The organism is Exiguobacterium sp. SL-9 (assembly GCF_004336985.1).
Classification (GTDB): domain Bacteria; phylum Bacillota; class Bacilli; order Exiguobacteriales; family Exiguobacteriaceae; genus Exiguobacterium.
This window is the reverse complement of the sequence record NZ_SJUO01000001.1, coordinates 798853-856523: the sequence shown is the minus strand read 5'-3', so window position 1 is coordinate 856523 and position 57671 is coordinate 798853. Positions and strand designations below refer to the sequence as shown.

At 52.1% G+C, this 57671-nt stretch carries 55 protein-coding genes and 1 tRNA gene (1 of these 56 running past the window's edge); 40 read left to right on the top strand and 16 right to left on the bottom strand.

Annotated features, from left to right (window positions below; translation table 11 throughout):
- Positions 1–225: 225 nt before the first annotated feature.
- The 6 genes from EVJ34_RS04375 (at position 226) to EVJ34_RS04350 (ending at position 4107) form a co-directional block, all read left to right on the top strand.
- A tRNA-Gly gene (locus tag EVJ34_RS04375) sits at positions 226–296 on the top strand.
- Positions 297–374: 78 nt separating this feature from the next.
- Complete coding sequence (queG, locus tag EVJ34_RS04370) at positions 375–1523, top strand: tRNA epoxyqueuosine(34) reductase QueG (protein WP_131484818.1); 1149 nt, start codon at positions 375–377, stop codon at positions 1521–1523.
- Positions 1513–1947, top strand: a complete 435-nt coding sequence (locus tag EVJ34_RS04365; protein ID WP_131484817.1) for a methylated-DNA--[protein]-cysteine S-methyltransferase — start codon at positions 1513–1515, stop codon at positions 1945–1947. The genes queG and EVJ34_RS04365 overlap by 11 nt, the downstream gene beginning before the upstream one ends.
- A 10-nt stretch (positions 1948–1957) precedes the next feature.
- Entirely contained in the window at positions 1958–2431 is a 474-nt protein-coding gene (gene trmL / locus EVJ34_RS04360; RefSeq protein WP_114166442.1) for a tRNA (uridine(34)/cytosine(34)/5-carboxymethylaminomethyluridine(34)-2'-O)-methyltransferase TrmL, read from the top strand.
- 225 nt (positions 2432–2656) lie between these two features.
- Complete coding sequence (locus EVJ34_RS04355) at positions 2657–3214, top strand: DUF5366 family protein (protein ID WP_131438231.1); 558 nt, start codon at positions 2657–2659, stop codon at positions 3212–3214.
- Complete coding sequence (locus EVJ34_RS04350) at positions 3211–4107, top strand: hypothetical protein (protein WP_131484786.1); 897 nt, start codon at positions 3211–3213, stop codon at positions 4105–4107. The genes EVJ34_RS04355 and EVJ34_RS04350 overlap by 4 nt, the downstream gene beginning before the upstream one ends.
- A 29-nt stretch (positions 4108–4136) precedes the next feature.
- Here EVJ34_RS04350 and EVJ34_RS04345 read toward each other — a convergent pair whose 3' ends face one another.
- On the bottom strand, positions 4137–5924 hold the full coding sequence (locus EVJ34_RS04345; protein ID WP_236634654.1) for a transglycosylase domain-containing protein: 1788 nt from the start codon (positions 5922–5924) through the stop codon (positions 4137–4139).
- Between the two features lie 152 nt (positions 5925–6076).
- Between EVJ34_RS04345 and EVJ34_RS04340 the strand changes: the two genes are divergently transcribed.
- From EVJ34_RS04340 to EVJ34_RS04325, 4 genes are read left to right on the top strand one after another with little or no spacing between them, the layout of a single operon-like run.
- A complete protein-coding gene (locus EVJ34_RS04340) occupies positions 6077–7231 on the top strand; it encodes a glucose-1-phosphate adenylyltransferase (RefSeq protein WP_131438225.1) in 1155 nt (384 codons plus the stop codon).
- A 34-nt stretch (positions 7232–7265) separates the two neighbouring features.
- Complete coding sequence (glgD, locus tag EVJ34_RS04335; RefSeq protein ID WP_131484785.1) at positions 7266–8366, top strand: glucose-1-phosphate adenylyltransferase subunit GlgD; 1101 nt, start codon at positions 7266–7268, stop codon at positions 8364–8366.
- Between the two features lie 11 nt (positions 8367–8377).
- Entirely contained in the window at positions 8378–9817 is a 1440-nt protein-coding gene (gene glgA / locus EVJ34_RS04330; protein ID WP_131438221.1) for a glycogen synthase GlgA, read from the top strand.
- A gap of 22 nt (positions 9818–9839) precedes the next feature.
- Positions 9840–12272, top strand: a complete 2433-nt coding sequence (locus EVJ34_RS04325; RefSeq protein WP_131438219.1) for a glycogen/starch/alpha-glucan phosphorylase — start codon at positions 9840–9842, stop codon at positions 12270–12272.
- Positions 12273–12288: 16 nt separating this feature from the next.
- On the opposite strand, the gene EVJ34_RS04320 is transcribed toward EVJ34_RS04325, so the two are convergent.
- Positions 12289–13107, bottom strand: coding sequence for a sulfurtransferase (locus tag EVJ34_RS04320; RefSeq protein ID WP_201739726.1), 819 nt, complete (start codon positions 13105–13107; stop codon positions 12289–12291).
- A 99-nt stretch (positions 13108–13206) separates the two neighbouring features.
- On the opposite strand from EVJ34_RS04320, the gene EVJ34_RS04315 reads away from it, so the two are divergent.
- The 3 genes from EVJ34_RS04315 (at position 13207) to EVJ34_RS04305 (ending at position 16465) form a co-directional block, all read left to right on the top strand.
- Positions 13207–14934, top strand: coding sequence for a phospho-sugar mutase (locus EVJ34_RS04315; RefSeq protein ID WP_131438217.1), 1728 nt, complete (start codon positions 13207–13209; stop codon positions 14932–14934).
- A gap of 125 nt (positions 14935–15059) precedes the next feature.
- Positions 15060–15818, top strand: a complete 759-nt coding sequence (locus EVJ34_RS04310; protein ID WP_131438215.1) for a transporter substrate-binding domain-containing protein — start codon at positions 15060–15062, stop codon at positions 15816–15818.
- Positions 15815–16465: an amino acid ABC transporter permease gene (locus EVJ34_RS04305; RefSeq protein ID WP_131438213.1), complete on the top strand. Its 651-nt coding sequence runs from the start codon at positions 15815–15817 to the stop codon at positions 16463–16465. Before EVJ34_RS04310 ends, EVJ34_RS04305 begins: the two co-directional genes overlap by 4 nt.
- 61 nt (positions 16466–16526) lie before the next feature.
- Here the strand turns inward: EVJ34_RS04305 and EVJ34_RS04300 are convergent, their stop codons facing one another.
- The 3 genes from EVJ34_RS04300 to EVJ34_RS04290 all read right to left on the bottom strand — a co-directional run bounded on the left by EVJ34_RS04300 (position 16527) and on the right by EVJ34_RS04290 (position 19567).
- Positions 16527–17363 (bottom strand): DUF6671 family protein, encoded by an 837-nt coding sequence (locus tag EVJ34_RS04300; RefSeq protein ID WP_131484784.1) that lies wholly within the window; start codon positions 17361–17363, stop codon positions 16527–16529.
- A gap of 142 nt (positions 17364–17505) precedes the next feature.
- On the bottom strand, positions 17506–18606 hold the full coding sequence (locus tag EVJ34_RS04295) for an ABC transporter ATP-binding protein (RefSeq protein ID WP_131438209.1): 1101 nt from the start codon (positions 18604–18606) through the stop codon (positions 17506–17508).
- A 103-nt stretch (positions 18607–18709) separates the two neighbouring features.
- Positions 18710–19567: a helix-turn-helix domain-containing protein gene (locus EVJ34_RS04290; RefSeq protein WP_236636639.1), complete on the bottom strand. Its 858-nt coding sequence runs from the start codon at positions 19565–19567 to the stop codon at positions 18710–18712.
- A gap of 43 nt (positions 19568–19610) precedes the next feature.
- Here EVJ34_RS04290 and EVJ34_RS04285 point away from each other — a divergent pair, with 43 nt between their 5' ends.
- The 3 genes from EVJ34_RS04285 (at position 19611) to EVJ34_RS04275 (ending at position 23040) form a co-directional block, all read left to right on the top strand.
- Positions 19611–20729, top strand: coding sequence for a DUF445 domain-containing protein (locus EVJ34_RS04285; protein ID WP_236636638.1), 1119 nt, complete (start codon positions 19611–19613; stop codon positions 20727–20729).
- Positions 20730–20764: 35 nt separating this feature from the next.
- Positions 20765–21136: a YlbF/YmcA family competence regulator gene (locus EVJ34_RS04280; protein WP_131438205.1), complete on the top strand. Its 372-nt coding sequence runs from the start codon at positions 20765–20767 to the stop codon at positions 21134–21136.
- 128 nt (positions 21137–21264) lie between these two features.
- Positions 21265–23040 carry an SLC13 family permease gene (locus EVJ34_RS04275; protein ID WP_236636637.1) on the top strand — a complete coding sequence of 592 codons (1776 nt, stop codon included), beginning with the start codon at positions 21265–21267 and terminating at the stop codon, positions 23038–23040.
- Between the two features lie 82 nt (positions 23041–23122).
- Here the strand turns inward: EVJ34_RS04275 and EVJ34_RS04270 are convergent, their stop codons facing one another.
- From EVJ34_RS04270 to EVJ34_RS04260, 3 genes are all read right to left on the bottom strand, one after another.
- Positions 23123–23341 carry a YhzD family protein gene (locus EVJ34_RS04270; RefSeq protein ID WP_236636636.1) on the bottom strand — a complete coding sequence of 73 codons (219 nt, stop codon included), beginning with the start codon at positions 23339–23341 and terminating at the stop codon, positions 23123–23125.
- Between the two features lie 39 nt (positions 23342–23380).
- Positions 23381–24472, bottom strand: coding sequence for a DNA polymerase IV (dinB, locus tag EVJ34_RS04265; protein ID WP_236636635.1), 1092 nt, complete (start codon positions 24470–24472; stop codon positions 23381–23383).
- A gap of 61 nt (positions 24473–24533) precedes the next feature.
- Entirely contained in the window at positions 24534–25451 is a 918-nt protein-coding gene (locus tag EVJ34_RS04260) for a CorA family divalent cation transporter (RefSeq protein ID WP_131438199.1), read from the bottom strand.
- A 172-nt stretch (positions 25452–25623) separates the two neighbouring features.
- Here EVJ34_RS04260 and EVJ34_RS04255 point away from each other — a divergent pair, with 172 nt between their 5' ends.
- Positions 25624–26496: an HD domain-containing protein gene (locus EVJ34_RS04255; protein ID WP_483297317.1), complete on the top strand. Its 873-nt coding sequence runs from the start codon at positions 25624–25626 to the stop codon at positions 26494–26496.
- A 37-nt stretch (positions 26497–26533) separates the two neighbouring features.
- On the opposite strand, the gene EVJ34_RS04250 is transcribed toward EVJ34_RS04255, so the two are convergent.
- Positions 26534–27532 (bottom strand): peptidylprolyl isomerase, encoded by a 999-nt coding sequence (locus tag EVJ34_RS04250; RefSeq protein WP_131484780.1) that lies wholly within the window; start codon positions 27530–27532, stop codon positions 26534–26536.
- Between the two features lie 151 nt (positions 27533–27683).
- Between EVJ34_RS04250 and EVJ34_RS04245 the strand changes: the two genes are divergently transcribed.
- Positions 27684–28022 carry a DUF1878 family protein gene (locus EVJ34_RS04245; protein ID WP_236634623.1) on the top strand — a complete coding sequence of 113 codons (339 nt, stop codon included), beginning with the start codon at positions 27684–27686 and terminating at the stop codon, positions 28020–28022.
- Here the strand turns inward: EVJ34_RS04245 and EVJ34_RS04240 are convergent.
- Entirely contained in the window at positions 28006–28569 is a 564-nt protein-coding gene (locus EVJ34_RS04240; RefSeq protein WP_131437672.1) for an HTH-type transcriptional regulator Hpr, read from the bottom strand. The two genes, EVJ34_RS04245 and EVJ34_RS04240, sit on opposite strands and share 17 nt — an antisense overlap.
- A gap of 59 nt (positions 28570–28628) precedes the next feature.
- Complete coding sequence (locus EVJ34_RS04235; protein WP_236636634.1) at positions 28629–28985, bottom strand: hypothetical protein; 357 nt, start codon at positions 28983–28985, stop codon at positions 28629–28631.
- Between the two features lie 174 nt (positions 28986–29159).
- Between EVJ34_RS04235 and EVJ34_RS04230 the strand changes: the two genes are divergently transcribed.
- Complete coding sequence (locus EVJ34_RS04230) at positions 29160–29489, top strand: hypothetical protein (RefSeq protein ID WP_236634625.1); 330 nt, start codon at positions 29160–29162, stop codon at positions 29487–29489.
- Positions 29490–29542: 53 nt separating this feature from the next.
- On the opposite strand, the gene EVJ34_RS04225 is transcribed toward EVJ34_RS04230, so the two are convergent.
- On the bottom strand, positions 29543–29971 hold the full coding sequence (locus tag EVJ34_RS04225) for an HIT family protein (protein WP_131437668.1): 429 nt from the start codon (positions 29969–29971) through the stop codon (positions 29543–29545).
- Positions 29972–30103: 132 nt separating this feature from the next.
- Between EVJ34_RS04225 and EVJ34_RS04220 the strand changes: the two genes are divergently transcribed.
- Positions 30104–31153: a hypothetical protein gene (locus EVJ34_RS04220; RefSeq protein ID WP_131484779.1), complete on the top strand. Its 1050-nt coding sequence runs from the start codon at positions 30104–30106 to the stop codon at positions 31151–31153.
- A gap of 47 nt (positions 31154–31200) precedes the next feature.
- Here the strand turns inward: EVJ34_RS04220 and EVJ34_RS04215 are convergent, their stop codons facing one another.
- Positions 31201–31455 carry a GlsB/YeaQ/YmgE family stress response membrane protein gene (locus EVJ34_RS04215; RefSeq protein ID WP_131484778.1) on the bottom strand — a complete coding sequence of 85 codons (255 nt, stop codon included), beginning with the start codon at positions 31453–31455 and terminating at the stop codon, positions 31201–31203.
- Positions 31456–31624: 169 nt separating this feature from the next.
- Here EVJ34_RS04215 and EVJ34_RS04210 point away from each other — a divergent pair, with 169 nt between their 5' ends.
- Together EVJ34_RS04210 and EVJ34_RS04205 are read left to right on the top strand one after the other, a co-directional pair.
- Positions 31625–32362 (top strand): ABC transporter ATP-binding protein, encoded by a 738-nt coding sequence (locus tag EVJ34_RS04210; RefSeq protein WP_131484777.1) that lies wholly within the window; start codon positions 31625–31627, stop codon positions 32360–32362.
- Entirely contained in the window at positions 32359–33489 is a 1131-nt protein-coding gene (locus EVJ34_RS04205; protein WP_131484776.1) for an ABC transporter permease, read from the top strand. The genes EVJ34_RS04210 and EVJ34_RS04205 overlap by 4 nt, the downstream gene beginning before the upstream one ends.
- Positions 33490–33528: 39 nt before the next feature.
- On the opposite strand, the gene EVJ34_RS04200 is transcribed toward EVJ34_RS04205, so the two are convergent.
- Positions 33529–34827 carry an ammonium transporter gene (locus tag EVJ34_RS04200; protein WP_131437658.1) on the bottom strand — a complete coding sequence of 433 codons (1299 nt, stop codon included), beginning with the start codon at positions 34825–34827 and terminating at the stop codon, positions 33529–33531.
- 129 nt (positions 34828–34956) lie between these two features.
- On the opposite strand from EVJ34_RS04200, the gene EVJ34_RS04195 reads away from it, so the two are divergent.
- The 16 genes from EVJ34_RS04195 to EVJ34_RS04120 all read left to right on the top strand — a co-directional run bounded on the left by EVJ34_RS04195 (position 34957) and on the right by EVJ34_RS04120 (position 52455).
- Positions 34957–35262, top strand: a complete 306-nt coding sequence (locus EVJ34_RS04195; RefSeq protein WP_131437656.1) for a MerR family transcriptional regulator — start codon at positions 34957–34959, stop codon at positions 35260–35262.
- Positions 35263–35378: 116 nt separating this feature from the next.
- Positions 35379–36428 carry a uroporphyrinogen decarboxylase gene (gene hemE / locus EVJ34_RS04190; protein ID WP_131437653.1) on the top strand — a complete coding sequence of 350 codons (1050 nt, stop codon included), beginning with the start codon at positions 35379–35381 and terminating at the stop codon, positions 36426–36428.
- On the top strand, positions 36425–37354 hold the full coding sequence (hemH, locus tag EVJ34_RS04185; RefSeq protein ID WP_131437651.1) for a ferrochelatase: 930 nt from the start codon (positions 36425–36427) through the stop codon (positions 37352–37354). The genes hemE and hemH overlap by 4 nt, the downstream gene beginning before the upstream one ends.
- Positions 37347–38732, top strand: a complete 1386-nt coding sequence (gene hemG, locus EVJ34_RS04180) for a protoporphyrinogen oxidase (RefSeq protein WP_131484775.1) — start codon at positions 37347–37349, stop codon at positions 38730–38732. Before hemH ends, hemG begins: the two co-directional genes overlap by 8 nt.
- Before the next feature lie 90 nt (positions 38733–38822).
- On the top strand, positions 38823–39710 hold the full coding sequence (locus tag EVJ34_RS04175; protein ID WP_232819573.1) for a Cof-type HAD-IIB family hydrolase: 888 nt from the start codon (positions 38823–38825) through the stop codon (positions 39708–39710).
- Between the two features lie 68 nt (positions 39711–39778).
- Positions 39779–40768 (top strand): lipoate--protein ligase, encoded by a 990-nt coding sequence (gene lplA / locus EVJ34_RS04170; RefSeq protein WP_131484774.1) that lies wholly within the window; start codon positions 39779–39781, stop codon positions 40766–40768.
- Between the two features lie 157 nt (positions 40769–40925).
- Positions 40926–41399, top strand: a complete 474-nt coding sequence (locus tag EVJ34_RS04165; protein ID WP_131437643.1) for a PTS sugar transporter subunit IIA — start codon at positions 40926–40928, stop codon at positions 41397–41399.
- Between the two features lie 103 nt (positions 41400–41502).
- On the top strand, positions 41503–43050 hold the full coding sequence (locus EVJ34_RS04160; protein ID WP_131484773.1) for a long-chain-fatty-acid--CoA ligase: 1548 nt from the start codon (positions 41503–41505) through the stop codon (positions 43048–43050).
- Between the two features lie 95 nt (positions 43051–43145).
- Entirely contained in the window at positions 43146–43448 is a 303-nt protein-coding gene (locus EVJ34_RS04155; RefSeq protein ID WP_021066698.1) for a metal-sensitive transcriptional regulator, read from the top strand.
- A gap of 12 nt (positions 43449–43460) precedes the next feature.
- Positions 43461–45572, top strand: a complete 2112-nt coding sequence (locus EVJ34_RS04150) for a heavy metal translocating P-type ATPase (protein WP_131484772.1) — start codon at positions 43461–43463, stop codon at positions 45570–45572.
- Positions 45569–45775, top strand: coding sequence for a copper chaperone CopZ (copZ, locus tag EVJ34_RS04145; RefSeq protein ID WP_131437637.1), 207 nt, complete (start codon positions 45569–45571; stop codon positions 45773–45775). The genes EVJ34_RS04150 and copZ overlap by 4 nt, the downstream gene beginning before the upstream one ends.
- Before the next feature lie 345 nt (positions 45776–46120).
- Positions 46121–46783 (top strand): response regulator transcription factor, encoded by a 663-nt coding sequence (locus tag EVJ34_RS04140; protein WP_131437635.1) that lies wholly within the window; start codon positions 46121–46123, stop codon positions 46781–46783.
- Positions 46780–48159, top strand: a complete 1380-nt coding sequence (locus EVJ34_RS04135; protein WP_131484771.1) for a sensor histidine kinase — start codon at positions 46780–46782, stop codon at positions 48157–48159. Before EVJ34_RS04140 ends, EVJ34_RS04135 begins: the two co-directional genes overlap by 4 nt.
- Before the next feature lie 122 nt (positions 48160–48281).
- Positions 48282–48731, top strand: a complete 450-nt coding sequence (locus tag EVJ34_RS04130; RefSeq protein WP_236634620.1) for a competence protein ComK — start codon at positions 48282–48284, stop codon at positions 48729–48731.
- 108 nt (positions 48732–48839) lie between these two features.
- The gene (locus EVJ34_RS04125) at positions 48840–51908 is read left to right on the top strand and encodes an efflux RND transporter permease subunit (RefSeq protein ID WP_131484770.1); all 3069 of its coding nucleotides are present in this window, start codon (positions 48840–48842) and stop codon (positions 51906–51908) included.
- A 130-nt stretch (positions 51909–52038) separates the two neighbouring features.
- Positions 52039–52455: a hypothetical protein gene (locus EVJ34_RS04120; protein ID WP_131484769.1), complete on the top strand. Its 417-nt coding sequence runs from the start codon at positions 52039–52041 to the stop codon at positions 52453–52455.
- Positions 52456–52479: 24 nt separating this feature from the next.
- On the opposite strand, the gene EVJ34_RS04115 is transcribed toward EVJ34_RS04120, so the two are convergent.
- On the bottom strand, positions 52480–52836 hold the full coding sequence (locus EVJ34_RS04115; RefSeq protein WP_021066690.1) for a hypothetical protein: 357 nt from the start codon (positions 52834–52836) through the stop codon (positions 52480–52482).
- Positions 52837–52891: 55 nt separating this feature from the next.
- A complete protein-coding gene (locus EVJ34_RS04110) occupies positions 52892–53272 on the bottom strand; it encodes a truncated hemoglobin (protein WP_131437623.1) in 381 nt (126 codons plus the stop codon).
- 159 nt (positions 53273–53431) lie between these two features.
- On the opposite strand from EVJ34_RS04110, the gene addB reads away from it, so the two are divergent.
- Together addB and addA are read left to right on the top strand one after the other, a co-directional pair.
- Positions 53432–56872 (top strand): helicase-exonuclease AddAB subunit AddB, encoded by a 3441-nt coding sequence (gene addB / locus EVJ34_RS04105; RefSeq protein WP_131484768.1) that lies wholly within the window; start codon positions 53432–53434, stop codon positions 56870–56872.
- Positions 56856–57671, top strand: the 5' portion of a protein-coding gene (addA, locus tag EVJ34_RS04100) for a helicase-exonuclease AddAB subunit AddA (RefSeq protein ID WP_131484767.1). The gene runs 2787 nt beyond the window's last position; 816 of the gene's 3603 nt are visible here — the first part of the coding sequence; it begins with the start codon at positions 56856–56858; the stop codon falls past the right edge of the window. Before addB ends, addA begins: the two co-directional genes overlap by 17 nt.

Genomic DNA, 57671 nt, shown 5'->3' with positions numbered 1-57671 from the left:
TAGATATTCCTGCCGACACAGTCGGCAGGATATTTTTATATCGCTACGTTTATTTTATATTAAGATATGGTTTGAAGAAGAGGATTAAGGGAATTATAGGTATTCATACATGATAAATATAGATTTCATAAGCCATCAAAGAAATTTATTCAAAAGTGTTGACTTCTGAAAGGTATAGATGTATATTGATTGTAGTCGCTTTTACAGCTGACTCATTTGAACCATGCGGGTGTAGTTTAATGGTAAAACCTCAGCCTTCCAAGCTGATGACGAGAGTTCGATTCTCTTCACCCGCTTCATCATCTCTCTGCCGACTGGCGGGGAGATTTTTTGTATGCGAAAATAGACACGAAAGAGGTGATTCGATGAACGGGATGGATCCGGAGACACTTAAACAAAAGATTGTGGCGTATGCGACAACAATCGGGATTGACGAGTTGAAAGTGACGACCGCTGACCCGTTTATCGTCATGAAGCAACGCCTTGTGAAGCAACAAGAGAAAGGATTCGCGTCGGGGTTCGAAGAGCCTGACTTGGACAAGCGGACGACACCGACGCTGTTGCTTGAAGAAGCCCAGTCGATCATCGCCATCGCCATTTTGTATCCGAGCAAATTGAAGGATGCGCCACGGAGTGTGGCCGATGAGCGACGCGGTTTGTTCGCCCGGGCATCGTGGGGACTCGACTATCATCGCGCTGTCGGCTCGAGGCTCGAGCAATTACAGGTGTATATTGAACAACTCGTCCCGGGCGTCCGGACGCGCTCGATGGTCGACACGGGCGAACTCGTCGACCGGGCGGTGGCCGAGCGGGCCGGAATCGGCTTCAGCGGCAAAAACTGTTCGATCATCTCGCCGGAGAAAGGGTCGTATCTCTATTTAGGGGAGATGATTCTCGATACGTATTTGCCTCCCGATGAAATGATTGAGGATGGATGTGGCGAGTGTACGAAATGCATGACGGCTTGTCCAACGACGGCGCTTATCGAACCAGGTGTGCTCGATGCCAAACGTTGTATCGCTTATTTGACGCAGATGAAGACGCTCATGCCGCGCGAGTTTCGTTCGAAACTCGGCGGGCGGCTCTATGGATGCGATACGTGTCAACAAGTCTGTCCGTATAATCGGAAAAAAGACTGGCGTCATCACGAGGAACTGCTTCCGGAAGCAGAAATCGTCAAACCGTTGCTCGTCCCGTTATTGAATTTGAGCAATCGGGAGTTCAAAGCGAAGTTTGGTCATCTATCTGGCGCGTGGCGTGGGAAAAAGCCGATTCAGCGGAATGCGATTTTAGCATTGGCCCATTATCAGGAACCATCGGCCGTACCTGTGCTTGAAGACTTCATCCGACAAGATGAGCGGGAAGACATGCGAGCGACGGCGGTCTGGGCGATCGGTGCAATCCTCGGACCTGAGGCCGAGCCGATTTATCAACGAATCGAAGCGACAGAGACGTCGGAGCTCGTACATGAAGAGATTCGATTATTCCGAGAGGAGTGGGACCGTGAAGACCGTGTCATCTAAATGGGGAACGTTAGTCTATGAATTGAATGCACAAGGGAAACTATGTGCGTTAGACTTTGCGGAGACGGGAGCGGATGATGGTTCGGCACCGGCATGGCTGACCGATCTGATTGAACGCGTGGAGCGGAACGGACTTCAACTGTCTGACCGTGAGTGGATCGAGATGAACGGAACTGTCTTTCAGCAAGAAGTATGGGATGCCCTTTTAACGATTCCTTTCGGTGAGACGAGGACGTACAAACAAATCGCCGAACAGATCGGTCGACCAAAAGCGGTGCGCGCGGTCGGTCAGGCGCTGAACCGAAATCCGTTGCCCATCATTTTTCCGTGCCACCGGGTCGTCGGTAGCGGGGGACAACTGACCGGTTTCGCAGGCGGTCTACATCAAAAACAACGATTACTTGATCTCGAACAAGTGAAGTGAGGAGTGTATTATGGCAATTCATGTAGTAATGTTCCAACCAGAAATCCCGGCGAATACAGGTAACGTCTCGCGTACATGTGCCGCGACGAATTCGGTGCTCCATTTGATTCGTCCGTTAGGTTTTTCGACGGATGACAAGATGCTCAAACGGGCAGGTCTCGACTATTGGCAGTTCGTCGACGTCCGTTATCACGACTCGCTCGATGAACTGTGGGCCGAGCACCCGGACGGAGAGTTCTTCTATATTACCAAGTATGGGGAACAGTACCCGAGTGACCTTGATGTATCTGACATCGAGAAAGACTATTTCTTCGTCTTCGGGCGTGAGACGAAAGGGTTGCCGATGGAAGTGATCGAAGATAACCTCGACCGCTGTATCCGTTTACCCCAATCGAACCTCGTTCGATCGCTCAACGTCTCGAATACGGCAGCCATTATCGTCTATGAGGCACTCCGCCAACAAGGATATGCTGGATTAAAATAAAAAAGAGCCGGATTCGTGAGAATCTCGGCTCTTATTGATTACCTTCAGGTTTTCTGTTGTATCCAGCTGTAAAGATAGCTGCGAGGAAGACGACGCTGATTCCGACCATTAGTAACAAACCCATCTGAAAATCCCCCTTTTGTTCTCCGTGACTACGAATATTATAATATACTTGATAATAGATTTGCACTGAATATGAGAAATTCTTGTGAAATTGGAGCCGATATGAAAACAAACGTATACTTGTTAAGCTATGCCCCGTTGATTGGGATCATTTTATTCTCGATGTCCCTCGCCATCGCCACGAGTGAGTATGTGATTCAATGGCTGACGCGTATTGGTGTGTACAGCGAGATCATTGCCCTGTTGTCTGTTCAAGAGTCGAAAGTGCTCGTCCTCGTCGTGTTTTTTACCGTCTACTTCATGCTGTTCAGCGCCTTCAAGCTCGTAGCCGATACGTTCAACCAACTCGGATTCGCTTTCTTTGCGCGTGAAACGAACGGTAGCTCGTTACATCGGTTGAAACCAGGGGCGACGATTTTCTTAGTGGGTTCGGGAATCAGCTTTTTATTTTTGAATTCGCTTCTCGCAGTTGTCGCGGTATTGCTTGGCACGTTCGTTCTTTATTTGTTCTATTACATATGGCAAGTCAGCCAGTTGATGTCGACGCTTCGTGCCATCGGTCTATTGTTAATTCAAGCGATGATGTGGGCGATTCTTTTGAGTGGTCTCGCTTGGGCCATGCTCCGCTTGTTTAACTCGGTCGGAGACATCATATTATGAGAGTGGATGGGACGGTTCAAATCACTCCGTGTGAAGAGGTGGTCCGGGAATGGGAGGCAACGCTCCTTTCACCGATGGACTTGTTTGTGGCGGACGAACATCTCGTGACGCAACTAGGCACACAGGCATCGGTCTTGATCATTCCGCGAGCAGAATTTGATGTGCACCCGTCTTACCGGGACGTCCGAGTCGCCAACGCCTATACGTTTTGGACCATCGACCGCGCGGCGCCCTTTGTCTTGCATGCGTCGCCTGGTTGGGTTGAGACATTACCGCGCGACGTGAGACATGACCTACTTGTCTATCAAGTCATGATTGGACGGGGGCTTGTCTTCCCGGCGACCAGCGATATGTCGGACGAACAGTTATCGTCTTCAATCGTGGCGTGGGGCGACACGTCTCACCTCGTGTTGCATCAAGCTGTCTGGCAAGCGATGACGGATGCCACCCGTCGTCGACTGACGTTGACGTATGCAAACGGCTGGGATGCTTGGACGGTACATCCTGTCCCGTCAACCTGTCCAGATCACGTACGACGCCTTGCCAACACGTTCCCGGTCAACTCGGGAAGTAACTGTCTGGCGGCGACGCTGTTCGCTGTGACGAAAGAGGAATGGATCGCTTCGCAATGGGTCCATCCGGGTACGTTCCTCCAGACGCTCGTGCAGGTGGGGTATGTACAAATCGAGACAGAGGTGATGGAGGCAGGCGACGTGCTCACGTTCGTCGATGAGGCTGACCGGGTCCAGCACGCATCGTATTATCTTGGAGATCAGCTTTTCTTCAACAAGAACGGGCAGACGATGTTCAATCCGTGGAAGCTGATTCATGAGAGTGAATTGTTTGAGTCATGGGGAAGTTACACGTGCCACTCCTATCGAAGACGGCAATAAGGTCAGGGACACGTGTCCCTGACCTTATTTTAGCGATGTGCCTCTGTCCAGATGATGGCAGGGTAGGCCCGATTGGCGAGCTCCGGGAACGGACGCGGCGTATCGGCACCGAGCCAGATCGCCGTAATCGTTTCGTCGGTCAAGCCGACATACCACATGTCTTTATGCGAGTTCGTCGTGCCGGTCTTGCCGCCGACGTAAGGACGTTTGATTTGCCCGGCATACCGTCCGGTCCCGTACGTCGTGACGGAAGACAATGCCTCGCGCATCGTCGAAACGGTTGCTTTCGACCAAACGGCTTGTTTCGTCACGTTTGGCGTGAGTGTCGGCGCCCCCGATTCGAAACGAATCTGTTTGATCGTCTGCCCGGACGTATATACCCCTTGATTCAAGAACGGGGTATAGGCCGCGGCGAGCTCTTTCGGGGAGACGCCTTGCGTCAAGCCGCCGAGCGCACTCGCCAGGCTGTTGTCGGTCTCGACGTCCCATTGGCTGAACATCATGTCTGCCGTCGTATACGCTGCCTCTTGATCGATCGCGGTGAAGGCGGCGAGCGCCGGCGTATTGTAGGAGTAGGCGACCGTGTCACGTAACGACACATCGCCGAGCACACGATTGCCGCTGTTCGTCGGACAATAGGTGCCATAACAGACCGGCCGGCCGTCAAGGATTGTATCGAGTTTGGCACCGGTCTCTTCAATATATGGTGCGAAGACGAGGACAGGTTTGATGGCCGATCCGGGTTGACGGAACGCTTGTGTGGCCCGGTTGAACTCGCCGCTTTGGGTCATCTCCGAATCGACGAGGGCGACGATTCGACCGTTCGGTGTCAGTTCTGCATATCCGCCGTTTAGCCCGCTCGGCAGCTTCGTCATCACTTGTTTAGCTTGCTTTTGACGGGCGACGGACAAATAGGTGTCGATTGTCGCTTGATTCGTCGCCAAGTAGTCTCTGGCCGCGTCGTCATCGAGGTCGTAACGTGCGCGGACGAGTCGAACCGCTTCTTTCAAGACCGTATCCATATAATCGGGATACCGTACAACGTGTTGACGATAGGTCGCCTTCAGCTTCACGCCGTGGTGCGTCTCGTACGTTTGTTTCGATATCACATCCGCATCCCGTAGCTGGGTAAGGATTCGGTCCTTTCGCTTGTAAAATGAAGCTGATGGGTCGAGCGGATCATATAAAGATGGATTATTCGGAACGGTCAACAGGAAAGCGATTTGATTCCAGTTCAAATCTTCAAGCGAACGGGCGAAGTACGTCTCGGCCGCCGCCTGAATCCCGTAAACATTATGTCCAAAGAAGATGACATTGCTATAGGCAGTCATAATTTCTTTTTTGCTATATTGTTTTTCGAGCGCACGAGCGAGCAATAATTCTTTCACTTTTCGCTCATACGTCCGTTCATGTGTCAAATACACGTTACGAGCGAGCTGTTGAGTGATCGTACTTCCGCCCTGTAACGACGATTCGTTGGTGTTATGAATAAATGCCCGAGCAATCCCGCCAAGGTCATATCCCGGGTGGGCATTGAACTTGCGATCTTCGATGACCATGATTGCCTCGCGGATATGTGCCGGCAACCCGGCGACAGAGACATCATCCCGTCGGCCGCTCAAATACAGTTGTTCTGTTCCGCCTTTATACGTCAACGTGACGGCGTGTTTCGAAGCAAGCGGAGCCGCATCGACCGTCTTTTCACCCCACGTCAAAATCTGCTTCGTCTGTTCGATTTCCTCTTTCAACGCCCCGCTGATTGTCAGACCGGAGGCGAGCAAACCGGCAAAAAATAGGGCCCCCATCCACACTCGCATCGTCTCACCTCTCTCTCTGTTCATTATATCGTCAATTTTTCAATAAAATTCAAAATGTAAACGTTATCATATAATAATTTGGGCAGGAATACATTAGGAAATAGAGAAAGAGGGTAATAGATGTTTATATTATGAATTTAGGAGGCTGTACTATGAAGCAAGAAATGGTTGCGATGCTCCTCGCAGGAGGAGAAGGGAAACGACTTGGGCCTCTCACACGGAAGACAGCGAAGCCTGCTGTTAACTTTGGAGGGAAGTACCGGATTATCGATTTCCCATTGTCGAACTGTACCAATTCGGGAATCACGACGGTAGGCGTCTTGACACAATATGAACCGCTTGAGTTGAACCGTTACCTAGGCATCGGGTCGGCCTGGGACTTGGACCGCCGCAATGGTGGCTTGGCGATCTTACCGCCATACCAAGCGCAGTCGGGGAAAAACTGGTATGAAGGTACGGCCAATGCCATTTATCGGAACTTGAGCTATATCGATGATTATGATCCGGAGTACGTGTTGATCCTATCGGGGGACCACATTTACAAGATGGATTACGAGAAGATGCTCGATTTCCATAAAGAGAAACAAGCGGATGTCACGATTTCGGTCATGGAAGTTCCTTGGGACGAAGCACCACGCTTCGGAATTTTAAACACGAGCGATGACCTTCGCATTAATGAGTTTGACGAGAAGCCGGAAAAACCGAAGAGCAACTTGGCCTCGATGGGGATTTATATCTTCAACTGGAAAGTGTTACGGGAGCACTTGATTCAAGATGCAGAAGACGAGACATCAAGTTTCGACTTCGGCAAAAATATCATTCCGAACACGCTCCTCGACGGTTTAGACGTGTTCGCGTATAAATTCAAAGGTTACTGGAAAGACGTTGGGACGATTCAATCGCTTTGGGAAGCCAACATGGACTTGCTCGAAGAAGATCCACCGTTCGATTTATACGATCCTGACTTTAAAATCTACTCGGTCAACCCGAACCAGACACCTCAGTTCATCGGCAAAGATGCCTGCGTCGAACAGTCGGTCATCAACGAAGGCTGTCGGATTGAGGGCGAAGTTCAACATTCAGTTTTGTTCTATGATGTGCGCGTCGGTGAAGGGTCGCTCGTCAAAGACTCGGTCATCATGCCGGGAGCACGGATCGGAAAAGATGTAACGATTCACAGAGCCATCGTCGCAAGCTGTGCCGTCATTGAGGATGGTGCGACGGTTGGTGAGCCGGGTGGTGAGATTGTTGTCATTGAACCACATGAAAACATTGAGAGCGGCACAGTCTTCAAACAACGTGCTTGATTTAAAAAAAGACCGACGCAAGGAGGCGTTACTGTTGACGAATGATTTGTTAGGAATCATCAACTTAGGGACCGAAGAGGGCTTGTTTCCAGAATTTACGGGGCATCGCAATTTAGCGGCTGTCCCGTTCTCTGGGCGCTATCGCCTAATTGACTTTACATTGACGAATATGATCACGCAAGGCATCAACCAAGTGGGTATTTTCACGCTCGATAAATACCGCTCACTCATGGACCACCTAGGTTCGGGAAAAGAATGGGATTTGGACCGCTCGCAAGGTGGGTTACACATTTTCCCGCCGGCGCTCAAGCCTGACGGGGAAGCCTACCTCGGCGACTTGGCCAACTTCTCGATGCACCGCGAACATTTTGTACGTAGCAAGCAGCCGTATGTGGTGATCACGGGATCGAACGTGTTGACGACAATCGACTTCCAAGACATGCTCGAACATCATAAATCGATGGGTGCGGACATCACGCTCGCGTACACCGGACACGAACAAAAATGCGGCTATTGTCGCCCGATCCGTCTCGGTGAAAACGACCGCGTCGTCGGCATCGGTGAGCGCGGATATACCCCGGACGATGAGTATACGTATACCGAGACGATCATCATGTCAAAAAACTTGTTCCTTCGTCTCGTCGACGAAGCGACATCAAGAGGCGAATACGATTTGCTCGACGGCGTCATCCGTCCGCAACTTCATCGTCTGCACGTACACGGATATCACTATACTGGCAAAATGCAGGTGATTCATTCTGTCCTTTCATACTATAATGAAAGTATGCGCTTACTCCGTCAGGAAGGAATCATTTACGATTTTCCACACATCTATACGAAAATCAAACATGAGCCGCCGACCCGTTATTTGAAAGGGTCGAAAGTGAATGAGGCGCTCGTCGCAAACGGTTGTAAAATCAGCGGAGAAGTTCAAAACAGTATTCTCTTCCGCGGTGTCGTCGTCAGTGAACACGCCCGCGTCAAAAACTCAATCATTTTATCCAAGTCGATCATCGAAGAGGGCGCTGTCGTCGAAAACGCCATTTTAGATAAAGAAGTGGTCGTCAAACGAGGACAAGTCATTCGAGGTACGGTCGATGAACCAATCGTCATCGGAAAACGGACAACGGTTTAAAGGGGGATATTATGAAAATATGGTATGTCGCTTCAGAAGCGGCACCGTTCATGAAAACGGGGGGGCTTGCCGATGTCATCGGCTCGCTCCCTCAAGCGGTGTCTGGCCTTGGTGAAGACGTGAGTGTCATCATGCCGAAGTATGGCACGATTGCTCAAGAATATGTAGATGAAATGGAATATCTATTCGACTTGATCGTACCGGTCGGATGGCGCAAGCAGTTCGGCGCCGTCTTGAAGCTTGTGCATGATGGCGTGACGTTCTACTTTATCGATAACGAGTATTATTTCAAACGGGAAGGCGTGCTCTACGGCCATTATGATGATGCCGAGCGGTTCGCATTCTTCTCTCGAGCCGTCCTTGAGATGATTGGGCAACTCGAAGCGGAAGACGTGCCCGACGTGCTCCATTGCCATGATTGGCAGACCGGCGTCGTCCCGGCCTTCTTACGGATCCATTATCAACATCTCGAGGCGTATCAACGTATCCGGACCGTCTTTACCATCCATAACCTGCAATATCAAGGCATCTTCCCGGAAGCGGTCCTCGGCGAACTGTTACAGTTCGGTCCGGAGCACTTCACGGCGGAAGGGATTCAACATAACGGTCTCGTCAACTACATGAAGGCCGGAATCGTTCACTCTGATCAAATCACGACGGTCAGCCCGTCGTATCGCGATGAAATCATGGAGCCGTATTATGGCGAAGGACTCGACGGTGCGTTGCGTCATCGAGCAGTCGACGTGCGCGGCATCTTAAACGGCTTAGACTTGGCGACGAACGACCCGAGCACGGACAAGCGTATCGCTCAGACGTACGACCTCGACACGTTCCGAGAAGGAAAGCCCGTCAACAAGCGCGTCCTGCAAGAACGTTTTGGTCTCGAAGTGCGTGACGATGTCATGTTAATCGGTTTTGTCAGTCGACTCGTCGAACAAAAAGGGCTCGATTTGATTGAGGCGGTGAGTGAAGAACTCGGAAACTTGGAATGCCAGTTCGTGTTCCTCGGCTCGGGTCAACCCGAATATGAGGGCATCGTCCACGAGATGACGGCGACGCATCCAGGCAAGGTCGGGTCGTATATCGGCTTTGACATTGAACTTGCCCACTTGATTTACGCCGGATCGGATGCATTCCTTATGCCGTCACGTTTTGAGCCGTGCGGTCTCAGCCAGCTCATCTCGATGCGTTACGGGACGCTCCCGATCGTTCGGGAAACAGGCGGACTGCGTGACACGGTCAAACCGTATAATGAGTACACACAAGAGGGAACGGGCTTTGGTTTCTTGAACTATAACGCCCATGAGATGCTCGCGACGATTGAGAAATCGATTCGTGTCTTCTACGACGATCAAAATTGGAATGCCCTCGTCCATCAAGCGATGACCGCGGACTTCAGCTGGAAACAATCCGCGAAGCAATACCGTGAGTTGTATCACCTATTCGCATGACTGGAAGGAGTTTTACACACATATGTTTACAGATAAACAGAGCTTCGTCACTTCGTTTCAAGAGAGATTCGTCGCATTAAACGGGAAATCGTTTGATGAAGGGACCGAGCAGGAAGTGTATCAAACGTTGGCAACGATGGTGCGCGAGCAGGCAATCCCGAAATGGATTAACACCCGCGACAAACAAGAAGAAAAACAGAGCAAACAAGTCATTTATTTCTCGCTTGAATTTTTGCTCGGCCGTTTTCTGTACAACAACCTGCTCAGCATGGACGTCCTTGAAGTCGTACAAGAGGGCTTAGAGGAACTTGGCTTTAACTTCACAGATATCACGGAATTCGAACCGGAACCGGGGCTTGGGAACGGGGGGCTCGGTCGTTTGGCGGCGTGCTTCCTCGATTCTCTCGCGGCGCTCAGCCTGCCGGGACACGGGAACGGAATTCGTTACCGTTACGGCTTGTTCAAACAAAAGATCGTCGACGGCTATCAAGTCGAGTTACCAGACAACTGGCTCCGTGACGGCAACATGTGGGAGACGCGCCGTGCCGACCGAGCCGTCGACGTCAATTTCGGTGGTTGGATCGAGATGCGGCAAATCGGGGACCGGCTTCGCGTCGTTCATCATCCGGATGAAGTCGTTCGAGCGGTACCTTATGACATGCCGATCATCGGTTACAAAAACGAGGTCGTCAATACGCTCCGTCTTTGGAACGCCGAGTCACCGTTTGACGACGAGGAGTACATGGAACGGACGAAAGGTTCGTACAAAGACCTGCTCAAACACAAACAATCGATTGCGACCATCTCTGAGTTCCTATATCCGGACGACACGACATATGAAGGAAAAGTGTTGCGCTTGAAGCAACAGTATTTCTTCGTTTCGGCGGGCGTTCAGTCAATGATCGCGTCTTACTTACGTCATAATAAATCGCTGAAGCAATTAGGCGACCATTACGCCGTCCACATTAATGATACGCACCCGGTTGTGGCCATCCCAGAACTTATGCGCATCTTGATGGACGACCATGGTTACGGTTGGGATGAGGCGTGGCGCGTGACGAAGAGCGTCATGTCGTTCACGAACCATACACTCCTCGCCGAGGCGCTTGAGAAGTGGCCGGTCGAGATGTATGAGCGGCTCTTACCGCGTATCTATCAAATCATCACGGAAATCAACCGTCGTTTCTGTAAAGACGTACTCGTCAACTATCCACATCTTGAACCACATATGGGTGAGATTGCGATTGTGTCGAACGAACACATCAACATGGCGAACCTCGCAGTCGTCGGCTCACATTCGACGAACGGTGTCGCACGAATTCATACCGATATCTTGAAACAACGTGAGATGCGTCATTTGTACGAGATGTTTCCGCTTCGTTTCAACAACAAAACGAACGGCATCACGCATCGTCGCTGGCTCCTCAAGTCAAACCCACGTCTCTCGAACTTGATTACCGATGCAATCGGTCCGTCATGGATTGAACATCCGAACGATCTTGAGAAGTTGATGAGCGTGTCGAAAGATGCGAGCTTCCAGGAACAGATCATGGACGTGAAGCAACAAAATAAACTGGACCTGGCTGGCTATATTCAAGCCGAGACGGGAATCGCCGTCGACCCGGATTCGATTTTTGACGTTCAAGTCAAGCGACTCCACGCCTATAAACGTCAACTGATGGATGCGATGCACATTCACGCGCTTTATCAGAAGATTCAAGCAGACCCGACGTTCACGATGGTGCCACGGACGTTCATCTTTGGAGCAAAGGCGGCGCCGGGCTACTATTACGCGAAAGAAGTCATCCGCTACATTAACGCGCTCGCGGCCATGATCAACAATGATAAGCGGGCAAGCCGCTTTATCAAGGTCGTCTTCCTCGAAAACTACCGTGTCTCGATGGCGGAGCGAATCTTCCCAGGTTCGGATTTGAGTGAACAGATCTCGACGGCGAGCTACGAGGCGTCAGGTACCGGCAACATGAAGTTCATGATGAACGGGGCGCTCACGATTGGGACGCTCGACGGGGCCAATATCGAGATTCGCGATGCGGTCGGCGACGACCATATCTTCATCTTCGGATTGACACCGCAAGAAGTCATGAACTATAAGAAGTTCGGTGGCTATCATGCGGCTGACATCTACCATGCGAACACAGAAGTGCGTAACGTCGTCGATGCTCTCGTCAACGGGTCATTCGACAAGGTCGGAGAATATCAATTCCAAGCCATCTTCGATTCGTTACTCGTCTATAACGATGACTTCCTCGTCTTGAAAGATTTCGCATCGTACATGCAGGCGCAGCGTCGCGTCGACGAGGTATTCGCCGACAAGGCACGTTGGGCCGAGAGTTCAATCGTCAACACGGCCAAATCGGGAATCTTCTCGAGTGATCGGACGATTACCGAATACGCCAACGCTGTCTGGAACATCAAACCGACGAGCGTGAAATAAAAAAGCGATCCACCCGTTATGGGTGGACCGTGTTTTCTGGATAGCTAATCCAATCGGAGTAAGAGCCGGGGTATAGACGCACATCGTCCTTACCGAGGGCGTGTAACGCCAAAATATTGACGCAGGCGGTGACGCCGCTCCCGCAGTAGAAGATGGGATTCGGCACATCAAGGACATTGGCATACAGTTCTTTCAAGTCATGAAAATCTTGAAGCGTGCCAAGGTCGGTGACGGCTTCAGTGTACGGGCAGAGGACGGCGTTCGGGATATGTCCTGCTTTATGGTCAATCGGTTCGTGGCTGCCATCGTAACGGTCGGCCGTTCGTGAATCGTATAACCCACCGCTGATTGTAGCGGCGCGTACGTCTGCAAGCGTCGCAATCATCTCGTCTTGGAAGACGGGTGTGTAGTCGGAAGCGGGATAGGACGGGACGTCCGTCGTCGTCTCTCCGCAGTAGGTGATGCCGGATTGGATGCCGCCTTCGAGCACGATGACGCGCTCATGGCCGGCCCACTTAAATAACCACCAAGCACGGGCGGCATACGGGAACCCGTCATCGTAAATGATGATCAAGTCATCCTTTTGAATCCCGATGCGGCGAAGCGTCTCCGTCCATGCTTCTTTTGATGGTAGCGGGTGACGCCCACCATGTTCGGACACGGGCCCAGACAGGTCTTCCATCAAGTCGAGGAAGACGGCGTTCGGGAGATGCCCTTGCCGATACACATACTTTCCGTATGAAGCGTCGTTTAATGAATAACGACAATCAATAAAGCGAATCGAGTCCGTATGGACGATGTGTTTCAATTCTTGGGCACGCATAGTTGGAAACATAGTATCACCTCGAAGTTTCGTTACTCCCATCGTATACAAGATGGAACAAATTGGCGAGTACTTCGATTGAACTTTTGAATGTCGAAAGGGGAACTGACCATGACATGGCAACAGACATATGACCGATGGAAACAACACGAGGCGCTCGAACCGCACTTGCGCGCTGAACTTGAGGAGATGGAGCAAGACGAGACATCACTCGAGGATGCCTTCTATAAGACGCTCGAATTCGGGACGGGCGGTATGCGCGGGGAAATCGGGCCAGGGGCGAACCGAATGAACGTCTATACGATCCGCAAGGCGTCGCAAGGCTTTGCCGACTTTATCGCCGCGTCAGGGGAAGAAGCGAAACGGCACGGTGTCGTCATCGCTCACGACTCACGTCACTTCTCACCAGAGTTTGCGCTCGAAGCGGCACGCACGCTTGCCTCGAACGGGATTAAAACGTATTTGTTCCCGAGTTTGCGGGCGACACCAGAGTTGTCATTCGCCGTCCGTCATTTGAACGCCTTCGGCGGCATCGTCATTACGGCAAGTCATAATCCTCCGGAATATAACGGATTTAAAGTGTATGGCGCCGACGGTGGACAGTTGCCACCGGCCGAGGCCGATGAGCTCGTCTCATACGTCAACGCCATCGAAGATGAATTGAAGATTGAGGTCAAAGACGAAGCGCCACTCCGTGCAGACGGAACGCTCGTCACGGTCGATGCCTCGGTCGATGCGGCTTATATGGAAGCCCTCCAATCGATTCGAATCCATACAGACGTCCAAGGCGATCCGCTTAAAATCGTCTATTCACCGCTTCATGGGACAGGGCGCCGTCCGGTCATGGAAGGGTTGAAAGCGTACGGCTTCGAACACGTCACCATCGTCGACGAACAGGCTGAACCGGATGGGGCGTTCCCGACGGTCAGTTATCCGAACCCGGAAGAACGGGCCGCGTTCGAGCTCGCGATGCAGTACGGAGACCGCGTCGGGGCCGACTTGCTCATGGCGACGGATCCGGACGCCGACCGTGTCGGTTTCACGGTCCGTGATCGCAACGGCGAATGGTTCGTCTTGACAGGCAACCAGACCGGTGCGCTCCTTATGGACTACATCTTGTCTCAAAAAGTGGAGACGGGCACGCTTCCGACGAACGGTTTCGTCGCGAAGACGATTGTCACGTCCGAACTCGGTGCGGCCATCGCTAAGGCGTACGGGGTCCACCTTGAGAACACGCTCACCGGTTTCAAATTCATCGGCGAAAAAATCAAGCAGTATGAAGAGTCGGGTCAGTATCAGTTCTTGTTCGGCTATGAAGAGAGTTACGGATATTTGATCGGAGACTTCTGCCGTGACAAGGATGCCGTCCAGGCGTGCTTGCTCGGCGCCGAGATGGCAGCCTTCCATAAACAGCACGGACGCACGTTATACGATGCCCTTCAAGCCGTCTATGAAAAGTATGGCTTCTATGAGGAGTCGCTCCAATCGATGACACTAAAAGGGAAAGCCGGTCTCGAACAGATCGGTCGGATGATGGAGGCGTTCCGCGCCAATCCGCCGCAAGAAGTCGGAGGGTACGAAGTCGTGCGCTTTGAAGACTATAAGCAACAAGTCGCGAAGAACCTGCAGCAAGGCGAGACGGAAGCCATCGACTTGCCGTCATCGAACGTGCTCAAATTCATCTTCGAGGACGGTTCATGGTTCTGCCTGCGCCCGTCGGGGACGGAGCCGAAAATCAAATTCTATTTCAGTGTTCACGCCGATAGCGCGGAGAAGACGACATTGAAACGGGAAGCGATTGAACGCGATGTCATGAAACAAGCGAAAGCAATCGATTAATCGAAAGCACCGCCCTGACGAGGGTGGTGTCTTTTGTTTGACAAGATATGCCCCCCTCAGTATGATGAGTGTATTGTTCATAACCATGTAATCATATACGGATTATCAGGAAGGCGGAAATTACCATGAAAAAATCACTAACAGCAGTACTTGCCATCGGAGCATCGTTTGGAGTACTTGCAGCATGCGGCACAGAGACAGACAGCGGGTCAGAAGAAACTGTCATCACGGTCGGTACAGAAGCGACATACCCACCATTCACGTATAAAGACAAAGGTGAGATCACAGGGTATGACATCGACGTATTGAATGAAGCGGCAGAGCGTGCCGGCTACACGGTCGAATACGAGCCGATGGACTTCAAAGGACTCGTACCGGCACTCGACGCGGAACGCATCGACATGATTGCCAACCAAATGAGCATCACGCCAGAACGTGAAGAGAAGTACGCGTTCTCAACTCCGTACGCGGTATCAGGTGCGCAAGTCATCGTCGCTTCAGACAATGAAGACATTCAAGGTATCGATGACCTCGACGGCAAAGTCGTCGGTTCGACACAAGGTTCGGTTTATGCTCAGCTCGCTGAAGAAGCCGGTGCTGAAGTGAAGTTCTATAAAGGGGCGAATCAAGTGCTCCAAGACCTTCAAGTTGGCCGTCTCGACGCGGCACTAAACGACCGTCTCTTCATCTTGACGGAGCTTGAGAAGACAGGTTACGACGTGAAAGCGGTCGGTGACGTCTTCAACAAGAGTGAAGCGGGCTACATGACGCGTCAAGACTCAGACGTGCTCGAAGGTTTGAACGAGGCGATTGCTGAGATGCAAGAAGACGGCACGATGGCTGAAATCGGTGAGAAGTACTTCGGTGAGGACATCAGTCAATGAATGAACTGATCACGACCGTTATCGAGAACCGTTCGGCCTATATCGAAGCCGTACAATTGACGTTGATCGCCAGTATCCTGTCGATTCTCCTCGCCTTGGTGCTCGGTCTGATCATCGCTGTCTTGCACAGCAGCCCTGTCAAGGTCGTTCGTTTGTTCACCCGTACGTATATCTCGTTCTTCCGCGGCACACCGCTCCTCTTGCAACTCCTCATCCTGTACGTCGGTTTGACCGGTTTCGTCCAGTTGAGCGGGATGCAGGCGCTCATCTTCGGGTTAGGCCTTCACTTCGCGGCCTATATCTCGGAAGCGTTCCGCGCTGCCATCAATTCGGTCGATCAAGGACAAGTCGAGGCGAGTGTCGCCCTCGGCATCCCACGTGCAAAGCGCTTCAAAGATATCATCTTCCCACAGGCGCTATCGCGTGCGATTCCGCCGGTATCCAACTCGGTTATCGACATCATCAAGTCGACGTCACTCGGTTCGGTCATCGCCGTGCAGGAGTTGACGTACGTGTCCGACCAAATCGCAGCAACGACGTATCTCGTCATGCCTCTCCTGTTGTTCTCGGCTTCGATCTATTGGATCTTGTCGACGCTCATCCAAGCAGGGCAGCATCGGCTCGAACGTCGGTATGCAATCCGTTAAGTAAAAAAATAGCTCTGATTTCCCCGTAAGGAGAAATCAGAGCTATTTTTTATTTGTTATATTAGGGATTACACAAATCACAATATCTCGGAGATACATATACGTCTCCAAGATGTTCTGTTTGTTGATACTGACAAGTTGAGCAGGCATAGACATGCTGCACTATTTGTTTTGTAGGGGTATGACATTGTTCGCATAATCGACCAGGTACTTTACCGACGACACGGAACCCCGGGGCGCCACAAGATGGACATAAAGAATTTGCCTGTTCAATTAGTTGCCTCGTCGCGAGCTCGATGTTTTTCATGCGAGTTGGGTTGGCATATGCCCGCATATCTGTCTCGATAAAGACTTGTCGATTTGTTGACTTATTAAAGCAGTAATTAAAAGCCTCTTTTAAAAGTGGTTCACTGGTAATGTCTTTTAGCACGATGGATGAATGTTCATCATCTGATCGGAGAATCACATGATGGTCTGGGAAACCAACTTTATTAACAAACTGGAGTGCGGAAGGGTAGTCTTTGACAATTGCCTGGCTGAAATTTGTGTTGAGTCCTTCATAATAACCATGTAATTCAAGTTCTAATTCATCGTCTTTCAGTAATACCAGTTCAGTATTCCACGGAATGGGCGCGAGAGGATGAAATCCGAAGGTACCTTCACTCGCTACCCCGACATGATGGCTTGTCAGTTTTAGACCCATAGTCACTTTGTTTCGTGCTGTTTCGAATTGAGATTGCTGACGACTTATTTCCCGTGTAAATGTTCCGAATTGATCAGTGTCGAGTGTGCTTACATGCATGTTGCATCCAAATTCTCCTTCTAGGAGAGGTTTTATAACTTTTTCTTTTTGGTGAATTGTTACTAGCAGAACATCTCGATCCTTTAAAAAATTCATAAACCGTTTCCTTTCTAAGCAATACAGACTCCTTATGATGAATATAAATGAACAATTCACACAGTGTAAGCGCCTATCAAATAGTATGAAATAAAAAAGAAGTGCCCCTGTGTATATGGGGCACTTCAGCTTATCGTAATGTTTAACGGATGACGAGTTCTGTCTCCGTGTCGAAGAAGTGAGCTTTCGTCATATCGAGTGCGAGTGTGACATCGTCACCCATGTGGATGCTTGAACGTCCATCGATGCGAGCTGTGAACTGGTGGCCACCGAGTTCAGCGTACAAGTACGACTCAGCGCCCATGAGCTCGGCGACATCGATATGCGTGCGGAACGTGTGCGTCGTTGGCGAGTCGATGTAGATCGGCTCATCATGAATCGATTCTGGACGGATTCCGAGCACGAGTTCTTTACCGACGTAACCGCGGTCACGAAGCCCTTTCATTTTGCCTTCAGGGACGTTGATTTCTTCACCGCCGACGAGGAACTTCCCATCAGCCAATTTTCCGCGGAAGAAGTTCATCGAAGGTGATCCGATGAAGCCTGCTACGAAGATGTTATCCGGGTTTTCATATACTTCTTTCGGCGAACCGACTTGTTGGATGATTCCGTCTTTCATGATAACGATACGAGTCGCGAGTGTCATCGCTTCCGTTTGGTCATGGGTAACGTAAATCGTCGTCGTGTCGAGACGGTTGTGCAATTGGATGATTTCTTTACGCATTTGAACGCGAAGCTTGGCATCCAAGTTTGAGAGCGGCTCATCCATCAAGAACACTTTGGCATCACGGACAATGGCACGGCCGATGGCGACACGTTGACGCTGACCACCAGAGAGTGCTTTTGGCTTACGTTGAAGGTATTCTTCAAGTCCGAGGATACGGGCCGCATCTTGCACGCGACGATCGATCTCATCTTTCGGGAACTTGCGAAGTTTCAAACCGAACGCCATGTTGTCATACACACTCATGTGCGGATAAAGGGCATAGTTTTGGAAGACCATCGCGATATCACGGTCTTTCGGTGCGACATCGTTCATGCGCTTGCCGTCGATGATGAAGTCACCGCTCGAGATTTCTTCGAGTCCTGCGATCATGCGGAGCGTTGTCGATTTACCGCAACCTGAAGGTCCGACGAAGACGATGAACTCGCGATCCTTAATATGCAAGTTGAAATCGCTGACTGCCTTCGAGTCACCACCGTCGTATATTTTATCGATATGATTCAATTGAATTTCTGCCATGTCGTTAGCCTCCTGAGAATCTGTTCTTGTATAATAGCGCTTACAAGATTGATTATAAGGTGAAACCGCTTGCATTGGATATGTACACGTTGCACAAAAACGATTACTCAGATTTGTGCAACGTGACAATCAATTGGAGTAGACCGGCATCGTAGAACTGCCTAGCGTCATAACCGGTCGCTTCGTAGAGCCGGTCGAGCCGATAGTTAAGCGTATTTCGATGCATAAATAACGCCTTTGCCGTGTGCGATACGTTCAACGAGTTGGCGAACAGCGCCTCTAATAACTCAATCGTCGTCTTATCGAGAGCCTCGACGATTGCGGCCGTCAAATGAGAGCGTACATCAAAAGTCTCATGGCGTTGTAGTAAATAATGGTATAATAATTGACTAGCAGGGTAAGCTTTAGTAGAGAGTCTCGCGAACGGGCACAGCGTTTGATGTTGTTGATACAGTGTCCCTAACACGCCGAGTGGCCGCTCGCTATAGATGACGTGGGCCTCGACATAACAATCGCTCGCAATCGCCCGCAAGACGTCCTCGAACTCGTTCAGCTCGACGAACTGATCGGTCTCAATGATTTCAACGTGAGATCGGGTCATGAGAATAATTTCTGCTTCAGGCATAAAGTCAGCTAACACGTCTAAAAATTGTTCGAGCGCCTCATGGTCTTGATAATGCAAGACGAGCGACATGAGACGGAACGGTCGGTCGAACCGGTACGTGTCGGTGAGTAGACGATCTTGCCATTTGGCTTGTTGTGGGTCTAGTCTCGTCAGCAATGGAGTGGCGGACCATTCGAGCAACTGACGCTCACGTTCCGTCAGCTCCATTTTAGGCAGGCCGAAAATCGTGCCGTCCGGGGCTTGATACCAACGAACGTCACTGGATGCATCTTCCGCCCGATGGACAACGTTCGGGAAAATCGATTTAATACGATCATACGTAGTCAATACAATCACCTCTTCAAACAATGTATCATATTTCAGAACGGAGGCAGGCAGTTTGGACAGTCTACTAAAAATATTCATCATGATCGCCATCGGTGCGACAATTGGGGGAATCACGAACTTTCTCGCCATTAAAATGTTGTTTCGTCCCCATCATCCTAAATATATCGGAAAGATGAGAGTTCCGTTTACACCAGGGTTGATTCCGAAGCGTCGCGACGAATTGGCGACGAGCCTCGGGAAGACGGTCGTTAAGCACTTGTTGACGCCGGAAGGGATGCGTAAACGACTGCTCGATGAACAAGTCGGTAGTCATATCATTCACTTCGTTCAAGGTGAGGTACGGACGATGCTTCGTTCGGACAAAACGATCCGTTCGCTCATCGATCCGCTCTATCCGGACGCGGAGGCGCGTGTGTTGGCAGAAGCGGATACGAAGCTCCGGCAAGAGCTCCGACTCGTCCTGTCGGATGTGAAGTCCCGTAAACTATACGAACTTCTCGGTGAAGATGGGATGGATCGTGTCCGCGGCATTATCCCTGAAATTGTGGACGCTCTGCTCGTCAAGTCAGAGGAGTATTTTTATTCGGCCGAAGGAGAGGCACAGCTTCGGCACATGGTCGATTCGTTCGTCCAACGTCGGCTCGGTTTCATCGCCGGGTTCGTTCAAAACTTGAATTTCGTCGAAATGATTCGTCCGGAGATTATTAATATCCTGCGGGGCGGCTCAACACGATCTGGGATGGCTGAAATGATCACGCGCGAATTCGAGCGGTTTAGTGAACGCTCGGTCGAAACGTTGCTCGATGAACGTTTAGAAGAACGTCTGATTGATGGTGTGACGATGGAAGTCGTGTCGCGCTTACCGGTCGGGGAGTTGCTCGACCGGACTGTCCACTCGTATACACGAGACGTCGAGGACCGTGTCGTTGAAGAGCTTGTGCCGAACGGGGTCCGACTCGTCATCACCCGTTTCACAGATCAAATGGAGACTGTTATGGACCGTCTTAAAATCGATCAAATTGTCCAAGAACAAGTGAGCTCGCTCGATACATCATACCTTGAAGAGATCGTCCTTTCGATCTCGAAGCGAGAGTTCCGGGCAATAACATGGCTTGGAGCCTTATTAGGTGGTATGATTGGGTTGATTCAAGGGTTGATTGCCATCATTTGATTGGCACGCCCTAATAGTATTTAGGAGGACGTCACATGTCACAATCAAACTTGTACGATCATGCTTACCAATTGGAAAAAGCACTTCGCGATTCTGAGGAGTTCACAAATCTCTCTTCACTATACGACCGTGTCAATGCGGATGCAGAAGCGAACCAGTTATTCGCTGACTTCCGTGATATCCAAATGACGCTTCAACAGAAGCAAATGCAAGGCGAAGAAATCTCTGAACAAGAGATGATGGACGCGCAGACGAAAATGATGGGCGTTCAACAAAACGAATTGATCATGGAGCTCATGCAAGAAGAGCAACGCATGCATCAACTGGTCACAGAAGTGACGAAAATTATCATGAAGCCGCTTGAAGAGCTTTACGCTCCGATGGTCAATGATCAAGAAGTTCAATAATCGTGATGCGGATGGCAATCGAGCCATCCGTTTTTTTGTTGCCCAGATTGTCACTCAACTTATGATAGCGCTTACATAACGGGTGGTATAATAAACTTGTAAAACTATCACAAGGAAGGGTGAACGTCATGGTCACCTTAGTGATTTTAACGGTTATGATCATCGGGTTTATCGGAGGCTGGCTCCGGGCCGATCTTATTGCGCTCATCGGTCTTCTCTTACTCGTGTTGACAAATCAATTGACGCCGGTCGAAGCGATGGCCGGTTTTTCGAATTCGGTCGTGCTCATGATTGCCGGACTGTTCATCGTCGGCGCTGGGTTGTTTCACACCGGTCTCGCCGAACGGTTAGGTGCCATGCTCATCCCGTACGCAAAAGGGAGTGAAGTGCGTCTTTTTCTCGTCCTGATGGTCACCGTGACGTTTTTGTCGAGCCTCATGTCGAACACGGGTACAGTTGCTTTATTGATTCCGGTCGCCCTTGCCATGTCGAGGCAGATGGGGACGAGCCCGGCGAAATTGCTCATGCCGCTCGCCTTTTTCTCAAGCATCGGTGGGACGATGACGCTCATCGGGACACCGCCGAACCTTGTCGCCGCCGAGACGCTTCGAAGTGCCGGTGTGAGTTCACTCGGTTTTTTCGCGCTGTTGCCGATTGGTCTCGTCGTGGCTGTGGTCGGGTTTGTCTATTTCTATACTGTCGGCAATCGTCTACTCGGAGCGGGGGACGTCCGTTCATCGTCGGCCCGTCCGTTGATGTTGCCGCAAGTGGCCGTCTATGCGCTTTTGATCACAAAAGGACACCGACTTGTCGGTCAGACACTTCGTGACGTCACATGGTCACGGGACGGTCTAATCGTCGTCGGAGAACACCGAAAAGGGGTGGCCCATCGGTTCATCACGGCCCGCGCAGACACGGTGCTTACGGAAGGGCGTGTCCTCGTCAGCGGTGATGAGTCGGATGTCCATCGTATCGCGCGACAAGAAGGGCTAGTCGTCGAACCGGTCAACGTCAAAAATGTCTACGGCAAAGCGTATGGCGTCGCCGTCTTCACGATTCCGACCGCCAGTCCGCTCGTCGGCCACTGTTTATCCGAGAGCGGGTTGCGCAATGAGTATCGGTTGAACGTGCTTCAAATTATACGCCCGAACGAGGAGATCGCCATCACCCGATTGAAAGACGTCCCGCTCGAACGGGGTGACATGCTCGTCGCGCAAGGCGAGTGGGAGGATTTAGAGCGGGTCGGAAACGAGACGCATCTCTTGCTTGCCAATGAGCATGTGACTGATGTGGCCAATCGGGCCGTGTCCGAACGTCATCAACTAGCAGCGGGGCTGATTCTGCTCGGAATGGTCATGCTCCTCGTGTTCGAATGGGTCGACCCGACGGTAGCGGTATGGCTCGCGGCACTCGCGATGGTGCTCACGGGTGCCGTCCGTCATATGGACGTCGCCTATCAATCGATTCAATGGTCCTCGCTTCTTTTGATTGCGGCGATGATTCCGGTCGGTCAAGCGCTTGATCATGCGGGGATCATGGCGTGGCTCGTCACGTGGATCAGTGCGTCCTTCGGTCAGGCGGGTCCGGTCTGGGTGCTCGTTGCCCTCTTTGTCGCGACGATGGTGCTCAGTCAAATCATCTCGAACACGGCGACGGCCGTCTTGTTCGCACCGCTCGCACTATCGCTCGCTTCGGCGCTTCAAGTCAGCCCTGTCCCGCTCGTCGTCGCTGTTGCTATCGCGGCCTCACTCGCGTTCATGACCCCGTTCGGGTCACCGACGAATGCGATGGTGTTCGGCATCGGCGGTTATCGCTTCTTTGATTTCGTCAAAGTCGGCTTGCCGCTTCAGGTTGTGACAGCGATTGTCGCTATCTTCACGATTTTACTCCTCTTCCCGTTCTAATAGGAAATGGTGATGCGACTGTTGGGTGGGAAGGCAAATATAACGAATGAACAAGCGCCTCGGGATTCCCGAGGCGCTTGTGTTAGGAGGCCGTACCTTTCAGTTTCCCTGGCAGTTTGCAGCGTTCGAAGTAGATGAGTTGGCCACATCGTGCGATGCGGGCCCCTTTATGAAGATGCCCGGCTTCCTCGAGCATCGCGAGCCCTTTCGTTTTCGCCTCATCATCGTTTGCCGCGGTAAATGAATCGTTCAAGACGGTCGTGCCGTCGTTCTCGAATGCTGTGATCGTATACTGTTCCATCCGTTCGCCCCCTTTGCTTTCATTGTACTGAATGGTCATTCATTCTTCAAGTGAAGGTTTTGTCAGCTCCTCGAACGTGAGCTGACGGGCCGTTTCGGTACGCGGGATCAATTCTGAAACGGTCATCCCGATCAAGCGGACCGGCTCGGTGATTGCCATCTCGTCGAACAGACGGCGGGCGAGCCGTTTAATCTCATCGTGATCGTGCGTCGGATGGTTCAGTTTGATTTGATGGCTCCGGGCCTGGAACTCGCTCGTCTTGATTTTGATCGTCACCGTTTGACAACTGAGCTCGCGGCGGTCGAGCTGAAGCAACACATCTTCGATTTCCGGGACGACGCGTTCGTATACTTCTTCTGGGTCATCGAGGTCGAACGCGAACGTCGTCTCTGAGCCGATCGACTTTCGTTCCCGGGTCGGAACGACGGGACGGCTGTCCCGGCCGTGGGCGAGCTCATATAACTGATTCCCGCGGTCGTGTCCGAAGATGGCCTTCAACTGTTCGGGTCGGGTGTTTTGCAAATCAGCGATTGTATGATAATGGTGCTTGAACAGCGTCTGGGCGGTCACTTTGCCAACTCCGTGCATTGTCGTGATCGGGAGCGGGGCGAGGAATGTTTCGACGTCAACCGCCTCGACGACCGTCAGTCCGTTCGGCTTGTTGAAGCCGGAAGCGATTTTGGCGACGAACTTCGACGGGGCGACCCCGGCCGAAGCGGTCAGTCCGGTCCGGCGTTTGATTTCCCCGAGGATGTAGCGGGCGATGTAAGGGCCGGACGTGCTCATGAGTGTATTCTCCGTTACGTCCAAGTACGCTTCGTCGAGCGAGAGCGGTTCGACGAGCGGCGTAATCGATTTGAAAATGGCCATCACTTGCTGACTGACGTGTCTATAGACGTGAAAGCGCGGCTTGACGAACGTCGCCTGTGGACAGAGTGCAAACGCCCTTCGTGATGACATGGCGCTGTGCACACCGTATTTTCGCGCCTCGTACGAACAAGTGGCGACCACTCCACGACTGTGAGGGGCGCCACCGACGATGACCGGTTTATCGCGTAAGTCAGGGCGGTCACGTTGTTCGACCGAGGCGTAAAACGCGTCCATATCGACATGGATAATCAATCGTTCCATGAACATCACCTTTCTGTATCATCTGCTCCTTTCAGTATACCGAACTTTTGTTCGTTTTTTACTACTTTTGCTTATTTCGATGGCTGCGCTGTTTATCTAACTTCTCTTGGCTACGGATTTGATTCGGGAATTGCAGAAGCGATCCAATCCAATTCTTTTGCTTCAACCAAAAATAAATCAAAACCGTGAAGCCGATAATCATAATCCAGGCGAACAAATAGCCGAGCGGCCATTCGAGCTCGGGCATTTGTTTGAAGTTCATGCCCCAGACCGCACCGAACGCGACGACGGGGGTCGTCAAGGCCGTGAAGACGGTGAGCGCCTTCATGATCTCGTTGCCACGGAAGTTAGACAGCGTCGCAGCTAGGTCGGTCATCGCGATGACGTCTTCTTGGTAATGTTCGATCAACGTCAGGAGTCGATTGACGCGATACGTGGCGAGACGATACGCGTTCAATTGATCCAAATCCATGTCGAGGAACGCCTCTCGTCCGGCCATGAGTAATTCGCGATACGGGACGACGGTATCGGACCATCGTTCAATCTCGCTGCGTAACCCGAAAATCTCATTCATAAACTGAGGAGGCACTTGTCCACTCATCTCGCGCTGGGCGACCATCAATCGTTCCTCATATTCATCGATGCCGTGAAAGTAATAGTCCATCTTTTCAGCGAGCAGGTCATAAAACGCCTCGATCGGTGTATCGTATTGTTTGGATGCCACCGTCTCGCAATAGATGTCATCAAACCCGATGGTCCATAAGAAATCCTGGGTCACGAAGTAGTGACCGATTTTTTGCGGTTCGCGCTCGAGCTGTTCATAGTCGAGCGTGAGCGAGCCATACATGTAATCTTGCTCGACAATGATTTTCGTCACCTTGGCCGTCGTCAACTGCTCGAGCCAGTACGTGTACGCCTCTTCATAATGGTTGTCGACATGTACGATTTCTTCTGGCCGTGTATACCATTTCCAATTCATCTTCCATTCCCCCAATTTCCTTCTCCCTCAAGTATTCCCGCTTTCCTAAGAAAGTTGGCATCTCATGCGAACTTTCGTTAAGATGAAAGTACTGACAAGAAGAGAGGTGCTTTTTTTGACGACTACTAAAATCGGTCAGCTCAAAGTGGGCGACACGTTAAATCAATATGTCATGATCAAACAATCCTATCGAGGACTCGCTGGGAACGGCAAACCATATTTGACGCTCATTCTTTGCGATGAGAGCGGAGAGATTGAGACGAAAGTATGGGATAGCGCCGATACAGATAAATATGCGACGAAGAAAATTGTCCACGCTTCCGGAGAAGTGATGGATTATCGCGGGCGGACTCAACTGAAGCTCAAACAAATCTCCATTATCGAAGGGGAGACGGATATCGCGCCGTATGTAAGATCGGCACCGGTACCGAAATCAGAGCTCGAGACGGGAATCCGCAGCCATATCGAGGCGATCGGACACACGGGTATGCGTGAGCTCGTGACAGCGCTCGTCGACCGGAACGCGGAGGCGTACTTCACGTACCCGGCAGCGGTGCGCCATCACCATGCGGTCTATTCGGGACTTGCGTTCCACGTCTTGTCGATGCTTAAACTCGCCGGAACGATGTGTGACCTGTATCCGCAATTGAATCGTGATTTGCTCGTATCGGGTGTCGTGCTGCACGATTTGGCGAAAGTGATCGAGTTGTCGGATGCGATCACGCCGGAGTATACGCTCGAAGGAAAATTACTCGGCCACTTGTCGCTCATGGCATCTGAAATCGAAGTCGTGGCCCGGGAGCTCGCGACCGACCGCGAAGTCGTGACGTTGCTCCAACATCTCGTCCTCAGTCATCACGGGAAACCGGAGTGGGGATCGGCGAACGCGCCGCAACTCCCGGAAGCCGAGATGTTGTTCTTCATCGACAACATCGATGCCCGGATGAATATGTTTGAGAAGGCGTTCGAAGGCGTCGAACCCGGAGCGTTCACGGAACGCGTCATGGCGCTCGATAACCGTGCGTTTTATAAACCGAAGTTATGAAGGCATACAAAAAGACGTCCCGCGGGACGTCTTTTGCTTATTGCTCGGTCGATTCTTCGGCTGGAGCTTCTTCTGAACCTTCTTCTGACGCTTTGATGGCGTCTTTCACAGCGTCGAACTGTGTTGACGCTTTCGCATCTTTCACGTCGACGTTATATTTCTCGATCAACTCGGCGTAGATCTTGTTCGCGTCGACAGAGGCCGCTTTTTCAGTTGCCAATTCTTCACGGATACGATCTTTCTCGTCTTCGAGTTTAAGGTCTTTTTCTTTACGGTCCATGACTTTGATGACGTGGAAACCGAATTGTGATTGGACAGGCTCAGAGACTTTGCCGACCACGTCTTCTTGGAACGCATATTCTTCAAACTCAGGGACCATGGCACCGGCTGAGAAGTAACCGAGGTCGCCGCCTTTTTCACCAGAACCTGTGTCTGTCGATTTTTCTTTCGCAACGTCTGCGAAGTCTGCGCCATCGTTCAATTCTTTGATGATCGCTTGGGCTTCTTCTTCAGTCTCGACGAGGATATGGCTCGCTTTGACTTCGACGTTCTCTTTCGCGAATTGGGCCTCGATGTCTTCGTCCGTCACTTCGACGAGTTCTGACTTCGCCGCATCGACGAGCATTTGTCCGCGGAGCGCTTCTTTGAACTCGTCCGTGTCGGTCATGCCAGCTTGTTGAATCGCTTGTTCGAACTCTTCTTTTGAGTTGAACTGCTCTTCCGTCTTGCTGAACTCTTCATCGACTTTATCTTGCTCGACCTTGTCGCCATATTCTTTTTCAAGCAATTCATTCATCGTTTCTTGGAAAGCTAGTTGTGGGACCATGCGGTCGTAGCTCATGTCCGCGATCTCACCGCGTGTCACTTCGCCGCCTTCAAAGGAAACAACTGCTGAGTTGTCCGAAGACCCGCCGCTTGTCGCCGCATACGTGCCGCCGACACCGATCAGAAGTGCGATTGCTGATGCGCCGACGAGGGCGCCTGTTGAAAACTTCTTGTTTTGTTTGTTCGGTTCATTCGTCATTCCGTTTGACATATATTCCACCCCTAAAAATCTATAAGTTTCTAAATCCGACTATACCACATTTTGTTAACGATAACAGCTGTTCTCTTGCCTGTGTAGTATCATAGCACAGAAACGTATCGTATAATGATGAAAGAGAATGTGAAATGATGGGGTGGAGAACGTGTCGTTAGAAGAGAAAATCAATCAATTATCGTTCCAGATGGAACTGTTGCTCGGCGCAGTCGATTGGTCAAATCGTCCGTTCGAGCATGAGGTGTTGAAAGCCAATTTGACGAGACAAGAGGTCGTGGCATTTTTCGCACTCCTCGATGATATCCGGGAACGACAAAACGAGCAAATGCGCTACGGTCTGTCGTCCGTGGAGCCTTTGCTCGTTCATTTCGTCGGGATGCTGCACCCGAAGTTAGAAGCCGAAACGATTCTCGCGGCGTGTGTGCGCCAAGGGATGGCGCTTGACGTCACGGAACCGTTGTATCGGCAAGTCAAGCTTCTTTACTGACCTCGTCGTCTTCCGGGCGACGTCCGGCTTCTTCCGTAATCATTTTCGACGTTTCCGCGAAGATGTCCATGAAGTTATCCCCGTAGAGACGACGGACGATAGCCGTGATGTCCGTCAAATCAGGGAATTTCCCGTACAACTCTTGAAGCGGGAGTGAAGCGCGGAAGACACCGTTCTCTTCCGGGTCGAAGGCGTGAATCGTCTCAAGCAAGAGCGCCTCACCTTCAGGCGTCAATTGGACGTACGTATTTCGTTTGTCCGTCTCTTTTTTCGAGAACGTAAGCAAACCGCGGTCTTCGAGCTTCTTCGAGAAGTTGAACGCCGTCGACACGTGCATGACCCCGTATTTGGCAATCTCTGAGATCGAGGCGCCGCCGAGGGCGTGTGCGATCCATAAAATATGATGTTCGTTAATGTTCAAATCGAATGGCTTGATCCAATTCTGCCAGTCTTTCTCGACCGTCTTCCACAATGCCTTACTAAGCTGAATGATTTTATGACTATAGAGCATGGCCTCAGGGCCAGTGAATTCTTTTTCGTGTTCCATGTCGATCCATCCTTTCCGATACAATGTGACTAAGATGACGGGCGATGACGACAGACGGTTCAGTCGGTCTTTCCTGTTTTCGCTTCGGTCATATCTGACTGTACGTTCGAAAGCTCGTTTAAGTTTCCTTGAATCCGCTCGATTGAAGGCTGAATGTCTTGTTGATAGCGTTCGACTTCGGCTTTCACTTGATCCGTCAATTCTTTCCCTTGCAATTTACCGGCTGCCGCTACTTGCGACGCGTCCTTCGTAACTTTTTGGAATTGTTCTTTCAACGTAGTGATTGTGGACGCTCGGTGTTGATTAGCCGCGGCGTCGTTTGCCGTTCCACGGGCGATTTTTTTAATGGTCGCAACTCCTAAAAACGCGACGACAAAGCCAAAAGCAACCCACTCTCGACGATTGTGACTCGACAATACATTCCCCTCCTCAAGCACACTGATGCTACAATACATTCTTTTCATATTATTTTACCAAAAAAGAGTGATTAAAAACCTATATCTTAAATAAAATTTTTCAGAACATTCAATTTTGACCGAAAAATCATTTTATTTTAAACTATGGGTAAAGGAAGGTGACCTCCAGTGAATATGCAAAAGCGTTGGGTTGATGACATGTTAGACCTGTATAACGCGGCCAAGCGACTGGGAGATGACCCTTGGGCACACACAATCATGGAAGCACTCGAGGCGGGATATGAAGCGTCGGAACAGAACGAACAGACGCGGAAACAAACTTTGCTTGAAAAGCGACTCGTTGAAATAGACGCCCGTCTAAATTTGTTAAGAAAAGAGTTCGAACAAGCGGAATCTGTCAAATCGCGGCAACAGTTATACGAGCAGGCGATTAAATTACAAGTCGAGCGTGCCCAAATCGAAGAGGAGCGGAAACGCCATCTCAATTCAATCAACTCGTCATGAGGTGCGAGACAAAAATGGACCGATCGCTCAACAAGCGACGGTCCATTTGTTCATTAAAGGTTTGCTTTGATGCCGGCAGCGATGGTCTGCATGTCGTCAGATGAGTAATCGCCTTGATGCGTCTCCCATTTTGCGTCAAACCCGTCCGTCTCGCCATAGCGTGGCAACAGATGCATATGGAAATGGTAGACCGTCTGTCCGGCGATCGCTTCGGCGTTCGATAAGATGTTCATCCCGATCGCACCCGTCTCACGTTGAATGGCGTTCGCGATGGCGGGAACGGCTCCGAAGACGTCACGGGCGACGTCGGCTGGCAATTCGTAAATGTTTCGGGCATGATGTTTCGGGATGACGAGAGTATGTCCTTTCGTGACTTGAGAGATGTCGAGGAAGGCGACGACGGCGTCGTCTTCGTATACCTTGTACGACGGAATCTCATCCTTGACGATTTTACAAAAAATACAGTTGTCCTCAGTGTGCATGCTGACTCCTCCATTCATAAATGACTAATCCATCTCATCATAACATGGAAATTCAGGCGGAAGAACGATTGTCCAGACGGTCGATTCCCCCTACACTAAAAACAATAGCAAGTAGAGAGAGGAAGAAAACGGATGGCGTATGTACGATCGAAAAAACCGTCACGACGAAGAAGCATCTATCTCGGGCTCCTCATGATGCTCGGTATTGGCCTAGCGGTCAGTGCATTCTATCAATGGGGGTATAAACCGGCTGCCGCCAACGACAAGATTCATGTCCGGTTCAAAGAGGCGCTCTTGAACGAGGACGTCCGCTTTTTCCAACAGACTGTCGAGTATGAATCGGAGCCGCTCACGCGAGCCGAGGCACTCCGTTTCATGGGGTGGTTGAATGAAGAGAAGACGATTCGGGGCGAGGCTATCTCGGAAGTGGCGCAAGACCGTGCCGACCGGACGCAAGGTATGGCGACGGACGGATTATTCCGGCTCGTCGATACGGGGGCAGGGCGGTTCGGCTTTTCCGACTATCGGATCGAATTGTTGCCGAAGTCGCTCGTTGTGACGTCGGATGTGCCATTGACGAACGTGTGGGTGGACGGTACACAAGTCGGAAGAATTGATGAGGCGGGCGGTGACGTGACGTTCGAGCGCATGCCAGGCCGTTACGACGTCAAAGCCGTCGCTGTCGTCGATGGGTCGACGGTGACTGAGAGTGACGACGTGACGCTGATTGAAGACGATCGCTTGGCATTTGGGCTGTTGCCGGAACAAGATAAGACGGTCGCCGGACAATTCGACCTCGAACGGGCCGAGCTGATTGAAATCGAAGTCGAGGCGCAAACAGGGCACTCGATCGAGACGATCGAGGCGTTGATGAATAAACGGGAACAGACGGTCAGCGACGAGATCGGTGAACCGATAGAACGAGGTGACGTCTGGCGCTATGATGGGATGGAGCTTCGATTTGTTGACGGTCGCGTCGACCGCATCGATATCAATCTCGAGAAGCGGCCGGACGACATCATCGCCTTGATCGGGGAACCGAATGAGAAAATCGAGACCGATCTCGGCGTCGAATGGCGCTATGATCAGACGTTGCTCGAGTCGATTTTCACCTTTTTGCGCCTACAGAGCGAGAAACGGTTCATCGAGCGGGACGGGGCCATCTATTTAATCCTGACATAACGAAAAAATGGGACCCTCAGCGAGGGTCCCGTTTGTTTAGCACTAGATTAGCGCTTTTTGTTCATTGATTTCATGACGAACGATACGATCAAGATTAAGATAATCGCACCGAGAAGTGCTGGGACAATCGCGATGCCACCAACGGCAGGACCGAAGTCTCCGAAGATGAGGCCACCGAGCCAAGCTCCGATGATCCCGGCGATGATGTTCCCGATCACGCCACCTGGTACGTCTTTACCTAAAATAAGACCTGCTAACCAACCGATGATACCCCCGACAATTAAAGTAATAATCCAACCCATAAAAACATTCTCCTCTCTGCTTTGTCCATTGTTCTTCTTAACAATTTTATGGAACAATGGAATTGATGAATAAGTTTTTTAAAATGCCTTACAGTAGAGAATATTCCCATGTGACAAATTTCAAAACATATATCACAAAAAAAAGTTGAAAATGAGGGGTGGAGTTTTCATGTTGCAGGTCGAACATTTGAACGGCGGTTATATAGGTAAACAAGTCTTGCACGACATTTCGTTCGAAGTGAAAAAAGGTGAGCTCGTTGGGCTGATAGGGCTAAATGGAGCGGGAAAATCGACAACGATTAAACATATTTTAGGATTGCTTGATCCAATTTCGGGATCGGTCGAAGTCGATAGTGAGACACTCACCTCATCAGAAAATAATTATCGTAAGAAAATAAGTTATATACCTGAGACCCCTATTTTATATGACACGTTGACCTTGCGTGAACATTTGACATTGATCGGCAAAGCGTACGACATTGAGGCATCGGATTTAACGAGCCGGACCGAGCGCTTGGCCAGGGATATGCGGATGGAGAAGCAACTAGACTGGTTCCCGTCCGTCTTCTCGAAAGGGATGCGGCAAAAAGCGATGATTCTCTGTGCGCTCGTGACGAAGACGCCGCTCCTGATTGTCGACGAGCCGTTCGTTGGGCTCGATCCGCTCGCGATCCGTCAGCTGCTCCGATTGTTTGACGAGTATAAGGAAGACTGCGCCATCTTGATGTCGACGCATATTTTGGAGACGGCCGAGCGCCACTGTGATCGTTTCGTCTTCTTGCACCAAGGTTCGGTCATCGCGACCGGTACGGCCGCGCAGTTACGCGAGATATATGGTCTTCTTCCGGACGCCACGCTCGATGACATCTACGTTGAGGCGATCGAGGCCGAGGAGCGGAAACAATGAACGTATTCAAACAACGATTTGGCGTTTGGGTAGAAGACGTCGTGAAATACAGCCGTTATGTGGCAAACGGCGGTTTATTGTTCACGCTATACTTTACGCTCATTTATGGGGCGTTCGTCTACAACCAGTTCTTGACGGACTTGGATCCGGCATTTCCGAGTGAATGGATTGTGGCGTTGATTTGGTTGCTCTTGCCGCTCGGGCATCGTCCCCGGACGTTGATTCAAGAAGCGGACCAAGTCTTCTTATTGCCGCGCCTCGGTGAGATGCAAGCGTACCTGAGCGGCGTTCGCCTGTTCAATGTCGTCTTCGCCACCATCCGTGCCATCCTCGTCATGCTTGTCGTGTTGCCGTTGCTCGTCCGGACGCAAACACTCAGCTCGATTGAAGTCGGCGCCATCCTCGCGACGAGTGTGCTCATTTCGGCCGCGGGTCGTCTCGCCAAGTTGGAGGGGGTTAAATATGTGGTAGTGCCTAGCGCGCTCGCCAGTGGCCTTCTCATCCTGTTCGGTGTGCCGCTCTTAACACCGGTACCGGCACTCATCCCGTTCATCTTGCTCCACGTACGCCGCAACCGCCGTATCCCGTTACTCGACTGGCTCTTGCTTGAAGAGAAGAGCAAAGCCCAGTTCAATCGGGTCGTCAGCTGGTTCGTCGATGTCCCGGCGATGCGGGAAGACGTACGGGAGCGGTCGTTCATCGTGAGCCTGCTCGAACGTTCGGTCTTGAGACGAGCCGATGCCGCCCGTTACGTCTATGGTCTCCGCATCATGCGTTCGAACGATTCGCTCGATCTCGTGTTGCGACTCTCTGCCGTCGCGCTCGTCGTCATGTGGCTCTCGGGCGGGTGGTACGTCGGACTGGTCGTCCCGCTTTTCGTCGGATTGACCGCCTTGCAACTCGTCCCGTTGTTCAAGCGGCTCGACACGGTGTCGATGGCGTCATGGTTGCCGATCACACGCTCAGAGCGGCTCTCTGCCTATAAATGGTGGGCGACGCGGTTGTTGTTCGCGCAAATGCTCGGACTAGGCGTGGCTTCGTTCTTGTTCGGAGCGACGTGGGACGCACTAGTTGGTCTAGCACTTGCGTATCTGGTCGTCCGTTACTATTTGAACCGATTGACATGAAACAGGGACACCCGCTTTGGGTGTCCCTGACTGTTGTCGTTATTTCTTCGGTGACATGACCGAGACGCTTGACCCGAGAATTTTCGGGAGGCGTGCTGGTGTCTCTGCTTCTGGCTCGACTTCGCCATATGCCGATACACCGTGTTCCGCGATATCGAGACCGATGTCTTCTTGTTCTTCCGTGACGCGAAGACCGATTGTGACGTCAAGCAATTTCAAGAAGGCGTAGCTACCGCCACCGGCGATGACCATCGCGATCAAAACACCGAGAGCTTGAACACCGAGTTGGCCCAAGCCGCCGCCGTAGAAGAGGCCTGCCGAACCGATGCCTGTGATCTCAACCAAGCGCGGCGAGGCGAAGAACCCGAGTGCGAGTGTGCCGATGATTCCAGCGACACCGTGTACCGAGAAGGCACAGAGCGGATCATCGACATATTTCGCCATGAGGATACTCGTCCCATACGTGGCGATTGAAGCGACGGCGCCGATGACGACTGCGGCCCAAGGTTCGACGAAAGCACAGGCGGCCGTGATGGCGACGAGCGCCCCGAGGACACCGTTGACGATTGTAGGGATGTCTGCCGTCTTCTTATGAAGCATGACGATGGCGAGAGCGCCGAGGGCACCGGCTGCCGTGGCAAGCATCGTCGTGAGGGCGACGTATCCGAAGAATCCGTCCGCGACCGACATCGTCGAACCGGCATTGAAGCCGAACCAGCAGAGCCAGAGCACGAGTCCGCCGACGACCGTTAAGACGTGGTTGTGACCAGCGAGCGATTCCGTCTTACGACGCGGTTTCAAGATAATCGTGGCCATAAGGGCGGCCATCCCGCCTTGAAGGTGGACGACGGCCGAACCGGCGAAGTCTTGCATGCCCATCGTCCCGAGGAGTCCACCGGCCCATACGGAGCGGGCGACGATCGGATAGAGGATGGCGACGAAGAAGATACCGAACAAAACGTAAGCGGAAAGTTTAGCCCGCTCTGCGAACCCGCCCCAGGCGATGGCGAGCGCGACGGCGACGAATGACAACTGGAACAAGAATTTTATATCGATTGAGACGTTGGCCCAATCAAGACTTGAGAACGATCCGTTCATGAAGAATCCTTCCGTCCCGAACCAGCGGGTCCCGTCCCCGAATGAGAGGCCGAAGCCGACGGCCCAAAAGGCGAGTGCCGCCACAGAGAGGCTGATGATTTGTTTGACTGCCACGTGCCCGGCGTTTTTAGCCCGGAGCGTCCCCGTTTCGAGCAAACCAAAACCAAGTTGCATCGTCAAGACGAGCAGTGCAGCGATGAGTACGAACAGCGTGTCCATATAATATAAGATGTCTTCCATGTTGCGATTCCTCCTTTTTCGCGATTGATGATTCAAAAGTTGTTTTCAGTGTATGACGAATGATTTGACTTGGATTGCAATTTGTCAGATTATCTGACATAGTTTTTTTATGGAGGAGGAGGACGAGTGATGGACTATAAATCGAAGAAAGTGATTGGGATGGGCGTCATCACTGAACTGACTGGCCTTTCGGAGCGACAAGTCCGTTATTATGAAGCGAAAGGGCTCGTCTTTCCGGAACGGACTAAAGGTGGTTCACGTAAATATTCTTTCCATGACGTCGAACGATTGATTGATGTGGCGTCAAAGCTTGAGGACGGTTGGCGGATTCAAGACATTAAAGAACGCGAGAAACGTCTATCGTCGAAACAGCGTGACGATTTGATTCGTGGTCAGCTCAATTCGGCCTTCCGCACGTATCCGACAAAGAAATGACACAAAGAAAACACAATGAAAATGCTTCACATTAGCATTATTCTAATTAATTTCTGTATAATGTTTTTGAGTTCACATACCTATAGAAGAAGAGTGTAGGAGAATTATAGAGGGGAATGACGCGACGTATGAACGATACTATTTTGAAGGCGTTTAAAGGAGAGGCGACAGACTATGTGCCCGTCTGGTACATGCGCCAAGCCGGACGCTACCAACCGGAATATCGTGAGATCAAAAAAACGAGGACACTATTCGAAATCACGCACGATGCCGAGTTGTGTGCCTACGTAACAGAGCTCCCGGTGAAACAACTAGGAGTCGACGCGGCCATTCTGTATAAAGACATCATGACGCCACTCCCGTCGATGGGCGTCGATGTGGAAATCAAGAGCGGCATCGGTCCAGTCATCGATAACCCGTACCGGACGATGGAAGACGTGGAGCGCTTGAAGCCGCTCAATCCGGAAGACATCTCGTACGTGTTCGAGACGATTCGCTTGCTCCGTGAACGTTTGGAAGTCCCGCTCATCGGATTTTCAGGTGCACCGTTCACACTCGCGAGTTATATGATCGAAGGCGGTCCATCGAAGAGCTACCACCGCACGAAAGCGCTCATGTATGCCGAGCCGGACGTATGGAACGCGCTCATGGAGAAGTTGGGTGACATGGTCATCACATATGCGACGGCGCAAGCGGAGGCCGGTATCCAAGCGTTCCAATTGTTTGACTCATGGGTCGGGACGCTCAGCCGCAAGGATTATGTCCGTTATATCAAACCGACGACAGAGCGAATCTTCACTGAGTTGCGCAAGCTCGACATCCCGCTCATCATGCACGGTGTCGGAGCGAGCCATCTCGTCGAAGAGTGGCAAGACCAGCCGCTCGACGTTGTCGGCCTCGATTGGCGCTTGTCGGTGCAAGAGGCGCGTGACCGCGGCATCACGAAAGCGGTCCAAGGCAACCTTGACCCGTCATTCTTGTTGGCCCCGTGGCCGGTCATCGAAGCGAAAGTGAAAGAAATCCTCGACGAGGGGATGAAACAGCCAGGATACGTCTTTAACTTGGGACATGGGGTGTTCCCAGAAGTCGATCCGTCTGTGCTCGTCAAGTTGACAGCGTTTATCCATGACTACTCACGTGAAAAAATGGGAGGCAAATCATTATGAAAACCGTCGGATTACTTGTAATGGCTTATGGGACACCGTACAAACCTGAAGATATCGAGCGTTACTATACGCACATCCGCTATGGCCGAAAACCATCACCGGAAGCACTCCAAGACTTGACGGAGCGCTATGAGGCCATCGGTGGCGTGTCACCGCTCGCGAAGATCACCATCGACCAAGCGGAGACGCTCCGTGACATCTTGAACGAGCGTCACGCCGGTGAGATCGACTTCAAACTCTACATCGGGCTCAAGCACATCGAACCGTTCGTAGAAGATGCGGTCGCGCAAATGGCGAATGACGGCATTAAAGAAGCAGTGTCGGTCGTATTGGCTCCGCACTATTCGTCATACAGCGTCAAATCGTACAACGGACGGGCGCATGAAGAGGCCGCGAAATACGGCATCGAGATCCGTTCGGTCGAATCGTGGTACGATGAGCCGAAATTCATCAATTGGTGGGCGGAAGCGATTAAAGCGACGTTCGCGAACTTGCCGGTACCGGCCGAGAAGGCTTGCTTGATTGTCTCGGCACACAGTCTTCCAGAGAAGATTTTAGCAGGTGGCGACCCGTATCCGGATCAATTGAAGGAGACGGCGGACAAAATCGCCCAAGCGGCGGGCGTACCGAACTATGAGGTCGGTTGGCAGTCTGAAGGCAACACGCCTGACCCGTGGATCGGACCGGACGTCCAAGATTTGACGGCTGAACTTTATGAAAAGCATGGTTATGAGGCGTTCGTCTACACGCCAGTCGGATTCGTCGCAGATCACCTCGAGGTGCTCTTCGATAACGACGTGGAATGTAAAGTCGTCTGTGACCGCCTCGGCGTTCACTATGCACGTCCAAACATGCCAAACGCGGAGCGTAGCTTCATTGAAGCCGTCGCCGATCGAATGGAAAGCGTGATCGTGCATCATGCGTAATGTAACGATTGTCGGTGGTGGGATCACAGGTCTCACCGCCGCTTTTTATGCTGAGCGTTATTTGCCGGAAGATGTCACCATCAAGCTCGTCGAAGCGAGCGGCCGTTTAGGTGGAAAAATCGATACGTTCGAGACCGGGGAATTTGCGGTCGAACGGGGACCGGATTCATACGTGTTCCGCAAGACGGCGATGACCGACTTGATTCACGACGTCGGGCTCGGCGATGAGATTGTCCGTAACGGCGTCGGCCAAGCGTACGTTCTCCATCATGACGGATTGCACCCGATCCCAAAACAGACGGTCATGGGCATCCCGCTCGACGTCGATGCGTTCAAGGACACGACGCTCTTGTCTGAGGAAGAACACGCTTTGCTTCGGACGATGCTTCTGTCTCCTCCGGACGTCGAGGTCCCGGAGACGGACGTCTCGCTCGGACTGTATTTGCGTGAACGGGTCGGAGACCCAATCGTCGACCGGCTGATCGAACCGCTTCTTTCCGGGATTTACGCGGGAGACATCGACAAGATGAGCGCGTTGTCGACTTTCCCTCAGTTCATCGAGGGTGAGAAGCAGTACGGCAACTTGTATGAAGGGATGCGCCACCTTCGTCCCGAGCAGCGGGTCGCGGAAGTCGGAGCGAAGAAAGTCGGACAGTTCGCTTCACTCAAACGTGGGCTGAAGTCACTCACGGATCGCCTCGCCGAACGGCTAGAACGGACTGAAATCATCTTGAACTGTTCGGTCGAACAGGTCGAGGAGATGGATGGGGACTATCGACTATTGACGAACCGTGGAGATATCGAATGTGATCATCTCGTCTTGACGGTACCGCCCCGACTCATCCGTCAGTTCTTACCGAAAGTCGACAGCGATTTTCTCGCAGACATGAAGCCGCACGCGACGGCGACGTGTTCACTCGTATTTAAACAAGAAGATATCGAGTTGCCGTTCGTCGGGACAGGTTTCGTCACGAGCCAAGAGGCGGACGTGACGATTACCGCATGTACGTTCATCGACCAAAAATGGCCACACGCCGTGCCGGAAGGGTATCACGTCCTGCGCGTCTTTCTCGGGCGTCCGGGCGCCGATGCCATCGTCGATGCGTCCGATGAGGAGATTGTCACGACGGCGTTACGTGACCTCGGCGGCTTGATGACGATTAAAGCAGCGCCGCTCGAGACGGTCGTCAGCAGACTCCGGGACGGGTTGCCGCCCTATGCTGTCTTCCATTCCGACCGGGTCCGTGCGCTCCGGGCTGAGATGGGCCGCGTCTATCCCGGTATTTTGCTCGCAGGTATCGCCTACGACGGGATTGGCATGCCGGACTGCATCAAGAGCGTCCATGAACAGATCAAAGCACTCGCGGAAAATATTTAAAGATTTATGAAGAGAGGTGCCGGATTTTTCCGAGGGCCTCTCTTTTTGTTATAGTTAGAAGCGAAAGAGAAAAAGAGGGAGTGGATGTTGATGACAACGTACAAATTGTTCGTATCCGATATGGATGGCACGATCCTGCATAACCACACGAAAATCGCACCCGAGACGGCAGAAATCGTCCGTGCGGCAGAAGCCCAGGGGATTCGTTTTGCGATTGCGACGGGACGCAATTATTTCAACGCGAAAGAAATCCTCGACGAGGTCGGCCTCACGTGCCCGATCGTCTCTTCGAACGGCGGTCGCGTGTTGACGGAAACGGGTGACGTGCTACATGAAATCGATTTGACGACGGAAGAAGCGCTCGAGGTCGTATCTGTGTTGCATCAAGACCACAAATATTCGGACGTCTTCTATGAAATGTATTCGGAGGCGGGGCTCGTCGCGAGCCGACTCGACTTGATTGAAGCGACGATGGAGAATTTGAAACAGAACGGGGACGAGCGGTCACTCGAGATGTACGAGTTCTTCCGCAAACGTTATTATGTCAACGAAGATGTTCGTCTCGTCGAGGATATCGAAGACTTCATCAAGAACGAGGCCGGACGTGTCTATAAATTCATCGCCTTCTCGAGTCATTTCGAGAAGATGTCATCGCTGTGGACGGAAATCGATGAGCGTGTGGAGGGCGTTTACGTCACGTCTTCAGGCAACGATAACATCGAGGTCATGGCGAACGGGGCCGATAAAGGGCACGGCGTCAAAAAATTGGCCGAGCATTTCGGTGTCGATTTATCAGAAGTCGTCGTCATCGGCGACAATTTGAACGACATTCCGATGTTCGAGGTCGCCGGTAAAGCCATCGCGATGGGCAATAGTCACGAAGACTTGATCGCCATCAGTCATCACGTCACCGAGCGTCACGACGAATATGGCGTCGCGAACGCATTGAAGCGCGTCATGACAGGGGAATGGAAGTAAACGAGTTGTAGCGACGGGCTGACGTCTCGTATAATACAATTAATGAACATCCTTAGGAGGAACTTACTGTGAAATTTATTTTCAACCCGGACATTCGGGACCCAAAACTCAACTTGGCGGTCGAGGAGTATATCCTCAAACATTTGAACGTCGAGCATGAGGATTATTTCTTGTTCTATATTAACGGCCCGTCGATCATCATCGGTAAGAACCAAAACACATCAGAAGAAGTCAACTTGAAGTATATCGAAGAGAACGGGATTGACGTCGTTCGTCGTCTCTCAGGTGGCGGTGCCGTCTATCATGACGAAGGGAACTTGAACTTCAGCTTTATCACAAAAGATGATGGCAACTCGTTCAACAACTATAAAAAGTTCACGCAGCCGATCGTCGACGCCTTGAAACAGCTCGGGGTCGAGGCGGAATTGACGGGACGTAACGACATCCAAGTCGGCGAACGCAAGATCAGCGGTAACGCACAGTTCACGACACGCGGCCGCATGTTCAGCCACGGGACGCTCATGTTTAACTCGAACATCGAGGAAGTCGTCAATTCGCTCAACGTCTCAGAAGAGAAGATGCGCTCGAAAGGAATAAAATCGGTCCGCAGCCGCGTCGCCAACATTACGGAATTCTTAGAAGAAGAGATGGAGATGGAACGCTTCGTCGAGGCGCTCCTCCACTCGATTTATGACGGACAGGAACCAGAACGTTACGTGCTTCGCGATGAGGATTGGGAAATCGTTCAGGACATCTCGAAAGAACGCTACGCGAACTGGGACTGGAACTTCGGGAAATCGCCGAAGTTTGATGTCGAGTCGAAACGTCGTTTCCCGATTGGCACGATCGACGTCCGTTTAAACGTCAACAAGGGCACGATCACGGAAGCGAAAATCTATGGGGACTTCTTCGGTGTCGGTGATATCCATGACGTCGAACAGGTACTCGTCGGGACGCGGTTCGAACGCGGCGCGATTCGGGAACAATTGTCACAGCTTGACGTCAAACATTATTTTGGAAACGTCGAGCTCGAAGAACTCGTTGATCTCATTAGCTGAAGCGGGTTGGAGAAAAGGAGGGACTCTTAACAAGGTCCCTTCTTTTTGGCGTTTTGGTGACATCTGGTGTGGACGGTTGCACGTCGTTTCAGCGAGGCGTATCATATTCAATGCAAGCGCTTTCTTATATAGGATTCAACCAACAGGAGGAAACAATATGCACCGATTTATTACAGAGTGGATGGACGCGAATTGGATGTGGGTGACGGAGCAACCGACGTTTGACCTGGCTGTCCGCGCGATCGGTCTTGAATTAGAAGGAAGAGGGGTTGTCGATGAGAGGTTCGCGCGCGTCGTCATCGAGCAAGAGCAAACGATTCCGTCGGGTGTGACCGATGTTGCCGTGCCGGTCGCTGTCGTCGATGTACCGCTCCACGTCTCGAAACAAGACGGCATCATCTTGCTTCATCTTAATCATCCGTTTGCGATGCACACAATTGCGGGAGACACGATTCGAACCGAAGCGATTTTCTTCATCACGGCGACGACCGAATCAAAAAAATCGGCACTCCACAAATTGATGGACGATTTGCTCATGGATGACGAGACACTGCAGGCACTTGTCCACGTACAGAGTCGGACCGGCTTGTATCATTTGAAGACGATGGACTTGAAAGCGTTTTCTTATTAAGCCGTTTCATGTACAATGGAGATAACTGAAAAAGAGCGCGGCTGCCGTGCTCTTTTTTACGGCTTAAAAGTGAATAGTCATTCATTTTCAAAGGGGGATTACCATGGCAAACTTAGTCACGGCACTACAGGGCGTTGTGGCCGCGCATCCGAACAAGGCGGCCTATGTGTTTGGGGAAGACACGGTCAGCTACGGACAGTTTTTCGGTCAGGTCGAGGCGATGGCGGCGACGCTCGAGCAAAAAGGGATCGGTCAAGGGGACCACGTCGCACTCGTCCTCGGCAATAGCCCGGCATTCTTGATTTCCTATTTTGCGGTGCTCGCACGAGGTGGGGTCGTCATTCCGATCAACCCTACATATACACCGGATGAGATGGCCTATATTTTGGTCGATGGGGATGTGAAGGCGATCGTCGCCTTGTCACCGCTCGTCGCGCAAGCGGAAGCCGCGCTCACGAAGTTACCGCAACTCGGACTCGTCATCTCGGTCCCGTACGCGGACGTACCGGCGTTGAAACGAGACGGGGACATCGAGTTCTTGCCGTTCGAAGAGGCGTTCGCGATGACGAAAGGGGAGCTCGTTGTGGTCGATGAAGGAGACGTCGCTGTCATCCTCTATACGAGCGGGACGACCGGGAAGCCAAAGGGAGCGTTGTTGACGCATCTCAACTTGTTCTCGAACGCCCATTCGATTGGAGAATATTTGGAGATCACGCCGGAAGATAAAGCGCTCGCGGCGCTGCCGATGTTCCACGTCTTCTGTCTGACCGTAATCGTGAACGCACCGCTCCTGCGCGGCGCCACAATCGTCATCTTACCGAAATTCTCGCCGCAAGATGTGTTCGACCTCATCCCGAGACATCGTGTCAGCATTTTCGCCGGTGTGCCGACGATGTACAACTTCCTGTTACAGACGGCGATGAAAGTTCCGGCTTATGCCTCGGCGCTCAAGCACGTCCGCGTCTTCGTATCCGGTGGGGCCAGTCTGCCGGTGCAGCTGCTTGAATCGTTCGAGCAGAAGTTCGAGTGTAAAATTCTTGAAGGGTATGGCCTCTCAGAAGCGTCACCTGTTACTTGTTTCAACCCGCTTCATGGGGAGCGGAAGGCAGGTTCGATCGGCCCGTCAATCGTCCACGTCGAGAATAAAGTCGTCGATGAGCTGGGGGAAGAGGTCGGAGTCGACGAAGTCGGCGAACTCATCGTCCGTGGCCCGAACGTCATGAAAGGCTATTACAAACTGCCGGAAGAGACGTCGATGACACTTCGTGACGGATGGCTCTACACGGGAGACTTGGCGAAGCGCGACAAGGACGGGTACTTCTACATCGTCGACCGGAAGAAAGATATGGTCATCGTTGGCGGCTATAACGTTTATCCGCGTGAAGTCGAAGAAGTGCTCTATCAACATCCGGGCATCGTCGAGGCGGCCGTCATCGGGGTCCCTGATGCTGAACAAGGGGAAGCCGTGAAGGCGTTCGTCGTCACCCGCGACGAACAAGTGACGCTTGACGAGATTCGGTCGTTTGCGGCGACGAAACTCGCGAAGTACAAACAACCGACACACATCGAAATTATTGATGAACTCCCTCGGAACACGACCGGGAAGATTTTACGGACCGTCTTGAAGAGTGAGGCGTTCCAACGCAATTGACGGGAGAGAAGGACGACGAAATCAGTCGTCCTTTTTTGTTCGAAATGTTTGACACCATTACCGGGTAGGGGTATATTGAAGGTGAGGTGATAACCATGGAAGAATTCATGCATGACCAACCGATCGTCCCGCGTGAAGACGCAGAACGTGAAGCGCTCAGCAAACGGCTGCGCCGGATTGAAGGACAAGTACGTGGGATTCAAAAGATGGTCGAGAGCGATCGCTACTGTGTCGATATTTTGACGCAGACGTCCGCCATCCAAGCGGCACTCAAACAAGTCGAGATGCAACTGCTCGAACGTCACATGCGCAAATGTCTAGTCCATGCGAGTGAAACAGAAGACATGGACCCATACATTGACGAATTGATGACAATCGTCAGTCGCATCAAGAAGTAAGGAGGTGGACCGATGAAAACCGTCGAACTGTCGATTCAAGGGATGACGTGCGCCGCATGTTCGGCCCGCATTGAAAAAGTATTGAATAAAATGGACGGCGTCGAAGCGACCGTCAACTTGCCGCTCGAGACGGCGACGATTCGTGTCGAGGATGGCATCACTGAAGAAGAGCTGATTGCCCGCATCGAGAAAATCGGTTACGGTGCAGAACGGAAAGCGGAACTGACCCCGGCACATGATCTCCGTCCGCTCGAACGAAAAGTACTCATCTCAGCGCTGTTGTCAGCACCACTTCTGCTCGTCATGATTACGCACATCCCGGGTGTGACGTTTCATGCCGATTGGCTCATGAATCCGTGGTGGCAATTCGCGCTCGCCACACCGGTCCAGTTCTGGATTGGGGCCCAGTTTTATAAAGGGGCGTATAAGAGCCTGAAGAGCGGCGCGGCCAACATGGACGTGCTCGTGGCGACCGGGACGTCGGCAGCTTACTTCTATTCCGTCTTCGAGATGTTCGTGCATCCGATGCACCCGTCGCTCTATTTTGAGACGAGTGCCGTCTTGATCACGCTCGTATTGCTCGGCAAATGGTTAGAGGCCCGAGCGAAAGAAAAAACGACGGACGCGCTAAAATCGCTCTTGTCGTTACAGGCGAAAGAAGCGATTTTACTCGTCGACGGTGTGGAGAGATCGGTCGCGATCGATTTGGTCAAAGCCGGTGACGTCATCGTCGTCCGCCCTGGCGAAAAAGTGCCGGTCGATGGGAAAATCGTCGAAGGTGAGACGGTCATCGATGAGTCGATGTTGACCGGGGAGTCGATCCCCTCCGAGAAAAGTGTCGGCGCCGATGTTGTCGGCGGAACGATCAACCGTTCGCATCGGGTCTTGATGGTCGCTGAACGTGTCGGCAGCGAGACGATGCTCGCTCAAATTGTCCGTGTCGTCGAACAGGCACAGACGGACAAAGCACCGATTCAACGGCAAGCGGACCGGATTTCTGGTGTGTTCGTTCCGATCGTCGTCGCCATCAGCGCCTTGACGTTCGCCGTCTGGACGCTTGGTTTCAATGATTTGGACATGGCGATTCGGGCATCGATTGCCGTTCTCGTCATCGCTTGTCCGTGTGCGCTCGGTCTCGCGACACCGACATCGATTATGGTCGGGACGGGTCGTGCCGCCGAACGTGGTGTCTTGTTCAAAGGGGGCGGTCAGCTCGAATCATTGAATGGTGTCGATATCGTCGTCTTCGATAAGACGGGGACGCTCACGAAAGGTACGCCGGAAGTCGTGGCGACGTTCGGAGACGCGTCGTTCTTGAAACAGGCCGTCATGGCCGAACGTCAATCGACGCACCCACTCGCCGAGGCGATTGGCCGGGGCGAAGGAGACGGTCAGGTCGAACGTGTTGAAGAGTTGGCCGGTCGAGGATTGAAAGCGATCGTAGATGGGAAACCTCTTCTTATCGGCTCGGTCCGGATGATGCAAGAATCAGGATTCGTACTCCCAGAATGGGATATGCAGGCGATGACGCCTGTCTATGTGGCCGACGAGTCTGGTGTCGTCGCGGCGTTCGGTCTGCAAGATAAGTTAAAAGACCAGAGTCGTGCCGTCGTCCAACAACTTGCCAAGACAAGACAAGTCTATGTCTTGACCGGTGACCGAAAAGAAGTCGCGCTCGATGTCGCTCGCCAACTCGGGATTCCCGAAACGAATGTCATCGCCGAGGTGTTACCGGTTGAGAAGGCCGATCATGTCGAGGCGCTGAAACGGCAAGGACGTGTAGCCATGGTCGGGGACGGCATGAATGATGCCCCGGCACTTGCTGTCGCCGATGTCGGCATCGCGTTCGGCAGCGGGACAGATATCGCTTTAGAGGCGGCAGACGTAACCGTGATGGGACAAGATATCGAAGGCGTGAACAGGGCCATCGAAATGAGCGCATTGACGATGCGTAACATTCGTCAAAACTTGTTCTGGGCCCTTGCCTATAACAGTCTCGGTATCCCGGTCGCTGCGGCCGGATTGCTCGCCCCATGGATTGCCGGGGCGGCCATGGCGTTCAGTTCGGTCTCGGTCGTCTTGAACGCGTTACGATTGAAAACACAAGGAGGAACATCCAAATGAATGAAACGACATTAAAAGTAGAAGGTATGACATGTAATCACTGCAAAGCGGCGGTCGAAGGCGCATTGACAGAACTCGAAGGCGTCGAGTCGGCCATCGTCTCGTTGCAGGACCATCGGGTCGATGTCATCCACAACGATCAAATTTCCGTGAAAACGATGATCGAAGCGATCGAGGAACAAGGCTACGACGTCAACGCATAATACGGAGCTCTCGCCTATCTTGGCGGGAGCTTTTTTGTCATGTTCATGCTAAGAAAAGTATGCTATATTATAGGTGATAATGAGAATCGCTATCAATGGGAAGGTGGAACATGATGGAACTCATGATGATCAGCGGTGTACTGGCCCTCCTCAGTGGCGGCACGGTATTCCTGGCACAACAGATGCGCACTCGGCCGACGCGGTAAGGAAGGGGAGACCCTTCTTTTTTTTGTCGGCATTTCTGCGTTTCAAGAGCACATTGATCGCTCAAGAAACGACCGTATTCCCATCATTCGTCCATAATTGTTTGATATGATAAGTAAAAACGTTGCAGAGGTGACTGGAATGTACACAATCTACTTAGTCGATGATGAAATCAATTTAAATAAGATGCTCGTGACGTATCTAGAGCAAGAAGGATATCAGGTCCGCTCGTTCACCGACGGGACCTCGGCCCAGGCCGCAATCAAAGATGAGCCAGACTTATGGGTGCTCGATATCATGCTCCCGGATCTCGACGGGTTCCAATTGCTGAAACAAATCAAGGCGACGAACGCGTTCACGCCGACGATTTTCATCTCGGCACGGGACGAAGATATCGATAAAATCATCGGACTCGAGATGGGGTCGGACGATTACATCGCAAAACCTTTCCTGCCACGGGAGCTCGTCATCCGTGTCAAAAAATTGATTGACCGTGTCTATGGCTCGAAGTCGAACGAACATATTGAATACGGAGAGTATACGATTTATCCCGAGAAACGTCTCATCAAACATGAACAAGACGAGATCGATTTGACATCAAAAGAGTTCGATTTGCTTCTCCTCTTCCTCGAACATCCAGGTTCGGCCTTGTCGCGCGAACAGATTCTAGAAGGGGTATGGGGTCATGATTATTTCGGTTCGGACCGCGTCGTCGATGACTTGGTACGTCGTCTCCGGAAAAAACTGCATCGCCTTGAGCTTGAAACGCTCTATGGCGTCGGTTACCGACTCGTTAAGCCATGAAACTTGATCGACTCCAACCGAAACGGCTCATGTGGAAGATTTGGGTATTGATCCTTCTGATCATCGTGACGCTTGCCTTGATGATCTTGTTGACGATCCGCTCGTCGATCACGCAATTTATCGATGAACAAGTGTATGAGACGTTGCAAGATGTGGATTATTACCTGGGGAATACGAATGAGCTAGAAAATATTCCGCAAAACCCGATTGAATACGATCGTCGCCAACAAGAATCACGGTCGGTCAACCAGCTCATCTTTTTGCCGAACGGACGCATCATTTATGGTTCGGCCCCGCTCGAGTTGACGAATCGGATGTATCAGGAGGCGCTCATGCAGTCGAGCGAGGTCGCCAAATACCAGACGACGATCGACGGGGAGGACGTCTACTATATCATTCGCCAGAATGAGTACGATGGGGCCCTGATCTACCAAGCTTCCTATGCATGGGATGCCTATCGGCGTGAACTCGTCTCGACGCTCTACTGGCGTATTTCGATTCTAATCGGCGTCATCAGTCTGTTGTCGTTGATCCCGGCTCTATGGATGTCGCGTGAGTTGACGAAGCCGATCGTCGAGATGGAACGGGCAGTCGAGAAAATCTCGAACCGGCAATGGGAGACGGTGCTCCCGCTCGCCCGCCAAGATGAGCTCGGACAGTTGGCCCGTTCGATTGACGCGATGCGGCAAGAGTTGCAAGAGCAAGACGTGGCCCAACAGGCGCTGCTCCAAAACATTTCACATGACTTGAAGACACCGATTATGGTCATCCGCGGCTACGCCCAATCGATCGGGGACGGGATTTATCCGACCGGGGACTTGAAAGGGTCGGCCGAAGTCATCGACGAAGAGGCGTCCCGGCTCGAGAAGAAAGTCGTTGATTTGTTATACGTCACGAAACTCGAATACTTCAAAGGACAAGAGATGCGACTTGAACCGATCAATCTCGATAAGTTGATGGAACTGCTCGTCAGCCGGTTCAAACTGCGCGGCAGCTTGGACTGGTCGGTGACTGGTCATGCCGGCGAGATGCTCGGTGACGGGGAACAGATCCGTGTCGCCTTCGAGAACGTACTCGATAACGCCTTACGTTACGCCGAGTCGATGATTCGAATTGAATTGGCCCGGTCCGAGGCAGGGGTCGACATCACCATCGAGAACGACGGTCCTCCGGTCGACGCAAACCTCGACTTGTTCCATCAATTTTCGCGTGGGAAACAAGGGAAGTTCGGTCTGGGTCTGTTCATCGTTCAACGAATCGTGACACTCCATGAGGGGACGGTTAACTTGGGAAATACAAACGATGGAGTGCGTGTTCATTTTCATTTTCCCCACTCAAAATCGTTACAAAATCAAAAAATAGACCATCGAAATTAAAAAACCAACCGTCAATCGGTTGGTTTTTTTAGTGGGAAATATTCCTATGTGATTTGTCTGATCCGTTATATTTTGTTATGAATGACATGTAATTCACTATATCCATGATGGAGGCAAATCAGATGACTCAGTTGACGAATGAAACAAGAGCTTTGATTCCAGTTTTCAATGAGTACGGGGAGGCGGAGACGCTCGTCTATCAATCCGGCGGTGTCGAGCGATTGAAAGGCTCGCCCCTTTACTTACTCGAATCGGCCTGTCTGTACTATGGTTCGAGCATTCAAGGACGGATTGAGGCGGCCCGTAACGTACTTGGCCCGCACCGGAAAACGCCTGTCATCATGGATTGGCATGCGGACGCGATCTTTTTCCCGACCATTGCGAAAGAGAGCCCGGACTGTGCCTGGATCAATTTTTCTCAAGTCTTTGATGCTAAAAAGAGCGGCAAAGGGAGCCGGATTATCTTTCATTCAGGTGAATCGGTCGAGGTCCCGGTGTCGAATCATACCGTCTATAAGCAGAAGCAACGTTCCATCGAGTTATCGTATTCGTTTCAAAAACGCTTTCACTGAAGCACATTCATCTGTGATTAAAGATTGAAATCGATGACGAACCCCTCTATGATGAAGAAGAATAGTTCATATGTGTATTTGCACATCATTTGAAAGTGAGGGGTCAACATGTTTTTTCAAAAAATGATTGAACGAGGAAAATTGGTCATCGTATTTTTACTCGTTGCAATCGTAGTCGGGGTGCTCACGTTCTTCCAGCTTCCGAAACGTGAGATTCCAGAGACGAGTGTCAATATCGTCTTGGTCCAAACGCCATATCCGGGAGCGACCGCAGAGACGGTCGAACGGAACGTAACGAATATTCTCGAGACCGAATTGAGAGGGCTCGAGGGTGTCGAAAATGTATCGTCTCTCTCGGCATCCGAATTCTCGAACATTACGGTCGAATATGAAGACGGGATTGACAAGAGTGAGTTACAGGCGAACGTACGCCAAGCCATCTCTGATGCGACGCCGCGCTTACCTGAAAATGCGCTCGCCCCGACCGTCAATGATTCGATTGGGCAGTTGCCGGTCGCTTCTTATTTGTTGACGGCAGACGATCGCGAGACGCTTCAGACGGTACGTGAAGATGTCGAACGGTTGGAAGAACGTCTGTTGCGGACAGATGGGGTCACCGGTGTGACGATTAAAGGATTGCCGGAAACGGAATTTGTCGTCTCGCTTGACTCGGCCGAACTCGGGGAGCGCCAACTCGCTTTCCCAGACGTTTTGACGGCCATCAATGAAGAATATAAGACGACACCGCTTGGTCGCCAGTCGACTGAAGACGGGATTTATCAGTTGGCGATTGATAGTTTGACGAACGTCAACGATATGGGTCAAGTCGTCGTCGGTTCAGTGGACGGGACGCCTGTCCTCCTCGAAGACGTCGGGACGGTCGAAGAGACCGAGAAAGCGGTCACTGACCTCGTCTCACTCGACGGCCAACCTGCTGTCTCCGTGACGGTCACAATTGAACCGGGTCAAGATATTCCGACCCTTCAAGAACGCGTCGATGCAGTCGTCGCGGAAGAAGTCGGTGACGTGAGTGGCGTCGAGCTCGTTCCTTATTATGAGCAGGCGAAAGCGGTCGATGATATTTTCTCATCCCTCACTCGTGAATTCATCATCGCCATGATCGCGGTCATCGTCGTCACGACAATCGGACTGACGTTCTCAGGTTCCTTGATCGTCAGCTTGGCGATTCCATTGTCGTTCTTGCTCGCGTTGATCCCGCTTCGCTTCACTGGGGTCGACTTGAACCAAATCTCCATCATCGGGGCCATCATCGCACTCGGGATCCTCGTCGATGACGCGATTGTCGTCAACGACAACATCCTGCGTCGTTACCGGAAAGGTGACACGGCGATGGGTGGTGCCGTGCGCGGGACGAAAGAAGTATGGGGTTCGATCGTCACGTCGACGCTCGCCGTCGTCTTCGCTTTCTTGCCGTTGACACTCTTATCGGGCGCGAATGGAAACTTTATCCGTGCTTTGCCGACCGTATTGGCGTTGTCGGTGCTCGCCTCGATGGTCATCAGCTTGACGCTCGTGCCGATTGCCCAGTACTGGCTGAATCGTAAGCAAGTGAAAGTATCGAAACGAGAGCCTGGTTGGTTAGGGGGGCCTCTTAACCGCCTCAGTAATTTCTATGCGGATACGTTATTACCAAAAGTCGCGAAGCGTCCATGGACGTTCGGTCTTGTTGGTTTCGTCATCACGACCGCCTTGTACGGTTTGATCTTGTTGACACCGTTCGAATTCTTCCCGGCTGCGAACCGACCAGAAGTCGTGACGAGTGTCACGTTGCCGGTCCAAACCGACCTCGAAGAGACGGAACGGAGACTTCGAGCCATCGAAGAAGAGTTCCAGAGTATCGATGGTGTTGTCGAGACATCCGTCTTTGCAGGTAGCGGCCTACCGAGCCTGTTCACGGGCGGACTTGATCAGACCGGTGAAAACACGGGTCAAATCGTCGTTCGTGTCGACAATGACACGATCGATGCGATTCAATTGATCGATGAGTATACGACACAGATCCGGGACAATAATCCGGACGCTGAAATCTTCTTGGATACGCAACAACAAGGACCGCCGACTTCAGCGCCTGTCGAGTTCACGATGCGTGGTGAAACGATCGATCAGCTCGTCACGGCACGGGATACTGTCAAAGCGGACCTCGAAGCTATTGACGGCGCACTCGTGCTCGACAACATTAAAGAGCCGTTCCAGACGCTCACGTATGAACTTGATCGTGACGCGATGGCGGAAGCGGGTGTCACCGCGAAGTCGATCAGTGACCAGATTCGTCTCGTCACGGACGGCATCCCGATCGGCACGTTCGATGATGGGGTCGAACAGCGCGACGTGAAAATCGTCGTCGATGCGGAAGCGAACCGCGAGGCGCTCGCCTTAGACGATATCCTCGTCCCAGTTCAAACGGAAGCGGGCCCACCGGTCGCACCGCTCAGCACGTTCGTCACGGAGACGACGACGGAACAGATTCAACAGATTCCGCGTGAGAACGGGGAACGGACCGTGACGCTCCAAATTTATGCGAGCGAAGGCATGGACGAAGAGGCGTTCAAACAAGACGTCGACCGTGTGCTTGCTGATGCCGAGGCGTCATTGACCGACGAAGGAATCGCGTTCGATCAATCAGGCGCGAGCGACACACAAAACGAGTTCTTCCTTGAACTCGCCACGTTGTTCGTCGTCGTCTTGTTCTTGATTTTCTTGATTATCGCGTTCCAATTCAATTCACTGTCACTGCCGCTCCTCGTCTTGTTCACGATTTACTTGGCGATTGCCGGTGCGGTCGTCGGATTGTTCGTCACCCAGACGCCATTTAGTTTCATGGCTTCGATGGGAATCGTCTCGCTTGCCGGGATCGTCGTTCGGAACGCCGTCGTCTTGTTCGAGTTCATCGAGCAAGGGATTCGAGACGGTATGGCCGTCACGACCGCCGTCTACGAGGCAGGACGCGCCCGGATTCGCCCGATTCTGTTGACGGCGTTGACCGCTGTCGTGGCGCTCTTACCGGTCGCGTTCGGAGAAGACCCATTGTTCCGACCGCTTGCCATCGGCATCGTGTCGGGAATTCTCTTCTCGACCGTGCTGACGCTCGTGCTCGTTCCGGCGTACTACTTGATTTTGGCGAAACGTCGCCACCGGGATAAACCGTTCACAGAGTAAGGAAACGACCGGCCATCGTGCCGGTCGTTTTTCATGTCATCTGTTCGGTTGCCAAGGGAAGGTATGTTTTTGTGAGATGCTCTATGGGTATAATAAGAGAAGGACTTCACAATATTGGAGGGAATCAACGATGAATGATTCATACACATGGTTAAATCGCCGGACGATTCGCCCGGCTTACAGTGCGACAGGAGGCCGAGCGTGGACGAGCGAACGCGTCGTCCGTCCGGATGCAGCCCGTGGGAAGACAGTTCGTGGTGTCAAACGCGTACGTCGTCCGTATACGGATGAGCATGGCAACCGCCGTTATACGACGGGACGTGTCGTTATCACCGACGCGGCTCGCCAAGCACGTTCGCACGGTCACGGCGAATCGGCCGTCCAACTTGAGCTGTCGGTGCCGACACCATATGAACGGGTAAAAGAGATGATTCCAACGAAGAAAGTACTTGTGCCGGTCATGGCCGGGATTGCTGTCGCCGGAGGACTCGCCGGTGCGATTTATGCGCTTCGTAAGAAAAAACAAAACAAGAACAAGCACAAATAAAAAAATCGCCCGCGGGCGATTTTTTTATTTAAGGCGATCCGCAAGAATTCGTTCGAGCTGTTGCTCGCCGAGTTCGCGCATCTCTGCTTCATTCTCTTCATCGTATGCCTCGTCAGTGAAACGGCCGACGAATTCGACTTTCCCGTTGCCGAGTTCACGGAAGACGAGGTTTTTGCGGTCCTGATAAAAGACGACGCGGTACTCTCGTCCGTTCTCGTGCATATAGTTGAACACACCTTTAATGTGGTCCATGTTCTTTTCTTCGGGTTGGTCTTCTTCCTCTTCATCCTCTTCGAGGGCGTCGGCGAGGACTGCCGTCGGTTCTACTTCTTCCGTTTCTTCTTCAGAGGAAACGGCCTCTTTTTTCTCTTCTTCTGTCATGAAAAACGACCTCCTTTACTTACTTTCTTATCATACCCGCTTTTCGAAAGGCTGACTACTCAAAATGGTGGGAGCAGACGCGGACGACGTTCGATGACGACATGATCAAGCGATGGAACAGCTGTTGTTTGATGGACTCGGGCGCATCGACCGTTTTGAGCGCTTGCTCCATACAACCGAGCCAATGTCCGGCATGCGTCTCCGAAATCGGGTGGTCACGATGAATCATCGCCAGGTTGCCGCCACCACGACGGTCCGTATATAGTTTCGGTCCTCCGAGCAACTGTGTTAAAAACTCAAATTGATGCGCTTTGACCCGGTCTTTGTCGTCCGGAAACAACGGTAACAACACTGGGTCGGCGTAGACGAGGTCGTAAAAGGCGTCAACGAGCTGCTGGACCCCACGCTCGCCACCGAATTGTTCATATGCACTCATGTTTTATTCCCCCTCATACGTCCAGTCTAATCGATTTTCGCTGAAATTGGGAAGGATGCGGGCTGGTCAATTTTCTTGCTGGGGTCTCAATGGATTTCCCTCTACAAACGAGGGCGAATGGGTCATAATAAAGAAAAAAGGGAAGGGGTGTTCGCCTAAATGACGGTCACTTTTCATGTCGGTCGTTCTGGGAGCGGAAAAAGCGAATGGATGACGAAACGTGTCATCGAAGAGCTGAAGCGTGACCCGAGCGGACCGACCATCTATATGCTCGTCCCAGACCAAATGTCGTTTGAGATGGAACGGAAGATGGCGATGACGGACGGTTTGAACGGATCGACACGGATTCAAGTATTGTCGATGCGTCGACTCGCCTTTTTGATGATGCGCGACCGGGGCGTCGCGACCGAACAGTTTTTAGACCAGACGGGCACGCATTTGTTGTTGCGTCGCGTCGTCGAGATGAACGAGGAACGACTGACGTTGTTCCGCCGAACGATGAACCAGTTCGGCTTTTACGAGGAGCTGAACCAATTGATCACGCTCCTCAAACGTGGCCTGGTCGATCCGGAGCAATTGCTCCGTTTGAGCGAACAAGACCAACACCGTTCATTGAAACTCCAAGATTTGTCGATTCTTTACGAAGGTTTTTTGACGATGACGGAAGGGAAATCGCTCCATGCGGAAGACTATTTCAACGTGTTGATGCAATTATTACCGGATATCGACTTGAGCGGGACGCAGTTTTATGTGGACGGATTTAACGAATTTTCTGAGCAAGAATTGGCTGTGCTCGTCGCTTTAGCGGAAAAAGCACCGCTCGACGTGCTCTTGACGATCGATCCGGATTCGCTCTATCGGCCGCATCCGTCGTTCGGGCCGACGCAACGGACGCTCATGCGCTTCAAAGAGCTATTGTCTGAGCGCGGCCTTGCCTCGAATGACGAAAAACATACAGGTTCGCCTCGCTTCCAGCATTCGAGCCTGGCCTATCTCGAGGCAACGTTCGGGCAAGTGACGGCAGCCCCGTACACGCGTCCTGATTCCAACGTAGTATTGCATGCGGCCGTCGACCGGTCGGTAGAAGTCGAGGCGGCCGTCCGTGAGGTCGTGCGGCTCGTTCGTGAGGAAGGGTTCCGCTATCGCGATATCGCTTTCGTGTCACGATCGCTCGAAGAGTACGGCGACTTGGCGACGCAAGCGCTTCAGAAAATGGAATTGCCGTTCTTTCTCGATGAGCGGCAACCGATGCTCGATCATCCGGTCGTCGAATTATTGAAGGCGACGATTGAGGTCGCCCTTCGCGGATACCGGGAAGAACCCGTCTTCCGGGCGCTCAAGACCGAATTGATTCTGCTCGATGCGGAACATCGGCGTACGTCGGTCGACCGGCTCGAGGCGTTTGTCATCGAGCGCGGGATTAAACATTACCACTGGCACGAGGATTGGTATTTACGACGCCGGGCCGAGGAAGAGGCAAGGCTGACCGGGGAAGAGCTCGACGCGGAGACGGCACTCAATCGCTATCGCCAAACCGTCGTCGACACATTTGACCCGCTGTTGGCCGATTTGAAGGCGGCGAAGACGATGCAATCGTATACGCACGCCATCTATGCTTTTTTAGAACGAGTTGACGTGGCGTCTTGTCTCGCCCATTGGCGCGACGAGGCGCTCGAGGAATCACGATTGCTCGAGGCGCGCGAACATACGCAAGTGTGGGACGCCGTGTTGCACTTGCTTGAGCAGCTCGAGGCGGCCGCACCAGATGAGACGCTTTCGACTGAACTGTTCCTGCAGATGATGGACACCGGACTCGACAGTTTGCGCTACGCGCTCGTCCCACCGTCTCTGGACCAATTGACGGTCACTGATTACGTCCGGGGTCGCTTGATTGATAAAAAGGTCGTCTTCTTACTCGGGGCGAACGAAGATCAAATCCCGCTTGTCTCGACCCAGTCGAAGCTGTTGACCGACCAGGATCTTGACTTCATGCATGACAACGGCGTCCGGGCCGGGAAAGCGACCGAGCACTTGTTCGACGACGAGACGTATTATTTGTACAAGGCGCTCACCGCACCGAGCCATCGCCTGTTCGTCAGCTATGCCCTCGTCGACCGGACCGGCAAGGCGATTCAACCGGCGAGTTTCATCGCTGACCTGAAAGCTCGCCTCAGTGGCGGGAAAGTCGTGACGACCCACTTCGCGGAAGCCGGAGAACATCGCCCGAGCGACCAGTTGTCGTTCATTACGAACGTGAACCAGACGGCAGCCGTGACGGCGCTCGAACTGCAACGGCTCAGCCGGCATTATCCGATTCAAGACACGTGGTTCACGGTATATAACGAGCTGTTGAAACATCCGGAAGGACGCGAACGGATTCGCTTACTGACGAGCGCGCTCTTCTATCAAAACGTGCCACAGCCATTGCCGGAAGATGTCGCCAAGTCGCTGTACACAAACTCGATTCGGGCGAGTGTCTCGCGGCTTGAGACGTTCCAGGCCTGTCCGTTCCGCCATTTTGCGAGTTATGGGCTCCGTTTGAAAGAACGTCGCCTGTATCGGTTAGAGGCGCCGGACATCGGCAACTTGTATCATCGGACGATCGAGCACATGTCACAGACCGTGAAGATGGACGGGAAAGAGTGGCGGGATGTGAGCCGAGACGAATGTTCGTCACTCGCTGAGGCGGCCGTCGAACTCGTCACACCGGAGATTCAAAATGCGATTTTGATGAGCTCGAACCGATACGGATATTTGAAGAAAAAACTGACCGACGTCGTCAGCAAGACGGCGGAAGTGTTGATTGAGCAATCGAAACGGGACGGGTTCGATCCTGTCGCGTTCGAACTCGCCTTCGGCAGCGGCAACTTCCCACCCGTGTCGTTCACGCTCAGTAACGGTGCGACGTGTGAACTTGTCGGACGAATCGATCGGGTCGACACGGCTTCGGTCCATGACCAATTGTACGTCCGGATCGTCGACTATAAGTCGAGCAAACGTGAGATTGACTTCGCCGAGATCTATTACGGACTCGCCATGCAGATGCTCATTTACTTGAAAGTATTGATTGAGCAGGCGAACGCGTGGACACAGGAGAACGTCGCACCAGCAGCGGCGCTCTATTTCCACGTCCATAGACCGCTCGTCGCACCGGGCGAGACAGAAACGGATACCGAACGGAAAGTGCTCGAATCGTATCAGATGCAAGGGCTGCTCGTCGATGACCCGGCGATTCTAGAGGCGATGGACCGGACCGCGAAACAAGATCAGAAAAAATCGATCGTCATCCCAGTCAAATATAAGAAAGATGGGACGCTCGACGCGAACACGACAAAAAAAGTCGTCTCCCCGCCGCAACTCGAGCAGTTGATGGACCATGCCCGCGATTTGGCGGAGGCGAGTGTCGAGGCGATGTATGATGGCGAGATTGGCGTCGAACCGTATGAGTATAAAGAACGCCGGCCCTGCCAGACATGCCCGTTCCAAAGTGTCTGTCACTTTGATGAGGCGCTGTCCAATGAGGCGCGGCAATTGAAGAAGTTAGAAAAAGATGACGTCTTGTCAAGATTAGGAGGTGACGCTGATGAAGTGGACGAATGATCAACAAGCCGCCATCGATGCCAGAGGATCACACGTCCTCGTCTCGGCGGCGGCCGGTTCTGGAAAGACGGCCGTCCTCGTCGAACGGCTTGCGAGCCGTCTGTTAGATGAAACGGACGAGTTGACGGCGGACTGCATGCTCGTGGTCACATTCACGAACGCGGCGGCGGCCGAGATGAAGCGCCGAATCGCCAAAGCGCTCGATCAAGCGCTTCGTGATGACCCGGAGAACGCTTATATTCGAAAACAACGCCAAATGCTCAACCGAGCACTCATTACGACGATTCACTCGTTCTGTCTCGAAGTGATTCGAGAGAACTACTATTTGCTCGATCTCGATCCGGCGTTCAAAATCGCCGAAGAGCGCGACTTGGTCCTCTTGCAGGACGACGTGCTCGAAGATGTGCTCGAGGAGGCATATGGACAACAAGACCAATCCTTTTTCGCCTTGATCGATGCCTATACGTCGGACCGAGGCGACAGCGAGATCGAAGAGTTGATTCTAGGCCTCTATCACTATGCCCGGACACTACCGGACCCGGAAGCGTATTTGGATGAGCTCGTGTCGTTGTACCAGTTCGATGGGGACCCTGATGAGGAGCAATTGTTAATCGAGTTCGGTCGTCTGCTCTGGGTAGACATCGAGAAAGCGTTGCGTCAGCTCCGTCGCGTGGCCGTCGAGCTTCGGCTCGCCGGCTATGAGGCACAATCCGAGAACGTACAACAGGCGATTCTACCATTTGCGAATCTTGATCCAGACTCGTTCAAGTGGAGCGAACTCGAGACGGCGTCCCGCGCC

Excerpts from the sequence above, each read along its gene's own strand:
- queG (WP_131484818.1), top strand. The coding sequence starts at position 375 with ATGGATCCGGAGACACTTAAACAAAAGATTGTGGCGTATGCGACAACA.
- trmL (WP_114166442.1), top strand. The coding sequence starts at position 1,958 with ATGGCAATTCATGTAGTAATGTTCCAACCAGAAATCCCGGCGAATACA.
- EVJ34_RS04355 (WP_131438231.1), top strand. The coding sequence starts at position 2,657 with ATGAAAACAAACGTATACTTGTTAAGCTATGCCCCGTTGATTGGGATC.
- EVJ34_RS04350 (WP_131484786.1), top strand. The coding sequence starts at position 3,211 with ATGAGAGTGGATGGGACGGTTCAAATCACTCCGTGTGAAGAGGTGGTC.
- EVJ34_RS04345 (WP_236634654.1), bottom strand. The coding sequence starts at position 5,924 with ATGCGAGTGTGGATGGGGGCCCTATTTTTTGCCGGTTTGCTCGCCTCC.
- EVJ34_RS04340 (WP_131438225.1), top strand. The coding sequence starts at position 6,077 with ATGAAGCAAGAAATGGTTGCGATGCTCCTCGCAGGAGGAGAAGGGAAA.
- glgA (WP_131438221.1), top strand. The coding sequence starts at position 8,378 with ATGAAAATATGGTATGTCGCTTCAGAAGCGGCACCGTTCATGAAAACG.
- EVJ34_RS04325 (WP_131438219.1), top strand. The coding sequence starts at position 9,840 with ATGTTTACAGATAAACAGAGCTTCGTCACTTCGTTTCAAGAGAGATTC.
- EVJ34_RS04320 (WP_201739726.1), bottom strand. The coding sequence starts at position 13,107 with ATGTTTCCAACTATGCGTGCCCAAGAATTGAAACACATCGTCCATACG.
- EVJ34_RS04315 (WP_131438217.1), top strand. The coding sequence starts at position 13,207 with ATGACATGGCAACAGACATATGACCGATGGAAACAACACGAGGCGCTC.
- EVJ34_RS04310 (WP_131438215.1), top strand. The coding sequence starts at position 15,060 with ATGAAAAAATCACTAACAGCAGTACTTGCCATCGGAGCATCGTTTGGA.
- EVJ34_RS04305 (WP_131438213.1), top strand. The coding sequence starts at position 15,815 with ATGAATGAACTGATCACGACCGTTATCGAGAACCGTTCGGCCTATATC.
- EVJ34_RS04300 (WP_131484784.1), bottom strand. The coding sequence starts at position 17,363 with ATGAATTTTTTAAAGGATCGAGATGTTCTGCTAGTAACAATTCACCAA.
- EVJ34_RS04295 (WP_131438209.1), bottom strand. The coding sequence starts at position 18,606 with ATGGCAGAAATTCAATTGAATCATATCGATAAAATATACGACGGTGGT.
- EVJ34_RS04280 (WP_131438205.1), top strand. The coding sequence starts at position 20,765 with ATGTCACAATCAAACTTGTACGATCATGCTTACCAATTGGAAAAAGCA.
- EVJ34_RS04275 (WP_236636637.1), top strand. The coding sequence starts at position 21,265 with ATGGTCACCTTAGTGATTTTAACGGTTATGATCATCGGGTTTATCGGA.
- EVJ34_RS04270 (WP_236636636.1), bottom strand. The coding sequence starts at position 23,341 with ATGGAACAGTATACGATCACAGCATTCGAGAACGACGGCACGACCGTC.
- dinB (WP_236636635.1), bottom strand. The coding sequence starts at position 24,472 with ATGGAACGATTGATTATCCATGTCGATATGGACGCGTTTTACGCCTCG.
- EVJ34_RS04260 (WP_131438199.1), bottom strand. The coding sequence starts at position 25,451 with ATGAATTGGAAATGGTATACACGGCCAGAAGAAATCGTACATGTCGAC.
- EVJ34_RS04255 (WP_483297317.1), top strand. The coding sequence starts at position 25,624 with ATGATCAAACAATCCTATCGAGGACTCGCTGGGAACGGCAAACCATAT.
- EVJ34_RS04250 (WP_131484780.1), bottom strand. The coding sequence starts at position 27,532 with ATGTCAAACGGAATGACGAATGAACCGAACAAACAAAACAAGAAGTTT.
- EVJ34_RS04240 (WP_131437672.1), bottom strand. The coding sequence starts at position 28,569 with ATGGAACACGAAAAAGAATTCACTGGCCCTGAGGCCATGCTCTATAGT.
- EVJ34_RS04230 (WP_236634625.1), top strand. The coding sequence starts at position 29,160 with ATGCAAAAGCGTTGGGTTGATGACATGTTAGACCTGTATAACGCGGCC.
- EVJ34_RS04225 (WP_131437668.1), bottom strand. The coding sequence starts at position 29,971 with ATGCACACTGAGGACAACTGTATTTTTTGTAAAATCGTCAAGGATGAG.
- EVJ34_RS04220 (WP_131484779.1), top strand. The coding sequence starts at position 30,104 with ATGGCGTATGTACGATCGAAAAAACCGTCACGACGAAGAAGCATCTAT.
- EVJ34_RS04215 (WP_131484778.1), bottom strand. The coding sequence starts at position 31,455 with ATGGGTTGGATTATTACTTTAATTGTCGGGGGTATCATCGGTTGGTTA.
- EVJ34_RS04210 (WP_131484777.1), top strand. The coding sequence starts at position 31,625 with ATGTTGCAGGTCGAACATTTGAACGGCGGTTATATAGGTAAACAAGTC.
- EVJ34_RS04205 (WP_131484776.1), top strand. The coding sequence starts at position 32,359 with ATGAACGTATTCAAACAACGATTTGGCGTTTGGGTAGAAGACGTCGTG.
- EVJ34_RS04200 (WP_131437658.1), bottom strand. The coding sequence starts at position 34,827 with ATGGAAGACATCTTATATTATATGGACACGCTGTTCGTACTCATCGCT.
- EVJ34_RS04195 (WP_131437656.1), top strand. The coding sequence starts at position 34,957 with ATGGACTATAAATCGAAGAAAGTGATTGGGATGGGCGTCATCACTGAA.
- hemE (WP_131437653.1), top strand. The coding sequence starts at position 35,379 with ATGACGCGACGTATGAACGATACTATTTTGAAGGCGTTTAAAGGAGAG.
- hemH (WP_131437651.1), top strand. The coding sequence starts at position 36,425 with ATGAAAACCGTCGGATTACTTGTAATGGCTTATGGGACACCGTACAAA.
- hemG (WP_131484775.1), top strand. The coding sequence starts at position 37,347 with ATGCGTAATGTAACGATTGTCGGTGGTGGGATCACAGGTCTCACCGCC.
- EVJ34_RS04175 (WP_232819573.1), top strand. The coding sequence starts at position 38,823 with ATGACAACGTACAAATTGTTCGTATCCGATATGGATGGCACGATCCTG.
- EVJ34_RS04165 (WP_131437643.1), top strand. The coding sequence starts at position 40,926 with ATGCACCGATTTATTACAGAGTGGATGGACGCGAATTGGATGTGGGTG.
- EVJ34_RS04160 (WP_131484773.1), top strand. The coding sequence starts at position 41,503 with ATGGCAAACTTAGTCACGGCACTACAGGGCGTTGTGGCCGCGCATCCG.
- EVJ34_RS04155 (WP_021066698.1), top strand. The coding sequence starts at position 43,146 with ATGGAAGAATTCATGCATGACCAACCGATCGTCCCGCGTGAAGACGCA.
- EVJ34_RS04150 (WP_131484772.1), top strand. The coding sequence starts at position 43,461 with ATGAAAACCGTCGAACTGTCGATTCAAGGGATGACGTGCGCCGCATGT.
- copZ (WP_131437637.1), top strand. The coding sequence starts at position 45,569 with ATGAATGAAACGACATTAAAAGTAGAAGGTATGACATGTAATCACTGC.
- EVJ34_RS04140 (WP_131437635.1), top strand. The coding sequence starts at position 46,121 with ATGTACACAATCTACTTAGTCGATGATGAAATCAATTTAAATAAGATG.
- EVJ34_RS04135 (WP_131484771.1), top strand. The coding sequence starts at position 46,780 with ATGAAACTTGATCGACTCCAACCGAAACGGCTCATGTGGAAGATTTGG.
- EVJ34_RS04130 (WP_236634620.1), top strand. The coding sequence starts at position 48,282 with ATGACTCAGTTGACGAATGAAACAAGAGCTTTGATTCCAGTTTTCAAT.
- EVJ34_RS04125 (WP_131484770.1), top strand. The coding sequence starts at position 48,840 with ATGTTTTTTCAAAAAATGATTGAACGAGGAAAATTGGTCATCGTATTT.
- EVJ34_RS04120 (WP_131484769.1), top strand. The coding sequence starts at position 52,039 with ATGAATGATTCATACACATGGTTAAATCGCCGGACGATTCGCCCGGCT.
- EVJ34_RS04115 (WP_021066690.1), bottom strand. The coding sequence starts at position 52,836 with ATGACAGAAGAAGAGAAAAAAGAGGCCGTTTCCTCTGAAGAAGAAACG.
- EVJ34_RS04110 (WP_131437623.1), bottom strand. The coding sequence starts at position 53,272 with ATGAGTGCATATGAACAATTCGGTGGCGAGCGTGGGGTCCAGCAGCTC.
- addB (WP_131484768.1), top strand. The coding sequence starts at position 53,432 with ATGACGGTCACTTTTCATGTCGGTCGTTCTGGGAGCGGAAAAAGCGAA.